General features: G+C 32.3%; 49 protein-coding genes and 1 pseudogene (2 of these 50 running past the window's edge). 37 read left to right on the top strand and 13 right to left on the bottom strand.

Annotation, left to right across the window (positions count from 1 at the left end):
• From HYI43_09335 to HYI43_09325, 3 genes are all read left to right on the top strand, one after another.
• On the top strand, nucleotides 1–42 hold the end of the coding sequence (locus tag HYI43_09335) for an ornithine--oxo-acid transaminase (protein ID UDI78742.1). Its footprint begins 1,149 nt before the window's first position; only the last 42 of its 1,191 coding nucleotides appear in the window; its start codon lies beyond the left edge, outside the window; it ends in the stop codon at nucleotides 40–42.
• Nucleotides 43–149: 107 nt separating this feature from the next.
• On the top strand, nucleotides 150–1,394 hold the full coding sequence (locus HYI43_09330) for a Glu/Leu/Phe/Val dehydrogenase (protein ID UDI78741.1): 1,245 nt from the start codon (nucleotides 150–152) through the stop codon (nucleotides 1,392–1,394).
• 89 nt (nucleotides 1,395–1,483) lie between these two features.
• Nucleotides 1,484–2,077: a DUF443 family protein gene (locus HYI43_09325; protein ID UDI78740.1), complete on the top strand. Its 594-nt coding sequence runs from the start codon at nucleotides 1,484–1,486 to the stop codon at nucleotides 2,075–2,077.
• Between the two features lie 313 nt (nucleotides 2,078–2,390).
• Here HYI43_09325 and HYI43_09320 read toward each other — a convergent pair whose 3' ends face one another.
• From HYI43_09320 to HYI43_09310, 3 genes are all read right to left on the bottom strand, one after another.
• Nucleotides 2,391–3,365 carry a glycerophosphodiester phosphodiesterase gene (locus HYI43_09320; protein UDI78739.1) on the bottom strand — a complete coding sequence of 325 codons (975 nt, stop codon included), beginning with the start codon at nucleotides 3,363–3,365 and terminating at the stop codon, nucleotides 2,391–2,393.
• Between the two features lie 190 nt (nucleotides 3,366–3,555).
• Entirely contained in the window at nucleotides 3,556–4,938 is a 1,383-nt protein-coding gene (argH, locus tag HYI43_09315; GenBank protein ID UDI78738.1) for an argininosuccinate lyase, read from the bottom strand.
• Complete coding sequence (locus HYI43_09310; GenBank protein UDI78737.1) at nucleotides 4,931–6,133, bottom strand: argininosuccinate synthase; 1,203 nt, start codon at nucleotides 6,131–6,133, stop codon at nucleotides 4,931–4,933. Before HYI43_09310 ends, argH begins: the two co-directional genes overlap by 8 nt.
• Before the next feature lie 323 nt (nucleotides 6,134–6,456).
• On the opposite strand from HYI43_09310, the gene HYI43_09305 reads away from it, so the two are divergent.
• From HYI43_09305 to HYI43_09270, 8 genes are all read left to right on the top strand, one after another.
• Nucleotides 6,457–7,788 carry a glucose-6-phosphate isomerase gene (locus HYI43_09305; GenBank protein ID UDI78736.1) on the top strand — a complete coding sequence of 444 codons (1,332 nt, stop codon included), beginning with the start codon at nucleotides 6,457–6,459 and terminating at the stop codon, nucleotides 7,786–7,788.
• Nucleotides 7,789–8,117: 329 nt separating this feature from the next.
• Nucleotides 8,118–8,690, top strand: coding sequence for a TVP38/TMEM64 family protein (locus HYI43_09300; GenBank protein ID UDI78735.1), 573 nt, complete (start codon nucleotides 8,118–8,120; stop codon nucleotides 8,688–8,690).
• Between the two features lie 4 nt (nucleotides 8,691–8,694).
• Nucleotides 8,695–9,219: a signal peptidase I gene (gene lepB, locus HYI43_09295; GenBank protein ID UDI78734.1), complete on the top strand. Its 525-nt coding sequence runs from the start codon at nucleotides 8,695–8,697 to the stop codon at nucleotides 9,217–9,219.
• A gap of 14 nt (nucleotides 9,220–9,233) precedes the next feature.
• Nucleotides 9,234–9,800, top strand: coding sequence for a signal peptidase I (gene lepB, locus HYI43_09290; protein ID UDI78733.1), 567 nt, complete (start codon nucleotides 9,234–9,236; stop codon nucleotides 9,798–9,800).
• 165 nt (nucleotides 9,801–9,965) lie between these two features.
• Nucleotides 9,966–13,454 (top strand): helicase-exonuclease AddAB subunit AddB, encoded by a 3,489-nt coding sequence (gene addB, locus HYI43_09285; protein ID UDI78732.1) that lies wholly within the window; start codon nucleotides 9,966–9,968, stop codon nucleotides 13,452–13,454.
• Nucleotides 13,447–17,127, top strand: coding sequence for a helicase-exonuclease AddAB subunit AddA (gene addA, locus HYI43_09280; GenBank protein UDI78731.1), 3,681 nt, complete (start codon nucleotides 13,447–13,449; stop codon nucleotides 17,125–17,127). The genes addB and addA overlap by 8 nt, the downstream gene beginning before the upstream one ends.
• A 126-nt stretch (nucleotides 17,128–17,253) precedes the next feature.
• Entirely contained in the window at nucleotides 17,254–18,165 is a 912-nt protein-coding gene (locus HYI43_09275; GenBank protein ID UDI78730.1) for a fumarylacetoacetate hydrolase family protein, read from the top strand.
• A 145-nt stretch (nucleotides 18,166–18,310) separates the two neighbouring features.
• Nucleotides 18,311–18,712: a YisL family protein gene (locus HYI43_09270; protein ID UDI78729.1), complete on the top strand. Its 402-nt coding sequence runs from the start codon at nucleotides 18,311–18,313 to the stop codon at nucleotides 18,710–18,712.
• Between the two features lie 215 nt (nucleotides 18,713–18,927).
• On the opposite strand, the gene HYI43_09265 is transcribed toward HYI43_09270, so the two are convergent.
• Nucleotides 18,928–20,250, bottom strand: coding sequence for a CoA-disulfide reductase (locus tag HYI43_09265; protein ID UDI78728.1), 1,323 nt, complete (start codon nucleotides 20,248–20,250; stop codon nucleotides 18,928–18,930).
• 80 nt (nucleotides 20,251–20,330) lie between these two features.
• Entirely contained in the window at nucleotides 20,331–21,155 is an 825-nt protein-coding gene (locus tag HYI43_09260) for an HAD family phosphatase (GenBank protein UDI78727.1), read from the bottom strand.
• A gap of 234 nt (nucleotides 21,156–21,389) precedes the next feature.
• Here HYI43_09260 and HYI43_09255 point away from each other — a divergent pair, with 234 nt between their 5' ends.
• The 4 genes and pseudogenes from HYI43_09255 (at nucleotide 21,390) to HYI43_09240 (ending at nucleotide 27,622) form a co-directional block, all read left to right on the top strand.
• Entirely contained in the window at nucleotides 21,390–21,698 is a 309-nt protein-coding gene (locus HYI43_09255) for a metal-sulfur cluster assembly factor (GenBank protein ID UDI78726.1), read from the top strand.
• A 465-nt stretch (nucleotides 21,699–22,163) separates the two neighbouring features.
• Complete coding sequence (locus HYI43_09250) at nucleotides 22,164–23,990, top strand: acetyltransferase (protein ID UDI78725.1); 1,827 nt, start codon at nucleotides 22,164–22,166, stop codon at nucleotides 23,988–23,990.
• Nucleotides 23,991–24,527: 537 nt separating this feature from the next.
• A pseudogene (gene clpB, locus HYI43_09245) lies at nucleotides 24,528–27,133 on the top strand (ATP-dependent chaperone ClpB).
• 348 nt (nucleotides 27,134–27,481) lie between these two features.
• Entirely contained in the window at nucleotides 27,482–27,622 is a 141-nt protein-coding gene (locus HYI43_09240) for a hypothetical protein (protein UDI78724.1), read from the top strand.
• A 522-nt stretch (nucleotides 27,623–28,144) separates the two neighbouring features.
• On the opposite strand, the gene HYI43_09235 is transcribed toward HYI43_09240, so the two are convergent.
• Nucleotides 28,145–28,345, bottom strand: a complete 201-nt coding sequence (locus tag HYI43_09235; GenBank protein UDI78723.1) for a YjzD family protein — start codon at nucleotides 28,343–28,345, stop codon at nucleotides 28,145–28,147.
• Nucleotides 28,346–28,573: 228 nt separating this feature from the next.
• Here HYI43_09235 and HYI43_09230 point away from each other — a divergent pair, with 228 nt between their 5' ends.
• On the top strand, nucleotides 28,574–29,515 hold the full coding sequence (locus HYI43_09230) for a ketoacyl-ACP synthase III (GenBank protein ID UDI78722.1): 942 nt from the start codon (nucleotides 28,574–28,576) through the stop codon (nucleotides 29,513–29,515).
• A gap of 13 nt (nucleotides 29,516–29,528) precedes the next feature.
• On the top strand, nucleotides 29,529–30,773 hold the full coding sequence (fabF, locus tag HYI43_09225; GenBank protein ID UDI78721.1) for a beta-ketoacyl-ACP synthase II: 1,245 nt from the start codon (nucleotides 29,529–29,531) through the stop codon (nucleotides 30,771–30,773).
• A 73-nt stretch (nucleotides 30,774–30,846) separates the two neighbouring features.
• On the opposite strand, the gene HYI43_09220 is transcribed toward fabF, so the two are convergent.
• Nucleotides 30,847–31,224 (bottom strand): DUF3899 domain-containing protein, encoded by a 378-nt coding sequence (locus HYI43_09220; protein ID UDI78720.1) that lies wholly within the window; start codon nucleotides 31,222–31,224, stop codon nucleotides 30,847–30,849.
• A gap of 246 nt (nucleotides 31,225–31,470) precedes the next feature.
• Between HYI43_09220 and HYI43_09215 the strand changes: the two genes are divergently transcribed.
• From HYI43_09215 to HYI43_09195, 5 genes are read left to right on the top strand one after another with little or no spacing between them, the layout of a single operon-like run.
• On the top strand, nucleotides 31,471–32,397 hold the full coding sequence (locus HYI43_09215; protein ID UDI78719.1) for an ABC transporter permease: 927 nt from the start codon (nucleotides 31,471–31,473) through the stop codon (nucleotides 32,395–32,397).
• Nucleotides 32,397–33,464, top strand: coding sequence for an ABC transporter permease (locus HYI43_09210; protein UDI78718.1), 1,068 nt, complete (start codon nucleotides 32,397–32,399; stop codon nucleotides 33,462–33,464). Before HYI43_09215 ends, HYI43_09210 begins: the two co-directional genes overlap by 1 nt.
• Nucleotides 33,465–33,481: 17 nt before the next feature.
• Complete coding sequence (locus HYI43_09205) at nucleotides 33,482–34,567, top strand: ABC transporter ATP-binding protein (GenBank protein ID UDI78717.1); 1,086 nt, start codon at nucleotides 33,482–33,484, stop codon at nucleotides 34,565–34,567.
• Nucleotides 34,554–35,498, top strand: coding sequence for an ABC transporter ATP-binding protein (locus HYI43_09200; protein ID UDI78716.1), 945 nt, complete (start codon nucleotides 34,554–34,556; stop codon nucleotides 35,496–35,498). The genes HYI43_09205 and HYI43_09200 overlap by 14 nt, the downstream gene beginning before the upstream one ends.
• Nucleotides 35,499–35,522: 24 nt before the next feature.
• Entirely contained in the window at nucleotides 35,523–37,181 is a 1,659-nt protein-coding gene (locus tag HYI43_09195) for a peptide ABC transporter substrate-binding protein (protein UDI78715.1), read from the top strand.
• A 60-nt stretch (nucleotides 37,182–37,241) separates the two neighbouring features.
• On the opposite strand, the gene trpS is transcribed toward HYI43_09195, so the two are convergent.
• Nucleotides 37,242–38,231 (bottom strand): tryptophan--tRNA ligase, encoded by a 990-nt coding sequence (trpS, locus tag HYI43_09190; protein ID UDI78714.1) that lies wholly within the window; start codon nucleotides 38,229–38,231, stop codon nucleotides 37,242–37,244.
• 286 nt (nucleotides 38,232–38,517) lie between these two features.
• Between trpS and spxA the strand changes: the two genes are divergently transcribed.
• From spxA to HYI43_09160, 6 genes are all read left to right on the top strand, one after another.
• Nucleotides 38,518–38,913 (top strand): transcriptional regulator Spx, encoded by a 396-nt coding sequence (spxA, locus tag HYI43_09185; protein UDI78713.1) that lies wholly within the window; start codon nucleotides 38,518–38,520, stop codon nucleotides 38,911–38,913.
• Between the two features lie 296 nt (nucleotides 38,914–39,209).
• Nucleotides 39,210–39,929, top strand: a complete 720-nt coding sequence (mecA, locus tag HYI43_09180; GenBank protein UDI78712.1) for an adaptor protein MecA — start codon at nucleotides 39,210–39,212, stop codon at nucleotides 39,927–39,929.
• A 206-nt stretch (nucleotides 39,930–40,135) separates the two neighbouring features.
• Complete coding sequence (locus HYI43_09175) at nucleotides 40,136–41,095, top strand: hypothetical protein (GenBank protein UDI78711.1); 960 nt, start codon at nucleotides 40,136–40,138, stop codon at nucleotides 41,093–41,095.
• A 63-nt stretch (nucleotides 41,096–41,158) separates the two neighbouring features.
• Nucleotides 41,159–42,967 carry an oligoendopeptidase F gene (pepF, locus tag HYI43_09170; GenBank protein ID UDI78710.1) on the top strand — a complete coding sequence of 603 codons (1,809 nt, stop codon included), beginning with the start codon at nucleotides 41,159–41,161 and terminating at the stop codon, nucleotides 42,965–42,967.
• Between the two features lie 363 nt (nucleotides 42,968–43,330).
• The gene (locus HYI43_09165; GenBank protein ID UDI78709.1) at nucleotides 43,331–43,708 is read left to right on the top strand and encodes a hypothetical protein; all 378 of its coding nucleotides are present in this window, start codon (nucleotides 43,331–43,333) and stop codon (nucleotides 43,706–43,708) included.
• Nucleotides 43,709–43,723: 15 nt separating this feature from the next.
• On the top strand, nucleotides 43,724–44,383 hold the full coding sequence (locus tag HYI43_09160) for a hypothetical protein (protein UDI78708.1): 660 nt from the start codon (nucleotides 43,724–43,726) through the stop codon (nucleotides 44,381–44,383).
• A 147-nt stretch (nucleotides 44,384–44,530) separates the two neighbouring features.
• Here HYI43_09160 and HYI43_09155 read toward each other — a convergent pair whose 3' ends face one another.
• From HYI43_09155 to HYI43_09145, 3 genes are all read right to left on the bottom strand, one after another.
• Complete coding sequence (locus HYI43_09155; GenBank protein ID UDI78707.1) at nucleotides 44,531–45,328, bottom strand: DsbA family protein; 798 nt, start codon at nucleotides 45,326–45,328, stop codon at nucleotides 44,531–44,533.
• Nucleotides 45,329–45,351: 23 nt separating this feature from the next.
• Nucleotides 45,352–45,735, bottom strand: coding sequence for a truncated hemoglobin (locus tag HYI43_09150; GenBank protein ID UDI78706.1), 384 nt, complete (start codon nucleotides 45,733–45,735; stop codon nucleotides 45,352–45,354).
• Between the two features lie 70 nt (nucleotides 45,736–45,805).
• A complete protein-coding gene (locus HYI43_09145) occupies nucleotides 45,806–46,387 on the bottom strand; it encodes a CYTH domain-containing protein (GenBank protein ID UDI78705.1) in 582 nt (193 codons plus the stop codon).
• Nucleotides 46,388–46,642: 255 nt separating this feature from the next.
• Between HYI43_09145 and HYI43_09140 the strand changes: the two genes are divergently transcribed.
• The 7 genes from HYI43_09140 to fabI all read left to right on the top strand — a co-directional run bounded on the left by HYI43_09140 (nucleotide 46,643) and on the right by fabI (nucleotide 53,563).
• Nucleotides 46,643–46,990 (top strand): hypothetical protein, encoded by a 348-nt coding sequence (locus tag HYI43_09140; GenBank protein UDI78704.1) that lies wholly within the window; start codon nucleotides 46,643–46,645, stop codon nucleotides 46,988–46,990.
• Nucleotides 46,991–47,006: 16 nt separating this feature from the next.
• Entirely contained in the window at nucleotides 47,007–47,636 is a 630-nt protein-coding gene (locus HYI43_09135) for a GTP pyrophosphokinase family protein (protein ID UDI78703.1), read from the top strand.
• A 13-nt stretch (nucleotides 47,637–47,649) separates the two neighbouring features.
• Nucleotides 47,650–48,459 carry an NAD kinase gene (locus HYI43_09130; GenBank protein UDI78702.1) on the top strand — a complete coding sequence of 270 codons (810 nt, stop codon included), beginning with the start codon at nucleotides 47,650–47,652 and terminating at the stop codon, nucleotides 48,457–48,459.
• Complete coding sequence (locus tag HYI43_09125; GenBank protein ID UDI78701.1) at nucleotides 48,456–49,319, top strand: RluA family pseudouridine synthase; 864 nt, start codon at nucleotides 48,456–48,458, stop codon at nucleotides 49,317–49,319. The genes HYI43_09130 and HYI43_09125 overlap by 4 nt, the downstream gene beginning before the upstream one ends.
• 24 nt (nucleotides 49,320–49,343) lie before the next feature.
• A complete protein-coding gene (gene mgtE, locus HYI43_09120) occupies nucleotides 49,344–50,732 on the top strand; it encodes a magnesium transporter (protein UDI78700.1) in 1,389 nt (462 codons plus the stop codon).
• A gap of 9 nt (nucleotides 50,733–50,741) precedes the next feature.
• Nucleotides 50,742–52,586, top strand: a complete 1,845-nt coding sequence (locus tag HYI43_09115; GenBank protein UDI78699.1) for a monovalent cation:proton antiporter family protein — start codon at nucleotides 50,742–50,744, stop codon at nucleotides 52,584–52,586.
• Nucleotides 52,587–52,792: 206 nt separating this feature from the next.
• Nucleotides 52,793–53,563 carry an enoyl-ACP reductase FabI gene (gene fabI / locus HYI43_09110; protein UDI78698.1) on the top strand — a complete coding sequence of 257 codons (771 nt, stop codon included), beginning with the start codon at nucleotides 52,793–52,795 and terminating at the stop codon, nucleotides 53,561–53,563.
• A 253-nt stretch (nucleotides 53,564–53,816) separates the two neighbouring features.
• Here fabI and HYI43_09105 read toward each other — a convergent pair whose 3' ends face one another.
• The gene (locus tag HYI43_09105) at nucleotides 53,817–54,902 is read right to left on the bottom strand and encodes an AI-2E family transporter (GenBank protein ID UDI78697.1); all 1,086 of its coding nucleotides are present in this window, start codon (nucleotides 54,900–54,902) and stop codon (nucleotides 53,817–53,819) included.
• 283 nt (nucleotides 54,903–55,185) lie between these two features.
• On the opposite strand from HYI43_09105, the gene HYI43_09100 reads away from it, so the two are divergent.
• The gene (locus HYI43_09100) at nucleotides 55,186–55,947 is read left to right on the top strand and encodes an esterase family protein (protein UDI78696.1); all 762 of its coding nucleotides are present in this window, start codon (nucleotides 55,186–55,188) and stop codon (nucleotides 55,945–55,947) included.
• 194 nt (nucleotides 55,948–56,141) lie between these two features.
• Nucleotides 56,142–56,651: a 2'-5' RNA ligase family protein gene (locus tag HYI43_09095; GenBank protein ID UDI78695.1), complete on the top strand. Its 510-nt coding sequence runs from the start codon at nucleotides 56,142–56,144 to the stop codon at nucleotides 56,649–56,651.
• 134 nt (nucleotides 56,652–56,785) lie between these two features.
• Here HYI43_09095 and HYI43_09090 read toward each other — a convergent pair whose 3' ends face one another.
• Nucleotides 56,786–57,671 carry the 3' portion of an MFS transporter gene (locus HYI43_09090; protein ID UDI78694.1) on the bottom strand. The gene runs 320 nt beyond the window's last position, so only the last 886 of its 1,206 coding nucleotides appear in the window; its start codon lies beyond the right edge, outside the window; the stop codon is at nucleotides 56,786–56,788.

Below are 57,671 nucleotides of genomic sequence, written 5' to 3'. Positions count from 1 at the left end.
TTAGATGATGCATTAGACAGAATTCGTAGTGTGTTTGAATAAGTTCAAAAAGTTGTAACATTCATTTTGAAAACCCTTTAAAAAGCAAAGACATGTGTTACAATATGTATGAAAGCGAAATCATTTGTTAAAAAGAGGCGAAAGTGATCATGACTGAGAATAATAATTTAGTGACTTCTACACAAAGTATCATTAAAGAAGCATTACACAAATTGGGATTTGACGATGGTATGTATGATTTAATTAAAGAACCATTAAGATTCTTACAAGTTCGTATCCCAGTACGTATGGATGATGGCACAGTTAAAACATTTACTGGTTATCGTGCACAACATAACGATGCTGTAGGTCCAACTAAAGGTGGAGTGCGTTTCCACCCAGAAGTAGACGAAGAAGAAGTTAAAGCATTGTCTATGTGGATGACTTTAAAATGCGGTATCGTTAATTTACCATATGGTGGTGGTAAAGGTGGTATCTTATGTGACCCACGTCAAATGAGTATTCATGAAGTTGAACGTTTATCAAGAGGATACGTACGTGCAATTTCTCAATTCGTAGGTCCAACTAAAGATATTCCTGCACCAGACGTATTTACAAACTCTCAAATTATGGCTTGGATGATGGATGAGTATAGTGCATTAGATAAATTTAACTCTCCAGGTTTCATTACAGGTAAACCAATCGTTTTAGGTGGTTCTCAAGGACGTGACCGTTCAACTGCATTGGGTGTAGTTATCGCAATTGAACAAGCTGCGAAACGTCGTGGTAAAGAAATTAAAGGCTCTCGTGTAGTAATCCAAGGCTTTGGTAACGCTGGTAGTTTCTTAGCTAAATTCTTATATGATATGGGTGCCAAAGTAGTAGGTATTTCAGATGCATATGGTGCATTACATGATCCAGAAGGATTAGATATCGATTATTTATTAGACCGTCGTGATAGTTTCGGTACGGTAACAAACTTATTTGATAATACAATTTCAAATAAAGAATTATTTGAATTAGATTGCGATATCTTAGTTCCAGCTGCAATTTCTAACCAAATCACAGAAGATAATGCGAATGATATTAAAGCAGATATCGTTGTTGAAGCGGCTAATGGTCCAACTACACCAGAAGCTACACGTATTTTATCTGAACGTGGCATTTTATTAGTGCCTGACGTACTAGCAAGTGCTGGTGGTGTAACAGTTTCTTACTTCGAGTGGGTACAAAACAATCAAGGTTACTACTGGTCAGAAGAAGAAGTTAATGAAAAATTACGTGAAAAATTAGTGGATGCATTCGATACAATCTATGAATTAGCGCAAAACAGAAAAATCGATATGCGATTAGCAGCATATATTGTTGGTATTAAACGTACTGCTGAAGCAGCACGTTATCGTGGTTGGGCATAAGCCTATCATTAAATAAATTTAAAAACGCTATAGCTTGCTTTGAATTAGAAACAAGTTATAGCGTTATTTTTTGTCATGGAGCTGATAATTTGCTTGTAGCAAAAGTAATGGGTCTGCACAAAAGACTTAAATATAGAATAATCAATTGTGATGGTAAAAAGTATTTAATAGATTTAACTAATAACTGGTTAACCTATATTTTACCTATGTTAAATTGGTATATCCCTAAGAAGTGTACAGAAATTAGTGATGAAGAAATTGATGAACTAGGTTTATATAGGGATAAAAATGACAATAATGGACTGCCATTTTGGCGTACTATAGGAATTTCTATAATTTGTAGTCTTGTTATAAATTATATTGCGCATTATTTTGATATAAATATTAGTGACTTTTTAAATACCGTCATTTGCATTGTGTATGCGATACTTTTAATTGCATTTCATATTTACTTATACAATAAAAAGAAAATCAAACATATTAATATAGCTAGAAGTAATTCTAAAATCATAGTGATTCCTAAAATTAAGTTTCAACTTCTTATGATAACGTGCTATTGTATGTTCGGATTATTTACTTTTATATGTCTCGATATGTTAATTGTGTATCATATACGAAATATACATATGTTACTTCTACATGCTATATATGTTTTCAATGATAAACATGCTTTGTATTCCTGACCAAAATGTTTATGTAAAACTTTTAAAGTAAGATGAATAAGAAGAGAATAACAGCATTTTTGAGATGCATTTATTCTCAACTTGCTCTGTTTGAAGAATTTCTGGATGAAATCCTTTTTGCTGGAGCCCGACCTGCAAGTATGACTAAAGCTGAGAAAAGTTTGTTTTATAGTCCTTTCTCAGCTCAGACAACTACTGCGCATTCGCTATGTAGCTTCAAAATATTATTTTGCCTAGAACACGAGTTATCCCATTCCAATTAAGATGATTTGGTGATAACTAGTTTTTTTATAGAGTAAAAATCATAATAAATTTATTTTTGAGCACTTATTGCTTTGTATTGATCGGCATAGTTAGTGAAGACGCCATCAACACCATATTGGTTTAAGCGTTGCATATCAGCAGTATCATTTACAGTGAAAGGGTGTACAAGGAAACCTAAGTCTTTTAAATGTGCTACATTTTGTGCTTTTAAATCACTATATTCAGGACCAACACCCACTGCATAAGAACGAATGCGTTGTAAATCTGCTTCACTTTGTTGTGCTAATTCGCCCTTATCTAATAAGCGTATTAATGGCACATTCGCATTTAATTGATGCATTTTTAATAAACTTGCTTCTGAAAATGATTGTACCAACACGTGACCATTTTTAAGTGAATTAGAAGTAAGCATGTTGTGTCGATTAAGTGTATCTAATAACTGTTGTTCCATACCTGGGTAAACATCAGGTTGTTTTGTTTCAATATAATAGTTAGCATTTGTACCATAGCGTGATAAAATTTCATCTAATGTTGGCACTTTAGCACCTTTATAACTGGCGTTGGCATATTGTGGGTTTTGTTCATTAAAAGAAGAACCTGCGTCAAGTTTCTTTAGTTCTGATAAAGTATAATCCTCGACACGTCCTGAACCATTTGTAGTGCGATCAACCGTTTCGTCATGCATTGCAACTAAATGACCATCTTTAGTGCGCTGTAAATCAATTTCTATATAGGATGCACCTAATTCGTTATGGCTTTTATCGTAAGAGGCAAAGGTATGTTCAGGTGCATAGCCACTTGCACCACGGTGTGCGATAGTAGTATGACGTTCTCCTGTTAAATTTGTTGTCCATTTCGAATGATTATTTTGACTGTGGTTTTGAGTTGAAGTCGTATTAGATTGGTTTGTCGTCACAGTATTTGAAACGCCGCCACCACTAGCTTCAACTGGAGTATGTATTAAAGTCAGCCCTAAACTAGCTATCGTTAAACTTGAAATGATACCTTTCTTACTTGCTTTCAATAAACTCATCCTTTCACAGTAAAATGTATAATTTAAATCTAGCAAAGCGATTTTATGAAAGAAAGTGAATTTGCAGAAGCTTAAAATAATTATTATATACTTAAAACGCACTCAATATACTTAACAAAAAGGGTCGAAAGTAGGACAAGCATTCTTAATGCATTATTGTCCTACCTTCGACCTAATATAATTAATGATTATTTAATACTTTTTCAGCCACTTTTAGCTGGTGACGTACTGAATCTTGACCTGTTGAACCGTAACTTTTACGACGGTTTAGACAATTTTCGGGTTTTAAGTAATCATAAACATCTGTATCAATATTACTGTTTAATTCTTTGTAACGTTCTAGTGGGACATCTAATAAATAGATGCCTTGTTGAATACATTCAAAGACAATTTTACCAACAATTTCATGTGCTTTTCTGAAAGGAACATCTTTAGCAACTAAATAGTCTGCAAGTTCTGTTGCATTAGAAAAGTCTTGGTGCACGGTTTCATTTAAACGATTTGTATTTACCGTCATGGTATCTAACATGCCTTCAAAGATACGTAGTGATCCTTTAACTGTACGAACGGAATCAAATAATCCTTCTTTATCTTCTTGTAAATCTTTATTGTAGGCTAATGGTAAGCCTTTTAAAGTAACAAGCATACTCATTAAATGACCTGTTGCACGACCTACTTTACCACGAATTAATTCGGCCATATCAGGATTTTTCTTTTGAGGCATAATAGATGACCCCGTAGAAAATGCATCCGATAAGGTAATGAATTTCGCTTCGTCAGTCGACCAAAAAATAATTTCTTCAGCGAAACGAGATAAGTGAATCATTGTTAATGAGATATTATGCAGTGTTTCGATAATATAATCACGATCACTTACAGCATCTAAGCTATTCTCATAGATGTATTCAAATCCTAATAATGCTTGAGTCTCATGTCTGTCGATAGGGTGGGTCGTACCACTCAATGCAGCAGCGCCTAATGGAGAAATGTCGATACGTTTCATACTGTCAGCAAAACGTGAGTAGTCTCGTTCAAGCATCCAGAAATATGTCATTACATGATGTGCAAATGAGATAGGTTGTGCACGTTGTAGGTGCGTATAACCTGGCATGATTGTATCTACATGTGATTGAGCTAGCTTTAAGATTGAAGATTGAAATGAACGTATTAAATCTTGGATGTTTTTGACTTCTTTTTTTACATATAAATGTAAATCAGTAGCAACTTGATCATTTCTACTACGTCCTGTATGCAATTTACCACCGGCATCGCCTATACGCTGGATAAGTTCATGCTCAATATTTAAATGAATATCCTCAAGAGATTTTTTGAAATCTAGTTTATGTTCATGAAAATCTTGTTGAATTTCTTTTAAACCTTTAACAATGGCATCTTTATCTTCAGTAGTAATGATATGTTGATTCGCTAACATTGTAGCGTGGGCGATACTGCCTTGTACATCTTCATCTAACAATGTTTGGTCAAAATCAATGGATGCATTAAATTCATCTACCCAATCTTCAGGTTGTTGTTGAAAACGACCACCCCATGCTTTACTACTCATTACTATAACCTCCATGTAAGTAGGCATTTACTTGAGTAGGTAGACCGTAAATGTCGATAAATCCTACTGCAGCAGATTGATTGAAAGCATCTTCTTTCGTATACGTTGCTAATTTTTCATCATATAACGTATATGGAGATTTTCTACCATTGACAATCGCATTACCTTTGAAAAGTTTAAGTCTAACGTCACCTTCAACATATTTTTGAGTACTATCAATAAATAGTTTCAAACTATCAGTTAATGGTGAGAACCATAAGCCATTATAAGTTTGTTCAGCAAATTGTTTTTCAATGACTGGTTTGAAGTGTGCCACATCTTTAGTAAGTGTTAATGTTTCAAGAGATTTATGTGCTTTTAAGATGACTTCGGCACCAGGTGTTTCATAAATTTCACGAGATTTAATACCTACTAGACGATTTTCAACGTGGTCAATACGACCAATGCCGTGTTTACCTGCTAATTCATTTAAAGTTAAGATTAATTGGTCTAAGTCATAATCTTTATGGTTAAGTTGAACAGGTATTCCATTTTTAAAAGTAAGGATAATTTCGTCCGGTGTGTCTGGTGTATCTTCTAATTCAGCAGTTAAATCATATGCATCTTTAGGCGGTGCAGCATATGGATCTTCTAAAATACCACATTCATTTGCACGGCCCCATAAGTTTTGATCGATTGAGTATGGTGAATCATGATTAATGCCAACTGGAATATTGTGTTTTAGTGCATAATCAATTTCTTCTTCACGACTCCAACCCCATTCTCTAACTGGTGCAAATACTTTAAGGTTAGGGTTTAAAGCTTTAATTGCTACTTCAAAACGAACTTGGTCGTTACCTTTACCAGTACAACCGTGAGCAATACCCACAGAATTTGTTTGTTCAGCGATTTCAACTAATTTTTTAGCGATAAGCGGACGAGACAATGCAGAAACGAGTGGGTAACTATTTTCATACATTAAATTACCTTTAATTGCATAGCTTACAAAATCATCGCTAAATTCTTTTGTAGCATCAATAATATGGCATTCAATTGCACCCATATCTAACGCTTTTGAATGTACTACATCTAAATCTTTGCCTTCGCCGACATCTAAACATACTGCCACGATGTCATAACCTTTATCTATAAGCCATTTTACGGCTACACTTGTATCTAATCCACCTGAATATGCTAATACGATTTTCTCTTTCATGTGCTCACCTCATAATTTTTCTGAAAATTGATATAAATAAATACTAACAGATTATTAATGAAAATAAAACCATTTTTTTACATAAATATACATTTTATTTAAAGCGTATTATCTTTTTGAAACGTTAAAATGCCTATAAAAGTGATGATATCGCATTTATTTATTTCGTTATCATTTATAAATTATTCATTTTTATTTTAGAGAAAATGACTAAAAAATGTCTAATAACGGATAAATATTTGAATAGACAGTCATGTCAATTGAATAGATAACATAAAGTTAGTAGAATTAAAGTAATAAGAAATACAGGAGGCTTTTTAACAATGACTCACATTCAATTAGATTATGGCAAAACTTTAGAATTTTTCGGTCAACACGAACTTGATCAACAAAAAGATATTGTTAAAACAATTCATAAAACCATTCATGAAGGAACTGGTGCTGGAAACGACTTCCTAGGTTGGGTTAATTTACCTGAGGATTATGATAAAAAAGAATTTTCAAGAATTGTTGAAGCATCTAAACGTATTAAAGCAAATTCAGATGTATTAGTTGTTATTGGTATTGGCGGTTCATATTTAGGTGCACGTGCAGCTATAGAAATGTTAACTTCTTCATTCCGTAATAGCACTGAATATCCTGAAATCGTATTTGTAGGTAATCATTTATCTTCAAGTTATACTCACGAATTAATTGAGTACTTATCTGACAAAGACTTCTCAGTAAATGTTATTTCTAAATCAGGAACAACTACTGAACCAGCTGTTGCTTTTAGATTGTTTAAACAATTAGTTGAAGACAAATATGGTAAAGATGAAGCAAAAAAACGTATCTTTGCTACTACAGATAAAGCAAAAGGTGCGTTAAAACAATTAGCTGATAATGAAGGTTATGAAACATTTGTTGTACCTGATGATGTTGGAGGCCGTTATTCTGTATTAACTGCAGTAGGTTTACTACCAATTGCAACTGCAGGTATCAATATTGAATCTATAATGATTGGTGCAAATAAAGCACGTAAAGAATTATCATCAGACAATTTAGATGACAATATCGCTTATCAATATGCGACAATTCGTAACATTCTATATAGTAAAGGCTACACTACTGAAATGTTGATTAACTATGAACCATCAATGCAATATTTTAATGAATGGTGGAAACAATTATACGGTGAGTCAGAAGGTAAAGACTTTAAAGGTATTTATCCATCAAGTGCAAACTATACAACTGACTTACATTCATTAGGTCAATATGTACAAGAAGGTCGTCGTTTCTTATTTGAAACAGTTGTCAAAGTGAATAACCCTAAACATGATATTACAATTGAAGAAGATAGTGATGATTTAGATGGATTAAATTATCTAGCGGGTAAAACAATTGATGAAGTTAATACTAAAGCATTTGAAGGTACTTTATTAGCACATACTGACGGTGGCGTACCTAACGTAGTAGTCAATATACCTAGATTAGATGAAGAAACATTTGGTTATGTTGTATACTTCTTTGAATTAGCTTGTGCGATGAGTGGTTATCAATTAGGTGTAAATCCATTTAATCAACCGGGTGTTGAGGCCTATAAACAAAACATGTTTGCTTTATTAGGTAAACCTGGATATGAAGATAAGAAAAAAGAATTAGAAGATCGTCTATAAATTTAAGTTATCGAAGACATATATAAGAAAGTTAAACTAAATAGATTATTTTAATATGGAGAACAAAGCTTAAGATTCTAAAAACTACGATTTTTAGAGTGAAAGGTTAAGTTCCCATACAAGGGCAGAATGGCGAAATCTTTTTGAATTAAATGGATTTCTATTCTGCTCTTTTATTTAGTTATCTTTATATTGAATCTAAAGGTTGACTAACAACTACAACCTGTGACTGATTTATTAAATTAATGGTAGATTTATATAGTAAACAGTGTAAAATGATTTTTATGATATATTAACTGTTAATCAATAGGGAAGGATTTGATGCGACGGTGTTTCATCAAATTGAACAATGGTTTAATTTACTTCAAGGTTTAGGTTATTTCGCAGGATTTATAATACTATTTTTTAGAGCCGTTGTGCCAGTACTTCCACTGACGTTATACGTTATTTTGAATGTTCATGCATATGGTTTTATTGCCGGTACCATTGTGAGTTGGTTAGGCATTGTAGCGGGAACCTATACTGTATTTTTCTTTTGTCGCAAATTTGTTAACGCTAAGTTTATGCAAAAGATTAGAACAAGAAAGTCTGTTGAAAGATTAATACATTTTATAGATAGACAAGGCTTAGTTCCTATTTTCATATTAATGTGTTTTCCCTTTACGCCTAATACATTGGTTAATTTTGTAGCTAGTTTATCGCACATTAAAGCTAAATATTATTTTATTATTTTGCTTATATCTAAACTTGTTTCAATAACATTTTTAGCAATAATGGGTAGAAGTGTAACAACTATATTCACGCATCCTTTTAGAGCGGTAATCTTAATACTCGTTACGATTGCATTATGGTTTATTGGAAAAAAAGTAGAACATTATTTTATGGGTTCCGAAAAGGAGTGACATATTGCGTAAAATTATAAATTTAGTTGTTGCTATTATTTTAGCTATTGTATTTGTATTATGTATCCAAACATTTATTATTAGAGGCGGTATTGTTAAAAGCAATAGTATGGACCCAATCTTGAATAAAGGCGATCGTGTGATTGTAAATAAGATAAAAATCACCTTTAACATGTTGCAAGATGGAGACATTATTATGTATAGACACAAGAATCAACTATTATTTAGTCGTGTAATTGGTAAGCCAGGCGAATCAATAGAAGTGAGAAATGGTAAATTGTATAGAGACGATAGACAAGTCGACAAAAGTTATGCTAAAAATAGAGATATTAATAATTTTGCTTTAAGAGATATTCATAATTCTGATGGAGATATTATTCCGCCAAACTCATATTTTGTGTTAAATGATAATGGTGATAACAAGCGTGATTCTCGTACATATGGATTAATTAATGATAAGGACATCATTGGAGATGTAAGTTTAAAGTATTATCCATTTAAAGAATTTACCTATCAGTTTAATAAGTAGATGAGGTGTTAATTTTGAAAAAAGAAATAATGGAGTGGATTGTCGCCATAGTGGTAGGTTTATTACTTGTATGGGTAATGGTTAACTTCGTTGCTAAATCATATACGATTAAAGGCGATTCAATGGATCCAACGTTAAAAGATGGCCAACATGTAATGGTTAACATTTTAGGATATAAGGTTGGAGACGTTAAAAAAGGTAATGTTATTGTCTTCCATGCTAATAAATCTGATGACTATGTTAAACGTGTGATTGGGGTTCCTGGAGATAATGTAACTTATAAAAATGATAAGTTATATATCAATGGTAAAAGAGTGAAAGAACCTTATCTAGATTATAATGAAAAACGCAAACAAGGCGAATATATAACTGGGTCATTCGAAACGAAAGACTTAATAAATGCAAATCCAAATTCAAATGTAATTCCTAAAGATAAATATTTAGTGCTTGGAGATAACCGTGAAGTAAGTAAAGATAGTCGTGCATTTGGATTAATAGATAAGAATCAAATTGTAGGTAAAGTGTCGTTCAGATTCTGGCCATTTAATGAGTTTAAATTTAATTTTAATCCAGATCGGTAATTAAGTCGTATTAAATCTTATGAAACAAGCGCTTTAAGATTGGCTTTGAAAATTCTAATGAGAGTTTTCAGCCAATCTTTTTTAATACATAAAAAGGACATGATAAAACATTTTTAAGAACGTATGTTCTATGTTAAAATAAAGACAAAGGAGTGTGGGGGACATATGGAATTAAGCACATACCTCGGTAGAGCAGGAACTGGTAAATCTTATCATATGATTAATAATATTAAGCAACAAATGAAAGATGATCCTCTTGGTGACCCAATTATTTTGATAGCACCAACACAGAGTACTTTTCAACTTGAACAAGCATTTGTGAATGATAAAGATTTGAATGGGAGTTTGAGAACGGAGGTACTTCACTTCGAACGTTTGAGTTATAGAATCTTTCAAGAAGTTGGAGGACTTACCGAAGAACGCTTAACGCAAGCAGCTACAGAAATGATGATATATAATTTAGTGCAACAGCATAAATCTGAATTGAAATTATATCAATCACAAGTCAATTATTATGGCTTTAGCGAGAAATTAAGTGAGCAAATTCAAGACTTTAAAAAATATTCTGTAACCCCTGAACATTTGCAGTCATTTTTACAAGATAATGACGTGAAAACAAGAACAAGACATAAGTTAGAAGATATTTCATTAATATATAAATATTTTGAAGAACGTATAAATGGTGAGTTTATCACTTCAGAAGATAGTTTAAATCACTTTGTCGATGTTCTACATCAATCAGAGTGGATTAAAAATGCTGAAATATACATAGATGGATTCCATAACTTTTCTACATTGGAATATCAAATTATTAAAGCGTTAGTTCAAAATGCTAAAAAAGTTACTGTACTTCTAACTACTGACGGAGATGAAGAACCATTTAGTTTATTCAGAAAGCCTTCAGAAGTACTTACGCATTTGAAAGAAATCGCTAATGAATTAAATATAGAATTAAAGCAACATTACTTTAAAAAGCAGTATCGTTTTAATAATCAAGACCTAATACAATTGGAACAACAATTTGATGCATTACAAGTCAATCCAATATCTTATCAGGGTAATATAAATATTTTAGAGTCTTCAAGCATACGCGAAGAGGTCAATGAAGTAGCACGCCGGATTATTAAAGATACTCGTGATAAACAATATAGATATCAAGATATTGCGATTTTGTATCGTGATGAATCATACGCATATTTGTTTGATTCTGTTCTCCCACAATATGATATTCCCTTTAATATTGATACTAAAAGGTCTATGACACACCATCCAATTATGGAAATGGTGCGTTCACTCCTTGAAGTTATTCAAACAAATTGGAATATTAGTCCAATGATGCGTTTAATTAAAACGAATATTTTAAGCGACCATTTTAAAGATAGTGACTACCTAATTAACTTATTAGAGAACTTCGTAGTAGAACGGGGCATATATGGCAAACGTTGGCTTGATGAGAAATTGTTTAGTGTGGACAATTTTACGAAAATGGGACGCAAAGAACATAAGTTGACTGCTGAAGAAAGGGAAGATTTTGAACAAGTTGTCAATTTAAAAAACGATATTATTGATAAAATATTAACATTTGAAAAAGCTATGAATGAAGCGGAGAATGTAAGAGGTTTTGCGACGGCATTCTACGAAACAATGGAATCTTTTGATTTACCAAAATATTTAATGACACACCGTGATCAATTGGATGCTGATGGATATCATGAAGAAGCTGAAGAAGTTGATCAAATTTGGAATGGACTTATTCAAATTTTAGATGATTTGGTTACTGTATTTGATAACGAAGAGATGACGCTAAATCGATTTTTAGAAGTGTTTGATATTGGTTTGGAACAATTAGAGTTTGTTATGATTCCTCAAACCCTTGACCAAGTGAGTATAGGGACAATGGACTTAGCAAAGGTAGATAATAAAAAACATATTTATATGGTTGGTATGAATGATGGAACGATGCCTCAACCCATTTCTTCATCAAGTTTAATTACCGATGAAGAAAAGAAAGTATTTGAGCAACAAGCACAAGTTGAGTTAAGCCCAACGTCTGATATTTTACAAATGGATGAGGCATTTGTATGTTATATAGCTATGACGCGAGGTAGTGAACAGGTAACATTCTCATACAGTCTTATGGGATCCCAAGGTGAAGATAAAGAAAAAAGTCCATTTTTAAATCAAATTCAAGCATTGTTTAATGGACTAGATGTAACAAATATTCACTATATTCATAATGCACAACCATTATCGTTAATGGAACATCCACATCAAACGAAAGTGGTCCTATTCGAATCTTTAAAAAGTTGGTTAGAGTCAGAAATGGTTGCAGATACTTGGGTAGATGCCTATCAAGTAATACGAGATAATGACAAACTTAATAATGGACTAAATTACTTATTAACCGCACTTACGTATGACAATGAGACAGTACAATTAGACGAGCAATTGGCAACATCATTATACGGATCAACTATCAATGCGAGTGTATCTCGTTTTGAAGGATACAATGATTGTCCATTTAAACACTATGCAAACCATGGACTAAGATTAAACGAAAGAACAAAATACAAACTTGAGAATTTTGATTTAGGAAATATATTCCATACTGCGTTGAAGTACATTTCCGACAAAATTGAGGGCGATTTCAAAAATCTTGATAATAAAAAGATTCATGCCCTAACAGTTGAAGCTTTAGAAAATGTGCTACCTCAAGTTCAATTCAATTTAATGGATTCAAATGCATATTATCGCTACGTTTCAAAACGTATTGGTGTCATTGTTGAAAGTACATTGAAAGCATTACGCTATCAAAATAAAAACACTAAATTCAGACCACAACGTTTTGAAGCTGGATTTAGAAAATCACCAAAAAATAATGAGGAACTTATTGCACAACCTTTAATTACGAAACAAGGTATTCCAGTTAATATACGAGGTCAAATTGATCGCATTGATGCCTATACTAAAAATGATACAAGCTATATCAATATCATCGACTATAAGTCATCTGATCCTAGTGCGAAATTAAATTTAAAAAAAGTTTATTATGGTAAGCAAATGCAAATGATGACGTACATGGATGTTGCGTTACAAAATGCTAAACGACTAGGTTTAACAAATGATATAAAGCCTGGTGGTTTGTTGTACTTCCATGTTCATGATGAACGTCTTAGTTTTAAAAATTGGGGAGAAATGGAAGACGACGCTTTAGAGCAAGATCAACTTGAACAAGCATTTCTAAAAGAATATCGATTACGTGGATTAGTGAATAGTGATATGGATGTTGTAGAAGCATTAGATATTCGTTTAGATGACATTGGTAACTCTGACATTGTACCTGTTAGCCTTAAAAAGGATGGAAGTATAGGTAGCAGAGGAAGTAGTGTGGCTGATGAAACGACGATTCATAAATTTATTAAACACAATAAGAATAATTTTATTGAAACTGCTACAAAAATTATGGATGGACATACAGAAGTTGCACCACTTAAATTTGATGATCAATTACCATGTCAATTTTGTAATTTCCAATCAGTGTGCCACGTAGATACTATTATTGATAGTAAGCATTATCGTCATGTAGATGAAACGATTGATCCTCTAAAAGCAATTCAGGATGTGGAGTTAGAAAGTGGTGATAAAAATGAATAAGATACCAATTAAACCAGAGAATGCGCAATGGACAGATGCGCAATGGAGAAGCATCTATGCTAATGGACAAGATATTTTAGTAGCTGCGGCAGCAGGTTCAGGTAAAACTGCTGTTTTAGTAGAGAGAATTATTCAAAAAATTATTAGAGATGAGATAGATGTTGATAAGTTACTTGTTGCGACGTTCACGAATTTAAGTGCTCGAGAAATGAAGCACCGTGTCGAGCAACGTATTCAACAAGCATCTATTGAAAATCCCAGAAATGAACATTTAAAGAATCAACGAATCAAAATTCACCAAGCTCAAATCTCAACTTTACATAGTTTTTGTTTGAAAATTATTCAACAAAACTACGATGTGATTGATTTAGATCCTAATTTTCGTACAATTAGCGATGTAGAAAATGTACTATTGCTTGAACAATCCATTGATGAAGTATTAGAACAACATTATGAATCACCAGATATCGAGTTTCTTACATTGGTTGAACAATTATCTAGTGATCGAAATGATGAAAGTTTTAGAGAAATTCTTAAACGATTTTATAATTTCAGTATAGCTAATCCGTCACCATTTCAGTGGTTAGATTCATTAGTGGAAACCTATAAGGATGAAAATAAACATGAAGTATATCTAAAAGAATTAGAAAGATTAGCGAAAATATTTATTAAAGCAGCTTATCATAATTTATTAGAAGCATATAATAGCTTTTCGAATTGCATAGAAGTTGAAAAACATTTAGATGTAATTAAGTTAGAGAGAACAAAATGTGAAAAAATGATTGAAGGAAATGTGATCAATTACAATGAAATCATCAATTATACTTCTGAAAAACTTCCGACAATCACAAAAAAATTAAAAGAAACGAATGAAGATGCAAACATTGATTCTCAAATTTTAATTAATGCAAAAGCTTTTTATGATGAATATAAAAAAATCTTATTAGACGTTAAGAATAAATACTTAATGCGTTCTTTTGATGATTTAAAAGCGGATATGACACATTTAGCACCTAGAATTAAATATTTAGTTCAAATTGTGAAAGATATTATTAATGATTTTGCAGAGAAGAAACGTAGTCGAAATGTGCTTGACTTTGCTGATTATGAGCACTTTGCATTACAAATCTTAACTGATCAAGAAGGAAATGCGTCTCCTATAGCTAAAGAATATCGCTCACTGTTTGAGGAGATTTTAGTAGACGAATATCAAGATACCAATCAAGTACAAGAAGCAATCATATCTAAAATTAAACGCGGCGACGAATCTGATGGTAATTTATTCATGGTAGGAGACGTTAAGCAATCTATCTACAAATTTAGACAAGCTGATCCTACATTGTTTATGGATAAATATCACAGATTTACAAAAGATGGTAATGGAACTGGTTTGCGTATCGATTTATCTAAAAATTTCCGTTCACGTAAGGAAGTTCTCTCTACAACGAATTATTTGTTTGATCATATGATGGATGAAGAGGTAGGAGAGATTAATTACGATACTGATGCAAGACTTTATTTCGGTGCTACTAAATATTCCGATAAATCTATGCCTCTTGAATTACATGCACTCGTCCAAGATAAAAGTAGCGACAATGATTTAGAAAAGCAAGAACAAGAAGCACGTTATATTGCTGAGCAAGTGAAGTACATCATTAAAAATAAACAAGTTTATGATATAAAAACTGAAACATATAGACAAGCCACTTTTAAAGATATCGTTATATTAGAAAGAGGCTTAAAAAATGCACGTAATTTGCAACAAGTGTTCAAAGATTGTAATATTCCATTCCATGTAAATAGTAAGGAAGGATATTTTGAACAAACCGAAGTTCGATTAGTACTATCATTTTTAAGAACTATTGATAATCCATTACAAGATATTTATTTAGTTGGTTTGATGCGTTCCGTAATTTATCAATTTACAGAAGATGAATTAGCACATATTCGTGTTTTAAGCTCTAATGATGATTACTTCTATCAATCTATAACGCATTATATGCAACATAAAGAAGCTAATTCAGACTTAGTTGAGAAATTACAACAGTTTATTGACGATATTTTAATGTATCAAGAATATAGTCAATCACATCCAGTCTATCAGTTAATCGATCAGTTTTATAATGACCATTATGTTATTCAGTATTTCAGTGGACTTATCGGAGGTAAAGGACGTCGTGCAAATCTTTATGGATTGTTTAATAAAGCCGTAGAATTTGAAAATTCTAGTTTCAGAGGTCTTTATCAATTTATTAGATTTATTGATGAGTTAATTGAACGTAATAAAGATTTTGGTGAAGAAAATGTGATAGGCCCTAATGACAATGTTGTACGTATGATGACCGTTCATAGTAGTAAAGGTTTAGAGTTTCCTTATGTCATTTATTCTGGTCTTTCTAAGAACTTTAATAAAGGAGATATACGTAAATCATTGATCTTAAACCAAAAATATGGTTTAGGAATTGATTATTATGATTTAGAACAAAATGTGACGTATCCGTCGTTATCATCAGTTGTCATTAAATCAATTACTGAAAAAGAACTGATTTCGGAAGAGATGCGTTTAATGTATGTTGCTTTAACACGAGCGAAAGAACAACTCATCCTTATCGGTACTATCGATAAAGAAGATGTTATAGAAAAACTTGAACATTTACCAATTTCTAATGACAAAATAGCATTGCATAAGCGACTATCAGCTGAACGGCCGTTTGATTTAATATTCGCTATTTTAGCAAAATATCAATCAGCTTCTTTGCTGCCTGAATATCAATTCGAACGATCTATCGATAATTTAGATGAAAGTTTACGCCCTTCGGTAAATATTAAAGTTATTCATTTTGGGGAACTTTCATTTGAAAATGATGAATCAGACCAAGAACAACGTACAATCGATGATCTTGAGACTGAAGGGTCACATGATGATACGTTAAAACAACAAATTAATTATCAATTATCATTTAGATATCCATATTTAAAAGATACAGAAAAACCTTCAAAACAATCAGTTTCTGAACTCAAACGCCAGTTAGAAACTCAAGAAAATGGTACTAGCTATGAAAGGGTAAGACAGTATCGTATAGGTGTATCTACTTATGAGAGACCTAAGTTTTTACGTGAAAATAAAAAACGAAAAGCAAATGAAATAGGTACATTAATGCATACCGTCATGCAACATTTACCTTTTAGAGAAGAACGTCTTACTGAAACGGAATTAAATGATTATATAGATACATTAATTAAAGAACGTCTTATTGAAAAAGATGCTAAAAAAGATATTCAATTCAAAGAAGTTATTCAATTTGTTCGTAGTGATTTATATATGGAAATTGCAAAAGCTGATAAAGTATTCCGTGAATTACCTTTTGTAGTGAATCAAGCACGTGTAGACGAAATGCCTGAAGAAGATGAAGATGTATCAATTATTCAAGGTATGATTGACTTAATCTTCCTAAAGGATGGTCAATACTACTTTGTGGATTATAAAACGGATGCATTTAATAGACGTAGAGGTATGACTGACGAAGAAATAGGTATACAACTTCGGGATAAGTATAAAATCCAAATGACATATTATAAAAACACTTTAGAAACGATATTAAATACCAAAGTATATGGCTATCTTTATTTCTTCCAATTTGGTCAAATGAGTATTGAGGATAATGAGGTTTAGTTAACATATTTTCAAAAAAAGAATAAAATATACTAAATTTCTAAAATTTCAGACAGATATATTTGTGGTTTAATTATAATTAAAGTTATAATATGAATTAAGATATAGATGAGGAGTTGATACTGAATGAAATTCTTATCATTCAAATATAATGACGCTGAATCTTACGGCGTTAAAGTTAAGCGTGAAGACGCAGTTTGGGATTTAAAACTAGTTTTTGCTGATTTCGGTGAAGGAGACTTCCATCCAAAAACATTATTAGAAGGTTTACAACAAAACCAAACATTAGATTTCCAAGAACAAGTACGTAAAGCAGTTGTAGCCGCTGAAGATAGTGGTAAAGCAGATGATTATAAAATTGCATTTAATGATATCGAATTCTTACCACCAGTTACACCACCAAATAATGTTATCGCATTTGGTCGTAACTACCAAGATCATGCAAGTGAATTGAATCATGAAGTACAACGCTTATATGTATTTACTAAAGCGGCTTCATCTTTAACTGGTGATGAAGCAACAATTCCAAATCATAAAGATATCACGGACCAATTAGATTACGAAGGTGAACTTGGTATTGTAATTGGTAAATCTGGAGAAAAAATTCCAAAAGCTTTAGCATTAGACTATATTTACGGTTATACAATTATCAATGATATTACTGACCGTACTGCTCAAAATGCACAAGACCAAGCATTTTTATCTAAAAGTTTAACTGGTGGTTGCCCAATGGGACCATATATTGTGACTAAAGATGAGTTACCAATGCCGGAAAACGTAAATATCGTTACTAAAGTGAATAATGAAATTCGTCAAGATGGTAATACTAGCCAAATGATTACTAAAATTGATGATTTAATCGAAGAAATTTCTAAGTATGTAGCATTACATCCTGGTGATATTATTGCTACAGGTACACCAGCTGGTGTAGGTGCTGGTTTAGAACCACCTCAATTTTTACAACCTGGTGATGAAGTTAAAGTTACGATTGATAACATTGGTACATTAACAACATACATTGCCAAAGATAGTGAATAGTTTATTTTTATATAGATTATTAAAAGGTCGTCATAAAATGGCGACCTTTCTTTATGCCAAAATTCTCTCATACATACGTGATAACTATTTATGTGTTATGATGTTTAAGTGAAAAAGGAATAATAAGTATTGGGGGGATTTAGCTTTGTTACATATGCATATAGCAAGCTGGACATTAGCTATTATTTTATATGTAATCGCATTTTTACATATATCTAAATCGCAAGGACCTACACCTATGTTTAAACCACTACAAATGGCATTGAGAGTCTTTATGTTGCTTACATTATTTTCAGGATTTTGGATTTTAATTCAAGAGTTTATTGCAGCAAGTCATGGTGGTGGCGGTAACCATATGTTATTAACACTGAAAATGCTTTGTGGCATTGGTGTGATTGCGTTAATGGAAGTGTCTATCGCTAAAAGAAAGAAACACGAGGCAAGTCATGGATTATTTTGGGCAACCATTGTGTTAATCATTATCACAATGACGCTAGGTGTTATTTTACCTTGGGGTCCAATAAGTCATATGTTCGGCATTAGCTAATTTTTAATAAAAATCTATTAGCTACAAAAAGAACGTTTGCGAAACAAAAATTATATTATAAGGCTACTTAGCAAATTTGCAGTAGCTGACTGAGTTGAGAAGGCGCTTATATGAAGTTTTTCTCAACTCTAGTCGCCCTATGGGAGTGGACGAGGCCTCAGCAAAGAGAATTTCACAAAGAAATTCTAGTCCACTCCCTTTTTTTAAACTTTATTTTAAATATCTCGTGATTTATAGCCAATCATGTTAATTAAATCTTTTGGATGGCTATATGGTGGGGCATAAGCAACTTCAAATTCAGTGAGTGCATCAACTGTTAAACCTGTCATCATCGCCATTGAAAGGACATCTATACGCTTGTCTACACCTTGTTTCCCTACTGCAGCAGCACGTAAAAGTTGACGATTATGTTTATCAAAATATACGCGTAGATGAATATCTGTATTTCCTGGGTAATAACCTGCATGCGTACCACCAGTGATTTCAACCATTTCATAATCAAATTTTACTAATTCCTCAGGTTTGATGCCTACACTCGCAAAAGTATAGTCAAAGAATTTAACGATATTTGATCCTAAATATCCTTTGAAAGTAATCTTTGGATTACCAGCAAGTTGTTCGGCAATAATACTAGCGCCTCGATGTGCACCCCAAGCAAGTGGGACATTAGCTGATAAGTTAACGTGACGATAAAATGATGTGATAACATCTCCTAATGCGTATATATTTGGAATATTTGTTTCAAATTTATCGTTAACAACAATAAATCCTTTATCATCTAAATTAATATTAGATGATTCAATAAATTTCGAATTAGGATATGTACCTACACCTTCTATAATTAAGTCGAAGTCTTCTTGAACACCTGATTTAAAAGTAACTTGATGATCTCTAATGTCAGTGATTTCTTCATTCAATCTGTAAGGAATATTGTGACGATTTAATTCATCAAAAATAGCTTGATTCATATCTTGATCCATCAATTTATTAACTTTTTCAGAACGATGAATGAGAGTGACATCTAAACCACGCGCGTGTAAATTTTCTAACACTTCTAAAGAAATATAACCTGCACCAACTACTAAAGCTTTCTTAACATGATGTTTATCGATAAATTGATCAATTGCATCAGTATCCTCCATATTACGTAATGTAAAGATAAAGTCGCTATCAAAACCTAGTGAATTTGCACTTGCACCTGGACTTAAAATAAGTTTGTCATAGTGTGTTTCAAATTTCTCGCCATTCTCTCTATTCAATACTGTTACGGTTTGTGATTGATCATTGATTGCGATCACTTCATGATATGTTTTTACAGTTATATTTTTCTTTTCTTTAAACACAGAAGGGGTTAAAGGTAAGACATCTTTGCGCTCATTTACAACATTGCCTATATAGTAAGGTAAGCCACAATTGGCGAAACTCATATCGCGGTCCTTTTCAAAAATAGTTATCTCACTGTCTTTATCTAGACGGCGTATTTGACTAGCACACGTCGCGCCACCAGCAACAGCTCCCACTACAATTATCTTGTACATCATACATTCCTCCATAAATAAGTATTAAAAAAGTGAGACAGTATGATACTCAACATGATTGTCTCACTTTGCAAATTGGTTTAACCCTTATAAGGTATATTTAATTTAAAGAAATCATTAAGGTAGCGACCAATGCCATCTTCATTGTTTGAATAGGTAACATGGTTAGCTATATGTTTTAATTCATCAAGACCGTTATCCATAGCTATGCCATACTTTGCATATTTAATCATTTCAATATCATTATCTTCATCACCGAAAGCGATAATCTGAGATGGTTCTATATCCAAATAATTTTTTACGTAGTCAATACCTCTAGCTTTACTAATTCCTCGCTTAACAATTTCTATAACAGGGAATGGCGCACCCCAACGACGGTGTTCAATATTTTCCGCATAGAAGCGTGTTAACATTTGTTTAATACGAGGAATATTAACTTCTTCAGCTTCAACAAGGATTGAAGTAGGTGCTTCGTCTAATCCTTCTAATAAATTACCTGTTTCAATTTTAGGATTTCCCATTGAAAATCCCTCGAATAAACGTGGGTCATGATTATTAATAAAAACATGATCACGAACTTCAGCAATAATATTTGTAACATTTGCTTTTTGAAGCGTTTCAATCATATTTTTAGCTAAATCAACATCTAATACTTCGTGTATCGTTTCAAAATCATCTGATTTAGGATGATGAACATAGGCACCATTAAAATTTACGATTGGTGTATCCATGTTCAATTCATGATAATAAATTTGACTTGCACGATATGGACGTCCAGTCGCAATCATAATGAGATGGCCTTGTTTTTTTAAAGTTGTTAATACTTGTTTTGTGTAATCACTAATTTCTTTATTATCATTTAATAATGTGCCATCTAGGTCTAAACAAATTAAATAAGGTTTCATATATTTCTCCTTAGTTGCATTTCAATAGAATAATATACTGATTAATGAATTGTAATAAATTATCCACTATTACAACAGAATACTTTAATAAAATCAATGTTCATTTTAATATATGCATTAAAAATTTAGTCATAACAAGTTCATAACTCGTTTAGTAGTATCATAGCATTTTATTGGCGTTTTGTCGGATATTTGATATATTAGGGTAAAGATAAATATTGAGAGGTGATACTAATGGAAGAAGCATTAAAAGACAGTATCCTAGGTGCACTTGAAATGGTTATTGACCCTGAATTAGGAATTGATATTGTTAATTTAGGTTTAGTATATAAAGTGAATGTAGATGATGATGGTTTATGTACAGTTGAAATGACATTAACATCAATGGGTTGTCCGCTTGGACCACAAATCATTGAACAAATTAAAACAGTATTAGCTGAAATTCCTGAAATTCAAGATACAGAAGTTAATATTGTTTGGAACCCACCTTGGAATAAAGATATGATGTCTAGATACGCTAAGATTGCTTTAGGCGTAGGCTAATAAATTTGGTGTGGATAAAGCAATAGTACACGAATTCGATGTACTATTGTTTTTTATTTTTTCTCAAAAAAAGTGGATTACAATATAAAAAATAAACCTATAAGCATATAGTGACAAAGTCGTATTTAGACATGACATAATTGTAATATAAATTGAATTTATTTAAGCGTTATACTACAATACATAAGAATTACATTATAATAGTATATAAATCATAACTATATTTATGAATTTCTTAATAGAAACGTACTAAATTGTATAAAATAATATTATATTTTAAGCTCAGACATCAAAGTATAAAACGCGACATACTCATATATAGTTAATTTTTAATAAGATTATTAAGTAAAGCATCATCGCTTGTGTAATTGATAATCGACTTATTGTTTTATCCTGATTTTCAGTGCTTTAATATTTAATGAATTTATTTGAAATTTATTATTTAATAGGGAAAGAATGTGAACAATGAAACAAGAATTTGAAAATGGTAAGCCTCGTAAGACCAAAATGCGCTATATGCCTGGTTTAGATGGTTTAAGAGCAATTGCTGTGTTAGGTATTATTATTTACCATCTTAATAGAAAATGGCTTACAGGTGGATTTATAGGTGTAGATACGTTCTTCGTCATTTCGGGATACTTAATTACAAGTTTACTTATAAAAGAATATGAAGAAAAAGGGATTATTAATCTAAGACAATTTTGGACACGACGTATAAAGCGATTGCTACCAGCAGTTATAGCACTGTTAATTGTAGTTGGCATCGCCACATTAATATTCGAACCACAAGAAATTGTACGGGTAAAGCATGACATCATAGCAGCGTTATTTTATGTCTCTAACTGGTGGTACATTGCAAAAGATGTAAACTATTTTGAGCAATTTTCATTTATGCCTCTTAAACATTTATGGTCATTGGCAATCGAAGAACAATTTTATTTATTTTTCCCATTTGTGTTAGTAATGTTGTTATTAACTATCAAAAAATATCGAAATGTTACATTGATATTATGGATTATTTCGCTTATTTCATTATTAGCGATGGTTGTTATCTCTCAACCTAATGTAGGTTATTCACGTGTATATTTCGGTACAGATACGCGTTTACAAACATTATTATTAGGTGCGATTTTAGCGTTTATATGGCCGCCGTTTAAATTAAAAGCCAATCCACCGGTGTTATTGCAACGCGCGATTGATGGTGTAGGTATAATTGGATTAATTATTTTAATCATATTATTCTTTACCGTTACTGACAGTAGTGGATGGATATATAATGGTGGTTTCTACCTTATTTCTGGTATGACATTATTTGTTATCGCAAGCGTTGTACATCCCTCAAGTATATTGTCTAAGATACTTGGGCATCGCGTATTCGTTTATATAGGTAAACGTTCATATAGTTTATATTTATGGCATTTTGCAGTTATTAGTTTTGTACATGCACATTATATAGATGGTCAAATTCCAGTTTATGTATATATATTAGATCTTATACTTACAGTACTCTTCGCGGAATTATCTTATCGTTATATTGAAACGCCATTTAGACATGAAGGATTTAAGGCTTTCTCATTTAATCGCTTGAGACGACCTAAGTTCATTAGAACCATTGTAACAATTGTTGCTGTTATCCCATTATTGTTAATTTTTGCAGGTGCGTTTGACCGTTTTGGAAAAGATAACATCTCTAACAAAGCAAATTCATTCAATACAAACGATGTTGATAAATACTTAGTAAGAATGATGCCAGGAGAAAATATTAAACTTGATGGATCAACAAGCAACAGTAAACAAAAAGATCAAGTTTACACAAACATTAGCCCGTTATTAATCGGGGACTCAGTAATGGTAGATATAGGTGAAAACTTTAAATCTCAAGTACCTAAGGCGACAATTGATGGTAAGGTAGGTAGACATTTACAAGAAGCACTATCCATTGCTGGTAATTATTCCAACTATAATAAACCTTCTGATCAAGTCGTCTTAGAGCTAGGTACAAATGGAGATTTCTCTGAAGATGAGTTAAACCAATTGATAAGTAAATTTGGGAAAGCGCATATTTATCTCGTTAATACGCGCGTGCCACGTGATTGGCAAGATAATGTAAATAAACAATTAGCGAATGCAGCTAATAAACATAAGAACGTTACACTTGTAGATTGGTATAAACGTTCTGCAGGTCATTCAGAATACTTTGCTTCAGATGGTGTACATTTAGAAAATAGTGGTGTAAAAGCACTATCTGATGAAATTCTTAAAGCAATTAAGAAAAATACAAAGAATAATTAACTTAAGAGCCTGAGACATAAATAATATGATGATGCTATTTTGCAAATTCGCAGTAGCTGACTGAACTGAAAATGCGCTTAAATCAAGCTTTTTCCAGTTCTAGTCATCCTTGCGGGCGGGGCCCCAACAAAGAGAATTTCACTAAGAAATTCTACAAGCAAAGCAAGTTGGGAGTCGGGGCCCCAGCAAAGAGAATTTCATCAAGAAATTCTACAAGCAAAGCAAGCTGGGAGTGGACGACGAATTTAAAAAGAATTCTGTCCCACTCCCGTTTTCTATATTTTCAAATAAAGTTTGACTATTGTTTGATGTTTAGTTTCGGTTCATACGTGATAAACTTAATACTGAAAATAGTTGTTGAAAACGTGTCAAATCAGCTACACTACTTATTTTCATAAAAAGAAAAAAGTTGAGTGTAAATGTTGCATAATCATCCGAGAGGGTCTATAATGTAATTAAGGTCAAAGAAAGTCAAAGTCAAAAAACTACAAAAAAGTACTTGGCCTTGCTCTTATCAAATATATAGGGGTGAAAAATTTGGACATTAATCAAATGACATATGCAATTCAAGGTGCATTACAAAAAGCCGTTGAATTGAGTAAAGAAAACGAATTACAAAACATTGAAATTGAAGCTATATTAAAAGGAACTTTAGAAGAAACAGATAGTTTATTTAAAAGTATATTAGAACGTGCAAATATAGATGTTGATGAATTAAATCAAGCTTATACTCATAAATTGCAACATTATCCGTCAGTACAAGGAGATAATATTCAATACGGACAATATATCGGTTCAAAAGCAAATGAATTATTAAATAAAGCTGAATCATATATGAAAGAATACGAAGATGACTATATCTCAATGGAACACGTCCTTCGTGCTGCGATGGATATCGATGATACTACGAAACAATTTGTAGGTAATAAAGAAGAAGTGGTAAAAGAAATTATTACTAAAGTTAGAGGGGGAAATCATGTGACTTCACAAAATCCAGAAGTAAATTATGAAGCTTTAGAGAAATATGGTCGTGACTTAGTAGAAGAAGTACGCCAAGGTAAAATGGACCCTGTTATTGGTAGAGATGAAGAAATTCGTAATACAATTCGAATCTTAAGCCGTAAAACAAAAAATAACCCTGTATTAATTGGTGAACCAGGTGTAGGTAAAACTGCGATTGTCGAAGGTTTAGCGCAACGTATTGTACGTAAAGACGTACCTGAATCTTTATTAGATAAAACAATCTTTGAATTAGACTTAAGTGCCTTAGTTGCTGGTGCGAAATTCAGAGGTGAATTCGAAGAACGTCTTAAAGCAGTGCTTAAAGAAGTAAAAGAATCTGATGGACGTATTATCTTATTCATCGATGAAATCCACATGTTAGTTGGCGCTGGTAAAACAGACGGCGCAATGGATGCCGGCAATATGTTGAAACCAATGTTAGCACGAGGTGAATTACATTGTATCGGTGCTACTACTTTAAATGAATACAGAGAATATATTGAAAAAGACTCTGCATTAGAACGTCGTTTCCAAAAAGTAGGCGTTAGCGAACCAGACGTTGAAGATACTATTTCAATCTTACGTGGTTTAAAAGAACGTTACGAAGTGTATCATGGTGTACGCATTCAAGACCGTGCATTAGTAGCAGCAGCTGAATTATCAGATCGTTATATTACTGATAGATTCTTACCTGATAAAGCCATCGACTTAGTCGACCAAGCTTGTGCCACAATTCGTACTGAAATGGGTTCTAACCCGACTGAATTAGACCAAGTTAACCGTCGTGTAATGCAATTAGAGATTGAAGAAAGTGCATTGAAAAATGAATCTGACAACGCTAGTAAACATCGTTTAGAAGAGTTACAAGAAGAACTTTCAAATGAAAAAGAAAAACAAGCATCATTACAATCTCGTGTTGAACAAGAAAAAGAAAAAATCGCGAAAGTACAAGAAAAACGTGCTGAATTAGACCGCAGTCGTCAAGCTTTAGAAGATGCACAAACTAAAGGTGATCTTGAAAAAGCAGCTGAATTACAATACGGTACAATCCCTCAATTAGAAAAAGAATTAAAAGCATTTGAAGAAGCATATCAAGACGAACAAGGCGACAGTGAGCGTATGATTCGTGAAGTCGTTTCTGACGAAGAAATTGGCGACATTGTGAGTCAATGGACTGGTATTCCAGTTTCTAAATTAGTTGAAACTGAAAGAGAAAAATTATTAAGTTTAAGTGATATTTTACATGAACGTGTTGTAGGTCAAGATAAAGCGGTAGATTTAGTATCTGACGCGGTAGTTAGAGCACGTGCAGGTATCAAAGACCCTAATAGACCAATTGGTAGTTATTCTTAGGACCAACTGGTGTAGGTAAAACTGAATTAGCTAAATCATTAGCTGCATCATTATTCGATTCTGAAAAACATATGATCAGAATTGATATGAGTGAATATATGGAGAAACACTCTGTGTCTAGATTAATTGGTGCCCCTCCAGGCTATGTCGGCCATGATGAAGGTGGTCAATTAACTGAAGCGGTTAGACGTAATCCTTATTCAGTTATTCTCTTAGATGAAGTTGAAAAAGCACATAGTGATGTATTCAACGTGTTACTTCAAATCTTAGACGAAGGTCGTTTAACTGATTCTAAAGGACGTAGCGTTGATTTTAAAAACACTATTATTATCATGACAAGTAATATCGGTTCACAAGTATTGCTTGAAAATGTTAAAGATACTGGTGAAATAACTGAAGACACTGAAAAAGCTGTTATGGATAGCTTACATGCATTCTTTAAACCAGAAATCTTAAACCGTATGGATGATATTGTATTATTCAAACCATTGTCTGTTAATGATATGAGTATGATTGTTGATAAAATCTTAACTCAATTAAATATTCGTTTAATGGATCAACGTATTTCTATTGAAGTTTCTGATGACGCGAAAAAATGGTTAGGCGAAGAAGCGTACGAACCACAATTTGGTGCAAGACCATTGAAACGTTTTGTACAACGTCAAATTGAAACACCATTAGCACGTATGATGATTAAAGAAAGTATGCCAGAGGGTACAGTTGTGAATGTTGATTTAGATGACAATCACGAATTAACTTTCGATGTACAAAAACCTGAAAATGAATAATGAATGATTAGGGGAAACCTAGAGAGTGTGATGCGCACTTTCTAGGTTTTTTGTTTTTTTATGGAAATTTAGCGTATTTCTGAATATTGTTGGGTTCGCTTGCCCTAGGCATAGCTTAAGCCAATGGTTAGAAATGATAAGCAATTCATCACTTTATAAGCCTTTTTCAAAGTCTTGTAGGTTGTAATGAATTGCTTTTTTATTGGCGTCTTGTCTTAAGCTAATGCTATTCCTAAAGGCGTCTCACCCACATTATTTGAGATACAGATATGTAAGATAATGAAGTATATATTTAAGTAAGTGCATTTTGTATATTAATATTAAACAAAAAGGAAGGGATAATTGAAAATGAACTCCATAAAAACGTTTAAAGATGGTAATAGCCAAGTAATTAGTTTAAATAAAGCAGATTTGAAGATTAGCGATGAGTCAGATGTATATGTCACAAACGATGGAAAATTGTATTTTCTAAAAAGGAATCATCAATAAAAGAACAAATTCATAATTATTATAAAAATGGCAGCATATATAGTGATGAGGAAATAGATTATGGTCAAGACGTAGGTAAAGAAAAGTGGTAAGTCAGTTTGACATAATAAAAAGGATTTAATTCTTGTAAATGAATTGAGAAAGAAAGTATAGACTTGTTTAGTTATTAGTAATAATTATGTTATTCAAAATAATGGAATAATTTAAATAATGTTTATTTCAAGTAGAAAGAAACATTATTCTTCAGATATAGAAGTAAAAACTAAATTAAGAAATATATAGTTTAATTAATATGGTATTAATTTGGTGCTTATATTATCAATATAGAATATATAGAGCCGCTGGTCATTTGAATAAGATTTTGAGTAATAACATTTTAGAAACAATTTAAGTGCATATAGGCTCTATTTGAGGCACAAATGAATATCACACTTTATTTTCAAAATAAATAAAATGCGATAAATGAAACAGTGACGTCGTTTCATTTATCGCATTTATGTCTTTAATAAGCATTCGATGTTATTAAATATGTCTGTTACCTTGGCGAGTAAAGTCATCTGGTTTAATCATTGCACCTAATATAGCAATAATAATAGTAAAGATAACTGCAATAATAATTGGTGTGATGAAGTTTAATGTTCCACCACCGTTTAAGCTATTTAGTACAAAGTTAACCATTTGTAATAAAATGACCGCCCAAATAAAAGTTACGAGGTATTTCATAATCGATAGCCTCCATAGTTTGTATAGTTTCATTTTAATGTAAAGTGTCTTGTTTGTATAGGGATACAAAGTAAGTGTTTCAAAATCGTCTATATTTTTATGTTACGATTTTTAGCTTAATTTTCCTGAAAAATAAATTTCAAAAAAGGGTAAGTACTTGAGTTGATAAGAAAAAATGTGTTAAATTAATACCTGGTATTAAAAAATGAAGTAAGAAGGTGTACGTTCATGAACGTAGGTATAAAAGGATTTGGTGCATATGCGCCAGAGAGAGTCGTTGATAACGCTTATTTCGAAAGTTTTTTAGAAACTTCAGATGAATGGATTTCTAAAATGACTGGAATTAAAGAAAGACGTTGGGCAAGTGAAGACCAAGATACATCTGATTTAGCTTATGAAGCAAGTAAAAAAGCAATTGCAGATGCTGGTATCACACCAACTGATATAGATATGATTATTGTTGCTACAGCAACTGGAGATATGCCATTCCCATCTGTAGCGAATATGCTACAAGAGAAATTAGGTACTGGTAAAGTTCCAACTATGGACCAACTCGCAGCATGTTCTGGATTTATGTATTCTATGATTACTGCTAAACAATATATTCAATCAGGTGATTATAAAAATATTCTAGTTGTTGGTGCAGATAAATTATCTAAAATTACTGATTTAACAGATCGCTCAACAGCAGTATTATTCGGTGATGGTGCCGGTGCTGTAGTGATAGGCGAAGTATCTGAAGGACGAGGTATTATCAGTTATGAAATGGGTTCTGATGGTGCAGGTGGAAAATACTTATACTTAAATAAAGATACTGGTAAACTAGTTATGAATGGACGAGAAGTCTTCAAGTTTGCAGTGAGAATTATGGGTGAAGCATCAACACGAGTGGTTGATAAAGCTGGTCTACAATCAGATGACATTGATATGTTTATTCCTCATCAAGCAAACATTAGAATTATGGAATCAGCACGTGAAAGATTAGGTATCGAGAGAGAAAAGATGAGTGTATCTGTAAACCGCTTTGGTAATACATCTGCTGCTTCAATACCTTTAAGTATTTCACAAGAATTAGAAAATGGAAGAATTAAAGATGACGATACTCTAGTATTAGTAGGATTCGGTGGTGGCCTAACTTGGGGCGCTATGGTTATCAAATGGGGTAAATAGGAGGATATAATTTATGACTGAGAATAAAAGAGTTGTAATTACAGGTATGGGTGCGTTATCACCAATTGGTAATGATGCCAAGACAAGTTGGGAGAATGCCCTAAAAGGTGTTAATGGCATTGATACGATTACACGAGTTGATACAACTGACTATAATGTACACCTAGCAGGTGAATTAAAAGATTTTAATATTGAAGATCATATGGAGAAAAAAGAAGCGCGTCGCATGGATCGTTTTACTCAATATGCGGTTGTAGCGGCACGTCAAGCCGTGGAAGATGCTAAATTAGATATCAATGATGAAACTGCTACACGTATTGGTGTGTGGATTGGCTCTGGTATAGGTGGTATGGAAACATTTGAAACTGCACATACTACTTTACAAACGAAAGGACCAAGAAGAGTAAGTCCTTTCTTCGTACCAATGTTAATTCCAGATATGGCAACTGGACAAGTATCTATTGATTTAGGTGCAAAAGGTCCAAACGGTTCTACTGTAACTGCGTGTGCGACTGGTACAAATTCAATCGGTGAAGCGTTCAAAATTATTCAACGTGGCGATGCAGATGCAATGATTACAGGTGGTACAGAGGCACCTATCACACATATGGCGTTAGCTGGATTTAGTGCAAGTCGTGCATTATCTACAAATGATGATAAAGAAACTGCATGCCGTCCTTTCCAAGAAGGACGTGACGGATTTATCATGGGTGAGGGTGCAGGTATTCTAGTCATAGAATCACTTGAATCTGCTCAAGCACGTGGTGCTAACATTTATGCTGAAATCGTAGGCTATGGTACAACTGGTGATGCATATCATATTACTGCACCAGCTCCAGAAGGTGAAGGTGGCTCTCGTGCTATGCAAGCTGCGTTAGATGATGCAGGTATTGAAGCGAAAGATATCCAATACTTAAATGCACATGGTACTAGTACACCAGTAGGTGACATGTATGAAATCAGAGCAATTAAGAACACATTCGGTGATGCAGCTAAAGACTTGAAGATTAGTTCTACTAAATCTATGACAGGACATCTATTAGGTGCTACAGGTGGTCTTGAAGCTATCTTCTCAGCGTTATCAATCCGTGACTCTAAAGTTGCTCCTACTATTCATGCTAATACACCTGATCCAGAATGTGACTTAGATATTATTCCTAATGAAGCCCAAGATTTAGAAATTACGTATGCCATGAGTAATAGTCTTGGTTTCGGTGGACATAATGCAGTTTTAGTATTCAAGAAGTTTGAAGCTTAATTTTTGAAAATGATAATAGACCAAGGACATTAGTTGATAGTGTCCTTGGTCTATTTTAGTATGTAGATTTATTTTAGAGTAGAAATGAAATGATAATTGTCAAAATAAAAAATGCAATATTACATATCAATGCAGGTGCAATCCATGTCGAGATAAAGTAGTGTTCCTTTTTAACATGTTGAGGATTTAAAAATTCATCATCTTCCATTGTTTTCTTTTTTGAACGAGATGATAGTTGGTAACGTATTCTTCTAAATCCATAACTCGTCGCATCAAAAATACCTTCTTGTACTAATAAAATAATAAAAATGAGTATAAAAATAATAAGTGATAGATAAAATAAGGTATTGATATATGTAATAAGTGTGTGATTACTAAATAATATCCAAATGATTATTGATAATATTGGCGTTAATAATAGCCAAAAAACCCAAGCATTTTTAGTCCTCATAAAGAAACCTCCGATAGAAGATTAAACTTATTTTAACTTAAAATTTCGAAAATATATATCCTAAATTTAATAATACAATTTTTTAATGATAATAATACCTCCTATTTCATTTATTTAAAAAGAGTAGATTTTTATTTTTTGTAAATTATATTGCAATTATATGAAAATTATATATATAATATTACTAAATATTTCTGAATATTTTGAAGGGAATGTTAATTTTGAAAATTTAAAGGGGGCAAAGCAATGACGCGATATGTTTTAAAACGTTTGGGATACATGTTTCTGTCGCTATTTATTATTATCACAATTACATTTTTCTTAATGAAGATGATGCCGGGTTCACCATTTAATGATGCTAAATTAAGTGCTGAACAAAAAGCAATTCTCAATGAAAAGTATGGATTGAATGATCCGGTAGCGATTCAATATCTACATTATTTAAAAAATGTAGTTACAGGTGACTTTGGAAATTCATTCCAATATCATAATTTGCCTGTTTGGGAGTTAATAAGACCTAGATTAATACCTTCAATGGAAATGGGGATAATTGCCATGATTATAGGTGTGATTTTAGGATTAATTCTTGGGGTTGCTGCTGCAACAAAGCAAAATACATGGGTTGACTATACAACTACTGTAATTTCAGTAATTGCTGTATCAGTTCCTTCATTTGTATTAGCGGTACTTTTACAATATGTGTTTGCAGTACGCTTAAGATGGTTCCCAGTAGCAGGGTGGGAAGGATTTTCAACAGCGGTGTTACCTTCATTAGCATTATCAGCAGGAGTTATGGCTACGGTAGCAAGATATATTAGAGCTGAAATGATTGAAGTTTTAAGTTCAGATTACATATTACTGGCGAGAGCGAAAGGGAACTCTTCGCTTAGAGTACTTTATGGACATGCGTTAAGAAACGCTTTAATACCAATTATTACTATATTAGTGCCAATGTTAGCTGGAATCTTAACAGGTACATTGACAATTGAGAACATATTTGGAGTTCCAGGTTTAGGGGATCAATTCGTTAGATCAATTACGACTAATGATTTCTCAGTTATTATGTCGACAACCATTTTATTTAGTACATTATTTATTGTTTCAATCTTTATTGTAGATATTCTTTACGGAATTATCGATCCACGAATTCGTGTGCAAGGAGGTAAAAAATAATGACAAATGATAAATTTGAAAAGCCGTTCGATGACCATTCAAATGCGGCTATGACACATACCTCTGAAGGCATTGCTTCATCAGATTTCGTAATGAGAGAACTTGATTTAAATAAAGAACCAGAAATGCAAAGAGAAAGTAAAAACTTTTGGCAAGACGCATGGGCCCAACTTAGTAGAAATAAATTAGCTATATTAGGAATGATTGGTTTAATTTTAATAATTTTAATGGCTATTATAGGCCCATTAATGACAAAACACGATTATGCATCACAAAATGTTCAATATCGTAACTTGCCAGCTAAAATACCGGTATTGGATAAAGTTCACTTCTTACCTTTTGATGGTACAGGATCTGATGGGAAAGATGCTTATGCCAAAGTTGGAGCTAAAGAAAATTATTGGTTTGGTACAGACCAATTAGGTCGTGATTTGTGGTCAAGAACATGGAAAGGTGCACAAATATCATTAATCATTGGTGTGGTTGCAGCGTTATTAGATATCTTTATTGGTGTAGTGTATGGTGCGATATCTGGTTTCTTTGGTGGTCGCGTAGATGATGTGATGCAACGAATTTTAGAAATCATTGCGTCAATACCGAACCTTATTGTGGTTATTTTATTCGTTCTTATCTTTGAGCCATCTATTTGGACAATCATTTTAGCAATGTCTATTACAGGTTGGTTAGGTATGAGTAGGGTAGTTAGAGGTGAATTTTTAAAATTAAAAAACCAAGAATTTGTTATGGCATCAAGAACATTAGGTGCATCTAAATTCAACTTGATTTTCAAACATATTTTACCGAATACATTGGGAGCAATTGTCGTAACTTCAATGTTTACAGTACCAAGTGCAATTTTCTTCGAAGCGTTCTTAAGTTTCATTGGTATTGGTGTGCCAGCACCTCAAACGTCTCTTGGTTCATTGGTTAATGATGGTCGAGCTATGCTATTGATTCATCCACATGAATTATTCATACCAGCGACAATATTAAGTTTATTAATTTTATTCTTTTACTTATTTAGTGATGGTTTACGCGATGCATTCGACCCTAAAATGCGTAAATAAAAAAGGAGGCAAAAGTTATGTCAGAAAGAGTTTTAGAAGTAAACGACTTGCATGTTTCCTTTGACATTACTGCAGGGGAAGTGCAAGCAGTTAGAGGCGTAGATTTTTATTTGAATAAGGGCGAAACTTTGGCAATTGTAGGAGAGTCTGGTTCTGGGAAATCAGTAACAACTAAAGCAATTACTAAATTATTCCAGGGGGATGCTGGAAGAATAAAAAAAGGTAAGATTGACTTTTTAGGTGAAGATTTATCTATTAAATCTGAAAATGAGTTAATTAAACTACGTGGGAAAGATATTTCAATGATATTCCAAGACCCAATGACATCACTTAATCCAACAATGCAAATTGGGAAGCAAGTTATGGAACCACTTATAAAACACCGTAATTATAGTAAATCAGAAGCGAAAAAACGTGCTTTGGAAATATTGAATTTAGTGGGGTTACCAAATGCGGAAAAACGATTTAAAGCATATCCACATCAGTTTTCTGGTGGACAAAGACAAAGAATCGTAATTGCTACTGCTTTAGCATGTGAACCAAAAGTATTAATCGCGGATGAACCGACAACGGCATTAGATGTAACAATGCAAGCTCAAATTTTAGATTTAATGAAAGAATTACAGCAAAAAATTGATACATCAATTATTTTTATAACGCATGATTTAGGAGTTGTTGCGAATATTGCAGATAGAGTGGCAGTAATGTATGGAGGACAGATGATAGAAACAGGGCATGTGGATGAAATATTTTACGACCCTAAACATCCATATACATGGGGACTATTATCATCTATGCCAGATTTAACTACTAGTAACGATACGGAATTGATTGCAATTCCAGGTACACCACCAGATTTATTACATCCACCGATTGGTGATGCATTTGCACGTCGAAGTCAGTATGCATTGGATATTGATTTTAAACAAGAGCCACCATGGTTCAAGGTTTCACCCACACATTTCGTAAAATCTTGGTTATTAGACGAACGTGCTCCTAAAGTAGAACCACCAGAAATGGTTAAAAAGAGACAACGTCAAATGCCTAATAATTACGACAAACCATGTCAAGTAGAAAGGGTGTCGTTCGATGGAGAAGAGTAACGAAATATTATTAGAAATTAAAAATTTAAAACAATATTTTAATGAAGGCAAACGTAATGAAGTAAGAGCGATAGAAGACATCTCTTTTGATATTTATAAAGGGGAAACATTGGGATTAGTTGGAGAATCTGGTTGCGGTAAATCAACTACCGGAAAAGCGATTATCAAATTAAATGATATTACTAGTGGAGAAATATTATATGAAGGCCAAGATATTCAAAAAATTTCTAAACGCAAAGAATTATTAAAATTTAATAAGAAAATTCAAATGATTTTCCAGGATCCATATGCATCTCTAAACCCTAGATTAAAGGTAATGGACATTGTTGCAGAAGGCATTGATATCCATAAATTAGCAAGTGATAAAAGAGATCGTAAACGTCGCGTTTATGACTTACTTGAAACCGTTGGACTAAGTAAAGAACACGCCAATCGTTATCCCCATGAATTCTCAGGAGGTCAAAGACAACGTATTGGGATTGCTCGTGCATTAGCAGTAGAACCTGAATTTATTATTGCAGATGAACCTATTTCTGCTTTAGACGTATCAATCCAAGCACAGGTAGTCAATTTAATGTTGAAACTACAACGGGAACGAGGCATTACTTTTTTATTTATAGCTCATGATTTATCAATGGTAAAATATATTTCTGATCGCATTGCAGTGATGCATTTTGGCAAGATTGTAGAATTAGGATCAGCAGATGAAATTTATTATCATCCATTACATGATTATACGAAATCACTTTTATCAGCCATTCCACAACCTGACCCAGACAGTGAAAGAACGCGAAAACGTGTAGCTTACAAAGAAGATGAATCTAAAAATTCTGAGCGAAGACTTCAAGAAATAAGACCAGACCATTTCGTGTTTGTAACAGATGAAGAAGCGACTCAATTAAAAGAACAACATCAAGCGCAAAGCGTTTAATAACTGGGGAAGGAGGAATTTTATATGAAATTTATAAAATATACGTCATTATTGTTAACAGTGATATTAATACTTTCGGCTTGTAGTAGCAAAAAAAGTTTGTACTCAGATGATGGTCAAGTTTTTAGAAAAGTAATACCACAAGATATGACAACATTAGATACAGCATTAATAACAGATGCAGTTTCTGGAGATATAGTGGGTCAATCTTTTGAAGGTCTATATTCTATAGATAAAGGTGATAAAGTTACATTAGGTGTTGCTAAAGATATGCCTAAGAAAAGTAATGGAGGTAAAACATTAACTATTGATTTAAGAAAAAATGCAAAGTGGTCTAATGGTGATCCAGTTACGGCATATGATTTTGTATATGCATGGAGAAAAGTAGTGAATCCTAAAACAGCATCTGAATTTGCATACATAATGAGTGATATAAAAAATGCCGATGCAGTAAACTCAGGAAAAAAACCAGTTAATGAATTAGGAATAAAAGCTCTAAATAAGTATAAATTACAAATTGAATTAGAGAGACCAGTGCCTTACATTAATGAATTACTTGCATTGAACACATTTGACCCACAAGATGAAAAAATTGCTAAAAAATATGGAGAAAAATATGGGACTAATGCTGACAGAGCAGTATATAATGGCCCATTTAAAGTGACAAATTGGCAAGTGGAAGATAAGATTCAATTAGAAAAAAATGACAAATATTGGGATAAAAAGAATGTGAAATTAGACAAGGTAAATTATAAAGTTTTAAAAGATCAACAAGCGGGTGCATCTCTATATGACACTGGATCTGTCGATGATACATTAATAACTTCTGAACAAGTTGATAAGTATAAAGGAAGTAAAGCACTTAATTACAGATTAACAGCTGCAACTTTCTTTATCAAAATGAATGAAAAAACGGTGCCAGAATTTAAAAATAAACATTTAAGATTAGCAATAGCTCAAGCAATAAATAAAAAAGGATATGTTAAATCAGTTTTAAATGATGGTTCATTAGCATCAAATAATTTCACAGGAGTTGGTACTGCTAAAACACCAGACGGTAAAGATTTTGCAAGTACTGTATCTTCTCCATTAAAATATAATCCTAAAGATGCAAAAGCTAATTGGAAAAAAGCACAACAAGAATTAGGTAAAAAAGAGTTTACGTTCACAATGAATACTCAAGATACACCTTCAGCAAAAATTTCAGCAGAATATATTAAGTCTCAAATTGAATCAAACTTACCTGGCGTAACTTTAAAAATTAAACAAATGCCATTTAAGCAAAAAACAACTTTAGAATTAGCTAACAATTATGAATCATCATACTCAGGTTGGAGTCCAGATTATCCTGATCCTACAGCATTTTTAGAAACAATGACTAAAGATAATGCTCAAAATAATACAGATTGGGATAATAAAGAGTACAATGAACTATTAAAAGAGGCCAATGGTTCATTACTTCGTGAACCTGAAAAGAGAAACGAAGCATTACAAAAAGCAGAGAGTATTTTACTTCATGATGCTCCAGTTGCACCAGTTTATCAAAAAGGGGAAGCACATTTGACAAATCCACAAGTCAAAGGAATTCAATATCATAAAGTTGGACCAGATACGACCCTAAAACACGTATATATTGATAAATCTATTGATAGAGAAACTGGTAAGAAAAAGAAAGATAAATAGCATGTCAAAAAGCCATGGACATTAATGTCCATGGCTTTTTAAGTTTTATAGTTTAAAAGATTATCGTTTACGACCTAATCCCATAGCACGTTCCATTTTTTTCAATGTTTTGAATGAAGCTTTTTGAGCTTTATCACGGCCGTGGTCTAGGATGTCGTCTAATTTATCTGAGTTATAAAATTCATTGTATTTTTCTTGGAAATTAATTAAGAATGTTTTAACAATTTCTGATAAATCAGTTTTAAATTTACCGTAGCCTTCGTTTTCATATTTAGCTTCTAAATCTTTTATAGATTCATTTGTTAAGCTTGAGTAAATAGTTAATAGATTAGAAATGCCAGGTTTATTGTCTCTATCAAATTTTATAATACCGTCTGAATCTGTTACAGCACTTTTAATTTTTTTAGCTGCAACATTTGGCTCATCTAACAATGAGATGAAGTTTTTCTGATTATCATCACTTTTACTCATTTTTTTAGTTGGATCTTGCAAGCTCATTACACGGCCGCCCACTTTTGGCATTCGAATTTCTGGTTTAACTAAAATATCATTGTAACGACTATTAAAACGTTCTACTAGGTTACGTGTTAATTCCATATGTTGCTTTTGATCTTCACCTACAGGAACGATATTAGTATTATAAATGACAATATCTGCAGCCATTAAAGGTGGGTAAGTTAATAAACCGGCAGGAATACCATCTGTACGCTTTTGAGCTTTATCTTTATATTGAGTCATACGTTCAAGTTCACCCACACTTGAAATTGTAGTGAGCATCCAACCAGCTTGGACATGTGCAGGTACTTCAGATTGAATAAATAATGTTGATTTTTCTGGGTCTATTCCAGAAGCTAAATAAATAGCTGCAAGTTGACGTATTTGTTTACGTAATTTGATTTTATCTTGTGGCACTGTGATTGCATGTTGATCAACGATACAGAAAAAACAATCGTAGTCGTTTTGGACATCGGCAAATTGTTTTAATGCACCAATATAGTTACCAATTGTTGGTATGCCACTTGGTTGAATTCCTGAAAATAATGTCTCCATATTAGATGCCTACTTTCTTAATTTTAATTCATATTAACTAAATTATAACAGTATTTCTTTAAAATGTAAGTTATGTTAAAATATAGGTATACGTTAAATTCTAAGTCGCTTTTATAGTGATTTTAGAAAATTTGAGATTTCTCAGAAAAATTAGGATTTTCTCATTTAATTTTAATGTTAGAAAGATATAATAATATTGTAGATTAAGAGAACTAAAGAATTTTGATTCTTAATCAATAAATTAAAAAATAATGAACAATATTCATTCAATAGGAGAGTGAGATGTATGGTAACATTATTTACTTCACCAAGTTGCACATCTTGCCGTAAAGCGAAAGCATGGTTACAAGAACATGACATTCCATATACGGAGCGTAACATTTTTTCTGAACATTTAACAATTGATGAAATTAAACAAATTTTAAAAATGACTGAAGACGGAACTGACGAAATTATTTCAACTCGTTCTAAAACATATCAAAAACTAAACGTAGATATCGATTCTTTACCTTTACAAGATCTTTATGCAATTATCCAAGACAATCCAGGACTATTACGTCGTCCTATTATCTTAGATGAAAAACGTTTACAAGTTGGTTATAACGAAGATGAAATCAGACGTTTCTTACCAAGAAAAGTTCGTACTTTCCAATTACAAGAAGCGCAACGTTTAGTAGACTAATTTTAAAATTATATTAATATATCGAGTCTGAGACAAGTCGGTTTGTCTCAGACTTTTTAGTACCTGAAAGTGTATGAAAGATTTATAAAGGTAGTAAGCAAATCAAATTAAATAGTTGATTTCATATTTACTCTAAATACCATTCGTATCGCTTTTTCTGTAACTCAAAATAGTAATATGTTAGCATATATTATGAATATAAAATAGTTAAAATTAATCAAACAAATAAATTGTAATTTACCCTACGTTCTAATACAATATGGTTACTATTCATCGACTGTAAGGAGTGAGATGATATGAGAATAGAACGCGTTGATGATACAACAGTCAAATTATTTATAACATATAGCGATATCGAAGCAAGAGGATTTAGTCGTGAAGATTTATGGACTAATCGTAAACGAGGAGAAGAGTTCTTCTGGTCAATGATGGATGAAATCAATGAGGAAGAAGATTTCGTTGTAGAAGGTCCATTATGGATTCAAGTACATGCCTTTGAAAAAGGCGTGGAAGTAACAATTTCTAAATCTAAAAATGAAGAAGCAATGAATATGTCTGACGAAGATGCTAATGAACAATTTGAAGAACAAGTTAACGAATTACTTGCGAATACACTTGAAAGTGAAGAAAGTATTGAAGATTTATTCGAACAAAGAGCTCAACAAAAACAATCTCAAAAATCAGAGCCAAAGCAAACTAAACAAAGACCTAGTCTTAGAACTATTATCGTTAAATTTGATGACTTGGAACAAGTAATTAATTACGCATATCATAATAATCAATCAACTGATGAATTTGAAGATTTATTATATATGAACGATTCAAATTATTATTATGCGATTCATTTTGATGATTCAGTAAGTCAAGAACTTATTAATGACAGTTACAGTCAATTACTAGAGTTTGCTTATCCAACTGACAAGACAGAAGTTTATTTAAATGATTATGCCAAGATTATTATGAGTCATAACGTTACGTCACAAGTACGTCGTTATTTTACAGATACAGCTGAATAATCTTATAAAACTAACTGAGGCCATTAACCAATGGCCTCAGTTTTTCTATGTATTAGTAAGTCTTGTATTAATTATATAAATTACAGTAATACTTTTTAAATGAGTAGAACCAAGTAATCAATTGAGTTGAAATGGCTTCGGTTCTACTTTTTTATTGAATAAAGTAATTTAAACGCTTCATACGTTTATATATATGAGGTGAGCGAATGCTAGTAGCAATTAATAAGCAAGGAGAACAAATTAATGCTTGTAAAGCATCGAAGAAAGAGTCGTATGTATGTCCTTATTGTGGTACAGAATTAATTTTGAAAAGTGGGCATAAAGTTATTTCTCACTTTGCCCATAAAGTTAACGTGCACCGTAAATGCTCAAAAGGCGAAACAGAAAAGCATTATGATGTTAAGTATTATATTGCGAATCAATTGAAATTTAGTGGATATCATGTTGAAATTGAACCATTTTGTCCTGAAATCATGCAATTTCCCGATATACTTGTTAATTCAAATTTTGTAATTGAAGTGCAGTTTTCAAGAATTAGCTTTCAAGAGATATTAGAGCGAACTAATGGGTTTAAGAAACTTAATATGAAAGTCATGTGGATTATTGAGGATAGTAACTATCACAAAGGTGTATTATATTTAAATACATTTCAATCCTATTTTATTAATCCTCATACTCGAGTCCTGTTTACATGGAATCACCGTAAACGATGCATCGTAAAATATCATCATATTCAACATTTGGAAGGGAAGAAATTTTTAGCGAAAAGACTAATGTTAAATATTGATAATATAATGTGTGATGACATAGCAATTTCTCCTTATACATATAAGTTAAAAAAGCAAAGCGTGATGAATTATATTCAAATATGTCGACGAAAAAATTCTGTTTTAGAGCCTTCATTAAGTGCAATGTATCAATTAAGACTTACTGACGAACTAGCATGGGAATCTACAGGTTATATCTGTCCTAATCAACTTTATATTGAGAATCATCCAGTACAATGGCAACTTGAATTACAATTGATTCAGCAGCAAGCGCAGAATTTAAATCTTAAATTGAAAGACATTTTAAAATTCAGAAGATTTTATTTAAATGATTATTCGAAAACGAAAATTATTGATGAGTTAATAGCTCAATATTTAAGTGCGAACAATAGTAGTTAAAACGTGCAAAACAGAAGTAATAATGAGAAAATTATAGCAATAATTATTTTAGGAGGTTTACAAATGACACAACAATTAACGAGAGAAGAACAAGAACGTAAATATCCAAATGATACGTGGGACTTAACTACTATTTTCGAAAGTGACGATGCTTTTGAAAAAGCATTGAAAGAAGTAGAAGGTTATCTTGGTAAGGAAGAACAATTTAAAGGACATTTAGGTGATAGTGCGGAAACGTTATACAATGCGTTATCATTAGAAGATGAAATAGGTACTAAACTTGAAAAGGTTTATGTATATGCACATTTAAAGCAAGACCAAGATACATCAAATGATAAATATACTGGTTTCGAATCACGTGCACATCAACTTATCATTAAAATAAGTTCAGCATGGAGTTTTTTAGTACCTGAAATTCTTCAAATTGATGAAGATAAATTACAAACTTTTATAAATGAGAATAATGATTTAAAACGTTATGAATTTGACTTAAAACTGATTAATGAAAAACGTCCGCATATTCTAGATGCAGAACAAGAAAAATTATTAACTGAAGCTCAAGATGCATTGTCTACACCAAGTAATGTGTATGGTATGTTTAGTAATGCTGATTTAGAGTTTGACGATGCAGTTGATAAAGATGGTAAAAAACATCCACTTACTCAAGGTACATTTATTAAATACTTAGAATCAGATGATCGAGTATTACGTAAATCTGCATATGAAAATGTATATAAAGGTTATGGTTCATATAATAATACACTAGGTTCAACTTTGGCTGGAGAAGTTAAAAAGAATGTCTTTAATGCAAGAACACATCATTACAAAACAGCAAGAGAACGTGCTTTAAGTAATAATCATATACCAGAAGAAGTGTATGACAATCTTGTTAAAACAGTACACAAATATTTACCATTATTGCACAGATATACGAAATTACGTAAAGAACTATTAGGTATTGAAGATTTGAAAATGTATGATTTATATACGCCTCTAGTCAAAGACGTAAAATTTGAAATGCCTTATGAAGAGGCTAAAGAATGGATGTTAAAAGCATTAGAACCAATGGGTGAAGAATATCTGAATGTTGTTAAAGAAGGATTAAACAACCGTTGGGTAGATGTATACGAGAATAAAGGTAAACGTTCAGGTGGTTATTCATCTGGTGCACATTTAACTAATCCATTTATTTTATTAAATTGGTCAGATACTGTATCTGATTTATACACATTAATTCATGAATTCGGTCATTCAGCACATAGTTACTTCAGTCGTAAACACCAACCATCAAACTCTAGTGATTATTCAATTTTTGTTGCTGAAGTTGCATCAACTTGTAATGAAGCTTTATTAAGTGATTATATGGATAAACATTTAGATGATGAACGTCGTTTATTGTTATTAAATCAAGAACTTGAAAGATTCAGAGCGACTTTATTCCGTCAAACAATGTTCGCAGAATTTGAACATAAAATTCATCAAATTGAAGAAGCAGGTGAACCATTAACTTCAACACGTATGAATGATGAATATGCTAAATTGAATCAACAATATTTTGGTGATGTTGTTGAAACAGATGACAATATCAGCAAAGAATGGTCAAGAATCCCTCATTTCTACATGAATTACTATGTTTATCAATATGCAACTGGTTATAGTGCGGCACAAAGTTTAAGTCACCAAATTCTTACTGAAGGTAAACCAGCAGTTGAGAGATACATTAATGAATTCCTGAAAAAAGGAAGCTCAAATTATCCAATTGAAATTTTAAAAAATGCAGGTGTGGATATGACTTCACCAGAACCAATTGAACAAGCTTGTGAAGTTTTTGAACAAAAATTAGACGCTTTTGAAAAATTAATGAAAGCTTAAAACGACTGTATCCGTTTACAATATGTCAATTTTGTGACAATTTAAAAATTAGGGCGCTTTAATATTGAAACACCAATTTTAGCGTGTTATATTATGAGCATGAAATTAATCACATAACAAACATACCCCTTTGTTTGAAGTGAAAAATTTCTCCCATCCCCTTTGTTTAGCGTCGTGTAATCAGACACGGCGTTTTTTTATATCTTTTTTTAATAATGCCCACTACTTAATTATTTTATTTTTTAGATAAAATAAATCATTTTATCATTCTTAATATATACAGTGATACATTTTAATGTATGTTTGTTAAAATAAATTTGTAATTTATTTTTAGTTTATAATTAAATTGAAAGGAGATTATTAATGAAGAAATTAACTTTATTATTATCGATAGTTTGCTTATCTATCGTTTTAGCGGCCTGTGATGATGGAGAACAAAAAGAACCATCAAAAGACAGTAAGAAATCGGAAAAATTTGAGTATGTATACTATGAAGTTTTAAATGACGGTGATGAAGATTCACCTAATGTTGAAATTAAATATAATGATAAACATAAGCATGCTCATATTGAGCGAACAAGTTTAGATCACGTTTATGAACATATATTAAGTGATGGTAATGAGAAACCATACATAATAAAAGATGGTAAAAATATACATGTCTATCGTCCACCGTATATGACATATGGTGATGATGATGTAGAAGGGAAAGCAGTTTCAAAAGATAAAGTAACTAAATAGGAGGGTGACCACTTAATGAGCAAAATTTTAAAGTTAATAAGTTGCATTAGTATCATAAGCTTACTATATGCGTTTGAAATTACTAATCATCAACTTGATGCTGCGACCTCAAGTGGTGGTTCATCTAGTAGTTCATCTTCTTCAAGCTCTAGTAGTGCTTCTTCAAGTAGTTCAGCATCTAGAAGTACTTCATCATCGAGTTCGTCGATGAGTCGTTCTAGTGCAGTAAACGCCTCGCGGTCAGCAAGAGCATCTAGTCAACGTGCAGCAGAGCAAGCAGCTAAGACCAATAGCATGATGACTAGTAATGCTAAAGTTACAACGGCTAAACAAACACAACATTCAAGTCAATATAATACGCAAACAAGATCACTTTTGAATCCAAGAGGTAAATATAGTCCATATACTTCGCCTTCTACACAATATATGACAACAAGTTTCTATAATAATTGGTTATTTTACTATATCATCGCTAATCCTACGCACGAACGTAAGAATAGTATTAGCTATCAAATGAATATGTTAAAACACCAAATGAAAGACAAAGAAACATTATATACGGTGACCATCAAGACGAAGCAAGGTAATAGAGTAGTTGTATTGCCTAAAAAGCAATACGATAAAATTAAGATGGGAAGTAATGTGAAAATTAAGAATGGGGTCATTCAACCATAAAAAATATTAGATATCGCAATATTATAGTTGTTAAAACCTAAATGGTATAAACGAATATCAATCAGATAGCATACCTCATTTTAATATAATAAAATATAAAAATAGCCATTCAATGTATGACTTTCATCATTGAATGGCTTAAATTAACTATATTTTTGGCATTTTAGATTGCCAAAATTCACCCTCTGGATATTGAAGTTTTTCTACTTTTTGTTGTAATGCTAATTTTTTAAGTTCTTTTGTTAATAACTTTTCAGGCCACTCGTAAATTGTTAATAATTCTTCCATAGTAACGAGCTGTTTCTTTTGAATATAATGCTCAATTTTAGGTGGAAGATTTTTTTCAATTGGCGTACCCATTAATTCATTAATAATATAAGTATATATGTGATAAGGATAAAGTCCCTCTACTTTTAATCCTTCTTCATGAACATCTTCACTGAAAAAAACGAGTGAAGGTGCATGTTCAATTTCCATTTCACGAGCTATATGCAAGTCTATTTTTAAGCTTTCAGTTAATTTGCTTTTTTGTAAATCATCTTTAAAAACATCATAATCCAAGCCGGCATTTTTAATACAATCGCAAATCATGTTCTCAGTAATGATATCTCGTTTAGGAATGATTTCATTTTGCATTAAATGAATGAAACGTTCAGCTCTCAAACGACCTTGGAGCTCTGCGGCTTTATATGCTAAAGCGATATTGTCAAAGTCTGATGTACTTTGAGCTTGGCATTTCGTTAACACCTTTAAAGATGGATTTAAAATATGTCTCACACGTATATATTGGTTGTATTCAATTCTCAATTTTGAAATAATCGCTGATAATTTAAAGCAATCTGTATTGAAAGGATCGAAAAATGAATAAATTTCAATTTTATTTACAGGTGACAGATTAGCATCTTCACGACTTTTATTGTCTACGATTTTTAGTTCTTCAGCCATGTTTAACTCACCTTCAATTATATTTAGGAATTTACCATATGATTTGCAGTTAGACGCAATCGTTCGTATAAATAATCTCCAACACCTGCTGGAAATTGTGCTTCCGTTATTGCGGTATGCATGTTTTCTAACCATGCATCTCTTTCATAAGTCGATATTTTAAATTCCATATGTCTCATTTTTAACATGGGGTGCCCATGTTCTTCAGTGTATAGGTTTGGACCACCCAAAAATTGAGTGAGAAATTGTTTTTGTTTTCTACTCGTTTCAGCAAAATCTCCAGGGAATAAATAATTGATTCTATCATCTTTTTCAACGAGTGAATAAAAATGGTCAATCATATTATATAAAGCAGTTTCACCTATAATTTCGTATGGCGTATTAGACATAGTATCACCAATTTCCATTAATATATATCTAATATAACATGAATTTTTACATTTAAAAGTAATTTGACTTTTACACTATATAGCTAAGTTACTCAGAAATTTGAGCTTTATATTCAAAAAAGCGTTGAACTTTATTTTTAGGAACCTCGTGTTGAAGGTCAAATTGTTGAAGTAAACTGTTGAATTTTTGTAATCCACTTTCATAGGCGTTTACTTCAAATTCTAATTCATAATCCATTTTATCAAAATATGTACTCTTATCTAAGACAAGCAATTCATCCTGATAGTTTGTTTCAAGACGTTCTGTAGTTAATGCACCAAGAATTTTTAGTTCATGTTCACTCACATCATAGTCTGACATTATATTCTTAATATCAGTGGGTAATATTGACATTGGAATAAGTGCATTTATTTCAGGAACGATATTGACCATATGATTGTATTCCATTAATCCAACCTTAGCTGGCACTTTTAACGTTAGTTCATAAGTGTCATTTTTGACTCTGATTCTTAACGCTGAGTGATGATCGCGTAGTTTGAAATCGGGCGTATCGATATAATAATTTGTTTGAGTAAATGGTTCTGCATTTTCAAAAAAAGTAGATTTAACTTTAGTATAGGTTGAAGCATCAAGTAATTGTTTAAATTCAATTTCATTATTTGTAGCCATACATACACCTCTGTAACGATTTATTTCAAAAGTATTGTAATTTATTATGACGGAGTTGTGAAAAAAATTAAAGTAATTTAAGTTTGATCATATGATAATCCGAGTAAATAAGTATACTATATTTGAAGTATTGATAAATACGTCGTGGCAAAGCGTTCATATGTATGTAAATCCCTTGTTGATAAGTGCATTTCAGACGTGTGTTCTAAGGTTAAATTATGTTAAACTAGTAGGGAATAATAAGGAGGCACAAGCATGCGTATTTATGTAAATGAAATTAAGATTAAAGATGATGGCATTTATTGCTACTCAGAAGATCCAACTGATGGATTAGTAGAAGTAGGGCAAATGCTTGTTGACAGTGATAATTACGGGTTTGCCTACATATTAGACGATGGACAATCGTATGATTATTTGATTTTTGTACAAGAAACATGGTCCATGTTGCATGAGAATAGAGGCAAGAAAATTATCGTTAATGATGACTTAGAGTTAGAACATTTTCAAGAAGAATTAGATTATATTCTTGAAAATGTCGAAGGAAATAATAACTATGGTAAGGAGTTTGTTTCAGCTGTTGAGGAAACTTTTGACCTAAAGTGAAGCGGAGTGAAACACTATGAATCAATGGGATCAATTTTTAACACCATACAAACAAGCCGTTGATGAACTTAAAGTGAAATTAAAAGGTTTGCGTAAACAATATGAAGTTGGTGAACATTCATCGCCCATTGAATTTGTTACTGGTCGTGTGAAACCAATTACAAGTATTATCGACAAAGCTAATAAAAGAGGGATTCCGTTTGATCGATTACGTGAAGAAATGTATGACATCGCCGGCTTACGAATGATGTGTCAATTTGTTGATGATATCGATGTTGTGGTAAATATGTTGCGTCAACGTCAAGACTTCAAGGTAGTCGAAGAACGGGATTACATCAATAATACGAAACAAAGTGGTTATCGTTCATATCACGTGATTATTGAATATCCGATTGAAACGCTTAATGGACAGAAGTCAATATTAGCGGAAATTCAAATCCGTACTTTGGCTATGAATTTCTGGGCGACGATTGAACACACATTAAGATACAAATATGATGGTGATTATCCAGCAGAAATTCAGCATCGTCTTGAACGTGCTGCAGAGGCTGCGTATCTGTTAGACGAAGAAATGTCTGAGATTAAAGAAGAAATCCAAGAAGCACAGAAATATTATTCTCAAAAACGTGCAAAAAAACATGACTAATGAGGTGTAGACGATGCGTTATACAATCTTGTCTAAAGGTGATTCTAAGTCCAATGCATTAAAACATAAAATGATTAATCATATGAAAGATTTTCACATGGTTGAAGATACAGTAAATCCTGAAATTGTAATATCTGTTGGTGGAGATGGGACATTATTGCAAGCTTTCCATCAATACAGTCATATGGTATCGCAAGTGGCTTTTGTAGGTGTGCATACTGGACATTTAGGGTTTTATGCAGATTGGCTACCTCATGAGGTTGAAAAATTAATTATTGAAATTAATAATTCTGAATTTCAGGTAATTGAGTATCCTTTGTTAGAAATTGTTGTTAGATATAATGATAACGGTTATGAAACACGTTATTTAGCTTTAAACGAAGCAACAATGAAAACGGAAAATGGTTCTACACTTGTCGTTGATGTTGGAATTAGGGGTAAACAATTTGAACGTTTTAGAGGGGATGGATTATGTATTTCAACGCCTTCAGGGTCTACAGCCTATAATAAAGCCTTAGGTGGGGCGTTAATTCATCCATCACTTGAAGCAATGCAGATTGCTGAAATAGCATCTATTAATAATAGAGTGTTTAGAACTGTAGGATCACCACTTGTACTACCGAAACATCATACTTGTTTAATTACACCAGTTAATCATGACACCATTCGAACAACCATAGACCATGTAAGTTTAAAACATAAAAACGTGAATGGTATTCAATTTAGAGTGGCAAATGAGAAAGTTCGTTTTGCAAGATTTAGACCTTTCCCATTTTGGAAAAGAGTACATGATTCATTTATTGAAAGTGAAGACGAACGATGAAATTTGTATATAAGATTCAGCAAGAAGAAATGCTTAGATCTTTTCTACAAAGAAATCAATACTCTAAAAAGACGATTAGCGCCATTAAACTTAATGGCGCTTTAATTATTAATGATAATGATGTGACGGTTAGAAAGGTAATGCTACCGGGTAATCAACTAACGGTTCAATTGCCGAGTGAAGTTCCTAGTACGTATTTAATGCCATCAAATCAACCTATTGAAGTGCTATATGAAGATGATTATCTTTTATTAGTGTCTAAACCTAGCCGTTTAAATAGTACACCATCACGTGAGCATCCACATGATAGCTTAATTGAAAGAGTATTATATTATTTGAATCGTCATAATAACATGGAACACGCTATTGTTCCGCATATCGTAACGCGCCTTGACCGAAATACACGTGGTATTGTCATTTTTGCGAAACATGGTCATATTCATCACTTAATGTCTACGATAGATGTTGATAAGCGTTATGTATGTGTTTGCTATGGTAAGACCGAACCGAATGGCATCATTGAAGCACCGATCGCGAGGGATGACGATAGTATTATTACCCGCAAAGTAGCGCTATCTGGTAAGTATGCAAAGACGGCATATCGAACACTCAACAGTAAAGCGTGTTCTAGTTTATGTGAGGTTAAATTATATACGGGACGAACGCATCAAATACGAGTGCATTTTCAACACATTGGACATCCATTAGTCGGTGATGATTTATATCAAGGCGAACATCCCAAAATCCATACACAATCTTTACAATGTTATAAAGTAAAGTTCAAACATCCAATATATAATAGAGAGATTGAAGTAGTAAGTGATTATAAATGGCTAAGTAAGATTTATGCATTACTATAAAAAGAAAAATTGGAGGTGTAAAACGTGTCATTAGAAACAGAGAAAAATGACTACAATAATAATGAAGAAGTATACAATCAAAGCTTATTAGATAAGTTTTTAATGCAAGGTGACATCGATCAATTTAGAGAAGAATTTCTGGTGATGCACGAATATGAACAAAGTGAATACTTTGAAGATACAACAGATGACAATCGACAAAAGATTTTTGAATTTTTATCTCCACAAGAAGTAGGGGAATTCTTTGATCAATTAGAAATTGATGATGAAGAATACGAAAGTTTATTTGACACTATGAATGCGCATTACGCGAGTAAAGTCTTAGAAGAAATGTCTTCCGATAATGCGGTAGATATTTTAAATGAATTATCTAAATCCAAAGTAGCAAGTCTGTTAAATTTAATGAATCGTGAAGCAGCAAACGAAATTAAAGACTTACTACATTATGAAGAAGATACTGCCGGTGGTATTATGACTACCGAGTACATTTCTTTAGATATTTCTACCCCTGTCAAAGAAGCGTTAATGTTAGTTAAAGAACAAGCACCAGATGCTGAAACAATTTATGTTATTTTTGCGATAAATAGTGATGGACAATTGCTAGGGGTATTATCTTTAAGAGATTTAATTGTCGCTGAAAATGACGCATACATAGAAGATATCATGAGTGAACGTGTCATTAGCGTAAATGTAGCAGATGACCAAGAAGATGTTGCTCAAAAAATGAGAGACTATGACTTCATCGCCATGCCGGTTGTTGATTATCAACAGCATTTACTAGGTATAATTACGATTGATGATATCCTTGATGTTATGGATGAAGAAGCAAGTGAAGACTACTCTCGTTTAGCCGGGGTTTCAGATATCGACTCTACAAATGATTCAGTTGTTAAAACTGCAACAAAACGTTTACCTTGGCTTATCATACTTACTTTTTTAGGTATGATTACAGCAACTATACTAGGTAGCTTTGAAGCTACATTATCACAAGTTGCTTTATTAGCAGCATTCATACCTATCATTAGTGGTATGTCTGGTAATTCAGGCACACAATCTCTTGCCGTATCTGTTCGTAATATTTCAACAGGCGAAATTGATGAGCAGAGTAAATTTAAAGTGGCATTAAGAGAAGCGGGTAGTGGAATGTTGTCAGGACTAGTCTGTGCAACTATTTTATTTATTATTATCGTATCTATTTATCGACAACCATTCTTAGGATTAATTGTTGCTGGCAGTCTAACGATAGCGATGACGGTTGGTACATTAGTAGGTTCTATGATTCCATTACTGATGAATAAATTGAATATTGATCCAGCAGTAGCCAGTGGTCCATTTATTACTACAATTAATGATATCGTAAGTATGTTAATTTATTTCGGTTTAGCAACAACATTCATGTCGTATTTAACTTAGGGGGACAAAATGGAGTTCTTTTCTTTAGTAATTGTAGTTTTAGCAGCATTCTTTACACCGATTATAATCAATAGATTAAATATTACATTTTTGCCGGTAGTTGTAGCTGAAATTATTATGGGGATTATAATTGGTAAATCGTTTTTAAATCTTGTTGAAAAGGATAGTATGTTGAGTATACTTTCAACGCTAGGGTTTATCTTTTTAATGTTTTTAAGTGGGTTAGAAATTGATTTTAGTACTTTTAAGAAAGATACACGTCATCGTCAAGGTGCAAATAAAAATGAGAAAAATATACCTAGTCATCTCAATTTAGCGTTAACTGTTTTTGCATTTATCATGATTATTTCAATCATCTTAGCTTATGTCTTTAAATGGTTAGGACTTGTAGACGATGTTTTATTAATGATTATTATTATTTCAACCATCTCATTAGGTGTAGTAGTACCAACACTTAAAGAAATGAATATTATGCGTACTACTATTGGTCAATTTATTTTACTTGTGGCAGTTCTAGCTGATTTAGTCACAATGGTCTTATTGACGGTTTATGGTGGCATTAATGGAAATAGTAATGGTTCAGTATGGCTATCCGCTATATTGCTTGTTTTTACAGCAATCTTTTATGTATTAGGCGTTGTCTTTAAGCGAATGAAATTTTTACATCGCCTCATTGGTGGTACAACTCAAATAGGTATTAGAGCTATATTTGCATTGATTATTCTATTAGTTGCACTTGCGGAAGGGGTAGGCGCTGAATATATTCTAGGTGCTTTTTTAGCAGGTGTGGTCGTATCATTACTTAAGCCTGATGAAGAGTTAGTACATACGCTTGATTCATTTGGATATGGATTTTTCATTCCAATTTTCTTCATTATGGTCGGCGTAGATTTGAATATACCATCTTTGATTAAAGAACCATCATTATTACTAATTATTCCGGTATTAATTTTAGCTTTTATTATTTCAAAGTTAGTTCCAGTATTGTTTATTAGACGTTGGTTTGATAATAAGACAACGATTGCATCAGCATTTTTATTAACTTCTACATTGTCACTTGTTATCGCATCGGCTAAGATTGCTGAACAACTCAAAACAATTTCATCAGAGATGTCTGGTATATTAATCTTAAGTGCAATTATTACATGTGTATTTGTTCCTAGTATTTTCAAAAAGGTCTTTCCAATTCCAGATGAAGCGAACCGTAAGATTGATATCGCATTAATTGGTAAAAACCAACTTACAATTCCAATCGTACAAAATTTGTCACCTCAACTTTATAATGTGACATTATATTATCGTAAAGATTTAGGAGATAAACGAAATTTATCTGATAATGTGACAGTAGTTGAAATCTCTGCCTATGAAGAACATGTATTAGAAAGATTAGGATTATTTAATCAAGATATTGTTGTATGTTCAGCAAATGATGATAGTTTAAATCGTGAAGTTGCTAAATTAGCTAAAGCGCATGATGTAAATCGAGTTATATGTAGACTTGAAAATAGCAATGAAGATGAAAAAATGAAAGCAGAAGGTATAGAAGTATTCAGTAACTTTATTAGTAATAAGATATTCTTACAAGGTTTAATCGAAACGCCTAACATGTTAAATATCTTGAGCAATGTTGAAACTTCGTTATACGAAATTGAAATGTTGAATCATAAATATGAAAGTATTCAATTGCGTAATTTCCCATTCGGTGGCGATATTATATTTGTTCGAATTATTCGAAACAACGAGTCTATCGTTCCTCATGGTGATACGCAACTAAGATATAAAGACCGCCTTATCGTAACAGGCTCTAAAGAATACGTCGATGATCTTAAAGCAGAACTAGAATTTTATTATTAAACCAAACGTTCTTTTGAAAAGTAGAGTACTAGCGGTAGACAATAAGACTAAAAATTTGAATTGACTTGGACTTTTGTTCCATCGCCATAATTACTTTATAAAACTTTATCAACAATGGTAAAATATAAATATTAAATTATTCTTTGTTGTTATAAACAATAAGATTAAGTTAAAAAAGAAGACAATGATGATAAGGAGATTTTTACATGATTAATCTTGAAAACAAAACCTTCGTTATTATGGGTATTGCCAATAAACGTAGTATCGGTTTCGGTGTAGCTAAAGTATTAGACCAATTAGGTGCTAAATTAGTATTCACGTATCGTAAAGATCGTAGCCGTAAAGAATTAGAAAAATTATTAGAACAATTAAACCAACAAAATCCTAAGCTATATCAAATTGATGTTCAAAAAGATGAAGATGTAGTTAACGGCTTTGCTAAAATTGGAGAAGAAGTTGGCAATATTGATGGCGTTTATCATTCAATCGCTTTTGCCAATATTGAAGATTTACGAGGTCGTTTCTCAGAAACATCTCGCGAAGGTTTCTTATTAGCACAAGATATTAGTTCATATTCATTAACAATCGTGGCACATGAAGCTAAAAAAATTATGCCAAATGGTGGTAGCATTGTAGCTACAACATATTTAGGTGGCGAATTTGCAGTACAAAACTATAACGTTATGGGTGTTGCTAAAGCAAGCTTAGAAGCGAATGTTAAATATTTAGCATATGATTTAGGTCCTGATAACATCCGTGTTAATGCAATTTCAGCTGGTCCTATCCGTACATTAAGTGCTAAAGGTGTGGGTGGTTTCAACACAATTCTTAAAGAAATTGAAGAACGTGCACCATTAAGACGTAATGTTGATCAAGAAGAAGTCGGTAAAACAGCTGCTTATTTATTAAGTGATTTCTCTAGTGGTGTTACTGGCGAAAACATCCATGTTGACAGTGGCTTCCACGCAATTAAATAATAATAAATATATTAGTACAAGACTTGATGTATAATGCATCGAGTCTTTTTTTATTTCTTTAATATGTTAATAGAAACTGAATAAGTAAGTGCAAGTGGCACTTTTTAAGTCATTTGCTTTTAAATGAAATGATGACAATTACATTGGCATACGCGACATAATGAAATTCTAATGATAAACATAAAAAAGGTTGAGACTTTGTTTGTCCCAACCTCTATATTAATCAGTATTTGCTTTAGTTAAATTCTCAAAATTAATCTTTAACGTTACTGTTCGCCTTATCTATGATACGTTGTCGATATTTAAAGACGTTGCTAGCCACTGTTTTAAGTACTGCATAAAGTGGTACAGCGATTAAAATAAGTGTAAAACCACCTAAATCACCAGCTGCTAAAATAACTACGATGATTGTTAATGGGTGAATACTTAATGATTTACCCATAACATTTGGCGTAATCACATTACCTTCAAGTTGTTGTGCTATTAAAGTGACTACACAGACCCAGATAAAGGTAGTAGGCCCATCGATAATACCAAGAATAGCTGCAGGCGCGAAAGATAACCAAGGTCCTAAGAATGGAATTAAGTTAGCCACACCAGCAAATAGTACAAGTAATGGTGTATAAGGTAATCCGATTATTGTGTAACCAATATATAAGATGATACCTAAGATAACACTAACTGTAACTTGTCCTTGAATATATGATTTTAAAGTGAAATTTAAATCTTTTAATAAATCTACTACAAAGACTTTTCGTTCTCCTTTGAAAAATTTAGCAATCGCTGGAATGAATTTTTCATGATCTTTTAACATGTAAATTAAGAAGAACGGTACCATAATCAATAAGAATATTGTTGATATAAATGATGTTAAATAAGTGATTGAATTGGCTAAAATGCCAGTCATACTATCACCAATTGATTTAACAGCTGAATTTATTCGAGTCGTTACATCACTTGGTAGTTTATCCATTTGAGTAAGTGAGAAATTAATGATTTGTTCTGTTTCACGTTGTAAAGCAGGTGTTGCTTTAATTAAACTATTTACATTCGAAATAATGATAGGTGCAATAAATGCGACTACAATGGCAATGATTGCTATTAAGCCTATGAAAATAGTTAAAATACTTGCCCAACGTGGGAAACCCCACTTTTCAAGAATATTTTGGAATGGTAAGCAGATATAAAATAAAAATCCGCTAATTAGAAATGGAAGAAAAACAGAGCCGATAATGGTTGCAATCGGTGCAAATACGCTTTGGACTTCCATGAATAATTTAATTAGCACAAACAGGATGATTAAGGCAATTCCTGTTCGAAACCAAACTTTGTTAAGCATAAGCTTACGTCCTCCTATAATAATCAATTATTTAATAAGTATATATCAATTAGGTTGAGTTAAAAAGAAAAACTTTAATTAATAAAGTGATACAGCATATTGAATATGTATTTAATTGATATTTTAATTTGATTACTGTCATTCACTGAGTTTAAGAAGTGATAACAATAATGTATAAATTACCATTAAATATAAGTATAAAACATTTGATTTTAATAGGAGATTTAAAAGTTACCATTAACTTGATACAATAAGTATATTCTTATTAGGGGGCGTCAGTCATATGTCTAATTTTAAAGCTGGTAAAATTAATAAACATATCTTACATAGTAGCATCTTAGAACGAGATGTCACTTTATCAGTTTATCTACCTGAAGATTATTCTGAATTATTTAAATATCAAGTCATCATCTGTTTTGATGGTTTAGATTTTCTAAGATTTGGAAGACTTCAACGTGAATACGAACGTTTAAGAAGGGATGAAGAAATTGAACGTGCCATTATCGTTGGATTTCATTATGAAGATGTAGACAAACGTAGAGAAGAATTTCATCCCCAAGGTAGTAGAAGTAATAAAACAGTGCAAGCGGTTGGTAAAGAAGTATTGCCTTTTATTGATCATACATTCCCAACATACAAAATCGGTAATGCTAGAATATTAATGGGGGATAGTCTAGCAGGGAGTATCGCGTTATTAACAGCACTGACATATCCAACGATATTTAGCCAAGTTGCAATGCTTAGTCCACACTCAGATGAGACTGTCCTAGAGAAATTTAACAACTGCTTACAATATAAAGAATTATCGATTTGGCATGCGATTGGAAAAGAAGAAATAGACTTCGAATTGCCAACGACTGGAGAGCGTGCCAATTTCTTAACACCTAACAGAGCTTTATCTAAGGCAATACAACAGAAAGATGTCACATATCATTATCAAGAATTTGAAGGTGGGCATAATTGGAAATCATGGAAACCTATGCTACCAGAGATTTTAACTTATTTCTTGAGTGATGAAATTCCGGATTCTTCTAAAGAATTTTAAATTTGAAATAAATATTTAATTTTTATTGGAAAAGGGTATGAATAGATAACATAACAAGTCTTTTTATTGAATAGTGTGAGTAGGATCTTAAAAGCTTGATTATTGTAAACCTTTTCAAAAAATTCAACTAACTAATAACGTAATATTTAGAATTTTGCTATAATGGTAGTATGTTAAACAAAGGAGGAATTTCAATGAATATAGGATTAGCATTAATTCCGTCAAAATCATTTCAAGATGAAGTGAATGGTTATCGTAAACGTTATGATACTGAGTATGCTCGTATTATGCCACACATTACGATTAAATCTCACTTTGAAATTAATGATGCAGAGTTAGATTCAGTTAAAGAAGAAGTTAAAAAAAGATTAGAAGGTTTTGGCCCAGTAGAAGTGCATGCTACAAAAGCTTCAAGTTTCAAACCAACTAATAATGTAATTTATTTTAAAGTTGCTAAAACAGACGAGTTAGAACAACTTTTTGATAAATTTAATACTGAAGATTTCCATGGCGAAGCAGAGCATCCATTTGTACCTCATTTTACAATTGCTCAAGGTTTATCAAGTCAAGAATTTGAAGATATTTATGGTCAAGTAGAATTAGCAGGGGTAGATCATAAAGAAACTATTGATGAACTTTCATTATTGAGTTACGACGAAGATGATGATAAATGGAAAGTAATCGATACGTTTAAATTAGCATAAACTTTAATGATAGTTAGATCATATAATTGAACCCGCGGATGATATGTTTCAATATCATCTACGGGTTCATTTTTTGAATATATTGATTTAAATTACAATCTTATTTTGGGGAATACATCCCTAAATCATAAATCTTAGTGTGATTTAAACTGAGATTTATTGTTTTTATTTTTAATAAAATAAATACCATAAAACACAGCTAATACTAAAAAGATAAATGCAGAAAAATAGAATGTATTGTTTAATCCATTTGAAAACTGAGCAATAAGACCACCAAATAATGGTCCAATCATTGAACCAAAACCTTGTACACTATTAAAAACGCCCCAAGTTTCTTCTTGTTCTGCCGGGTCAATTTGACCTGCCATAAACGTATTCCATGCAGGTAGTAAAATACCATACATTAAACCGATAAATACTGCGACTATCCATACAATCACAATATTTGTGACTAATGATAATCCAAAGATAAATGCAGTAAATAAAATGAAACCAGTAAAGATAATACCGTACATAAACCCTCTGCTATTTTTATCAATAATCTTAGATAAAAATAACATTGAAACTGCACAACCTACGCCTCCGATAGCAATTGCTACTGTATATTCTATTGTACTTACACCTACAACCTTAGTGGCGTAAGTTGGCAATATAGGTAGTAATGCAGAAATTGAAGCACCTTGCAGTAAAATACCAGGGAATAAAACGAGATGACGTTTCATAACGTCAACGATTTGACCCAATTGTTCACTAACAGGCTTTGTATTATAATTTGTCAATTTAATATCTACGAAATAATACAGTACCCAAGCAATAACAACTACGAGTGACATCATAAATGCGAAACGTGTCGGATGTAATTTAACTAAGACATTCATAAATGCCCAACCAACTAATAAGCCTAATAGCCATGCAAAATAAACATAACCCATTTGCTTACCACGTTGGTCTTCTTCAACACTAGATAACATAATAACCCAAATAGGACTAACTGCTATACCTAGCATTATTGCACTTAAA

The sequence above is a fragment of the Staphylococcus taiwanensis genome (assembly GCA_020544305.1).
In the GTDB taxonomy this organism is placed as follows: Bacteria; Bacillota; Bacilli; order Staphylococcales; family Staphylococcaceae; genus Staphylococcus; species Staphylococcus taiwanensis.
The sequence above is the reverse complement of the archived record's forward strand: the minus strand, read 5'-3'. Positions and strand labels throughout refer to the sequence as shown.

Excerpts from the sequence above, each read along its gene's own strand:
- HYI43_09330 (UDI78741.1), top strand. The coding sequence starts at position 150 with ATGACTGAGAATAATAATTTAGTGACTTCTACACAAAGTATCATTAAA.
- argH (UDI78738.1), bottom strand. The coding sequence starts at position 4,938 with ATGAGTAGTAAAGCATGGGGTGGTCGTTTTCAACAACAACCTGAAGAT.
- HYI43_09310 (UDI78737.1), bottom strand. The coding sequence starts at position 6,133 with ATGAAAGAGAAAATCGTATTAGCATATTCAGGTGGATTAGATACAAGT.
- HYI43_09305 (UDI78736.1), top strand. The coding sequence starts at position 6,457 with ATGACTCACATTCAATTAGATTATGGCAAAACTTTAGAATTTTTCGGT.
- addB (UDI78732.1), top strand. The coding sequence starts at position 9,966 with ATGGAATTAAGCACATACCTCGGTAGAGCAGGAACTGGTAAATCTTAT.
- addA (UDI78731.1), top strand. The coding sequence starts at position 13,447 with ATGAATAAGATACCAATTAAACCAGAGAATGCGCAATGGACAGATGCG.
- HYI43_09275 (UDI78730.1), top strand. The coding sequence starts at position 17,254 with ATGAAATTCTTATCATTCAAATATAATGACGCTGAATCTTACGGCGTT.
- HYI43_09265 (UDI78728.1), bottom strand. The coding sequence starts at position 20,250 with ATGTACAAGATAATTGTAGTGGGAGCTGTTGCTGGTGGCGCGACGTGT.
- HYI43_09260 (UDI78727.1), bottom strand. The coding sequence starts at position 21,155 with ATGAAACCTTATTTAATTTGTTTAGACCTAGATGGCACATTATTAAAT.
- HYI43_09255 (UDI78726.1), top strand. The coding sequence starts at position 21,390 with ATGGAAGAAGCATTAAAAGACAGTATCCTAGGTGCACTTGAAATGGTT.
- HYI43_09250 (UDI78725.1), top strand. The coding sequence starts at position 22,164 with ATGAAACAAGAATTTGAAAATGGTAAGCCTCGTAAGACCAAAATGCGC.
- HYI43_09240 (UDI78724.1), top strand. The coding sequence starts at position 27,482 with ATGAACTCCATAAAAACGTTTAAAGATGGTAATAGCCAAGTAATTAGT.
- HYI43_09235 (UDI78723.1), bottom strand. The coding sequence starts at position 28,345 with ATGAAATACCTCGTAACTTTTATTTGGGCGGTCATTTTATTACAAATG.
- HYI43_09230 (UDI78722.1), top strand. The coding sequence starts at position 28,574 with ATGAACGTAGGTATAAAAGGATTTGGTGCATATGCGCCAGAGAGAGTC.
- fabF (UDI78721.1), top strand. The coding sequence starts at position 29,529 with ATGACTGAGAATAAAAGAGTTGTAATTACAGGTATGGGTGCGTTATCA.
- HYI43_09220 (UDI78720.1), bottom strand. The coding sequence starts at position 31,224 with ATGAGGACTAAAAATGCTTGGGTTTTTTGGCTATTATTAACGCCAATA.
- HYI43_09215 (UDI78719.1), top strand. The coding sequence starts at position 31,471 with ATGACGCGATATGTTTTAAAACGTTTGGGATACATGTTTCTGTCGCTA.
- HYI43_09210 (UDI78718.1), top strand. The coding sequence starts at position 32,397 with ATGACAAATGATAAATTTGAAAAGCCGTTCGATGACCATTCAAATGCG.
- HYI43_09205 (UDI78717.1), top strand. The coding sequence starts at position 33,482 with ATGTCAGAAAGAGTTTTAGAAGTAAACGACTTGCATGTTTCCTTTGAC.
- HYI43_09200 (UDI78716.1), top strand. The coding sequence starts at position 34,554 with ATGGAGAAGAGTAACGAAATATTATTAGAAATTAAAAATTTAAAACAA.
- HYI43_09195 (UDI78715.1), top strand. The coding sequence starts at position 35,523 with ATGAAATTTATAAAATATACGTCATTATTGTTAACAGTGATATTAATA.
- trpS (UDI78714.1), bottom strand. The coding sequence starts at position 38,231 with ATGGAGACATTATTTTCAGGAATTCAACCAAGTGGCATACCAACAATT.
- spxA (UDI78713.1), top strand. The coding sequence starts at position 38,518 with ATGGTAACATTATTTACTTCACCAAGTTGCACATCTTGCCGTAAAGCG.
- mecA (UDI78712.1), top strand. The coding sequence starts at position 39,210 with ATGAGAATAGAACGCGTTGATGATACAACAGTCAAATTATTTATAACA.
- HYI43_09175 (UDI78711.1), top strand. The coding sequence starts at position 40,136 with ATGCTAGTAGCAATTAATAAGCAAGGAGAACAAATTAATGCTTGTAAA.
- pepF (UDI78710.1), top strand. The coding sequence starts at position 41,159 with ATGACACAACAATTAACGAGAGAAGAACAAGAACGTAAATATCCAAAT.
- HYI43_09165 (UDI78709.1), top strand. The coding sequence starts at position 43,331 with ATGAAGAAATTAACTTTATTATTATCGATAGTTTGCTTATCTATCGTT.
- HYI43_09160 (UDI78708.1), top strand. The coding sequence starts at position 43,724 with ATGAGCAAAATTTTAAAGTTAATAAGTTGCATTAGTATCATAAGCTTA.
- HYI43_09155 (UDI78707.1), bottom strand. The coding sequence starts at position 45,328 with ATGGCTGAAGAACTAAAAATCGTAGACAATAAAAGTCGTGAAGATGCT.
- HYI43_09150 (UDI78706.1), bottom strand. The coding sequence starts at position 45,735 with ATGGAAATTGGTGATACTATGTCTAATACGCCATACGAAATTATAGGT.
- HYI43_09145 (UDI78705.1), bottom strand. The coding sequence starts at position 46,387 with ATGGCTACAAATAATGAAATTGAATTTAAACAATTACTTGATGCTTCA.
- HYI43_09140 (UDI78704.1), top strand. The coding sequence starts at position 46,643 with ATGCGTATTTATGTAAATGAAATTAAGATTAAAGATGATGGCATTTAT.
- HYI43_09135 (UDI78703.1), top strand. The coding sequence starts at position 47,007 with ATGAATCAATGGGATCAATTTTTAACACCATACAAACAAGCCGTTGAT.
- HYI43_09130 (UDI78702.1), top strand. The coding sequence starts at position 47,650 with ATGCGTTATACAATCTTGTCTAAAGGTGATTCTAAGTCCAATGCATTA.
- HYI43_09125 (UDI78701.1), top strand. The coding sequence starts at position 48,456 with ATGAAATTTGTATATAAGATTCAGCAAGAAGAAATGCTTAGATCTTTT.
- HYI43_09115 (UDI78699.1), top strand. The coding sequence starts at position 50,742 with ATGGAGTTCTTTTCTTTAGTAATTGTAGTTTTAGCAGCATTCTTTACA.
- fabI (UDI78698.1), top strand. The coding sequence starts at position 52,793 with ATGATTAATCTTGAAAACAAAACCTTCGTTATTATGGGTATTGCCAAT.
- HYI43_09105 (UDI78697.1), bottom strand. The coding sequence starts at position 54,902 with ATGCTTAACAAAGTTTGGTTTCGAACAGGAATTGCCTTAATCATCCTG.
- HYI43_09100 (UDI78696.1), top strand. The coding sequence starts at position 55,186 with ATGTCTAATTTTAAAGCTGGTAAAATTAATAAACATATCTTACATAGT.
- HYI43_09095 (UDI78695.1), top strand. The coding sequence starts at position 56,142 with ATGAATATAGGATTAGCATTAATTCCGTCAAAATCATTTCAAGATGAA.